The organism is Paenibacillus salivarius, assembly GCF_051307165.1.
Taxonomy (GTDB): Bacteria; Bacillota; Bacilli; order Paenibacillales; family Paenibacillaceae; genus Fontibacillus.
Genome location: NZ_CP195592.1, coordinates 5,286,029 through 5,343,699 on the forward strand (window position 1 = coordinate 5,286,029; position 57,671 = coordinate 5,343,699).

Sequence of the window (57,671 nt, forward strand, 5' to 3'; positions counted from 1 at the left end):
TCCTCGTCGATCGGCTTGAGCAAATATTCGGTCACCTTATGGTGCATGGCCGTAATTGCATAATTAAAGTTATCGTAGCCGCTCAATATGACGAATTTCGGAGGTTTCGTGATCGTTTTATTTGATCGCTCAATCAGTTCCAATCCGTTGATCACCGGCATATTGATATCCGTGAGGACCAGTTCCGGCCTGAGCTCCTGAATCATTGTGAGTGCATCGGGTCCGTTCAGTGCTTCCCCGCAAACCTGAAACCCGTAATTCGTCCAGTTCACCATGGTACGCAGCCCCTCGATTACCCAGGGTTCATCATCGACCAAAAGCACATTCATCATCGTTCATCGCTCCCTTGAAGTTGAACTCGTTTGTCCCTTTGAAAGCGCACTCAATAATTATGCTAACATATCCGTATCCATAGAGAACAGAAAAATGTCCTCACTATTTACCTAAATGCTAACTGGAGAAAAAGTCTATGTCCTAAATAAAGGTTTTATTCCACTTTTTTTAGATCTTCCTAAAAGTGCCCGTTACGCATCAAATAAAAATGGCACCTCCCTCTCCATTCCGAGAAGGCGGTGCCTTTTGACATAGAATTAGATCCAGTTAATATATCGGAATCCATAGACCGAACCGAATGCCAAAACAATCGTCCACACGGCGAGACTTGCGCCCATCCAACCGACTACACGGGTTCGGGAAGAACCGAACGTCAGCGCCAGCAAGGCCGCAAGATCCGTCCCTACCAGCAGGGGTGCCAGTAAAGCCAATCCCGGCAGACCGTAGCGATCCCAAAGGGCCCTCGCCCGGGTTTCCCGTTTGCTCGGACCTTCGATCCCCTTTTTAGCCCTGCGGTTATCCCTCCACTTTCGGTAGGTGTTGAACAGAATGCCCAGCAGCACAATCATGATAAAATTTCCGGCGAATCCGACGACGGCCACGGCGACCGGCGACAACCCCCACACGATACCCGCAGGCACGATGATAAACACATCCAACCAGGGCGCAGCCGCCAGCAAAAATAAAGTGACGTACTGCCAAAGGCCATCCGCCTGTTCCGCCCATTCCAGCATGCTTCTCTCACTCCCCCATTTTGCTTCTAGTCTTAATAAGCCCCGCGGATATGTCCGGAAACCTCGTTGCGGTAATACTCCCGCAGGCGCTCAAGCTCTTCGTTCGTAAACGAAGGAACCTCCAGCGCGCCCAAATTATCTTCGACCTGGCGGACATTCTTAAAGCCGGGAATCACGCAGGTGACTTCGGGAGCATCCAAAATCCAGCGCATCGATGCCCGCGCCATATCTCCCCGTCCTTCCGCGATCCAGGACAGTCCGGAAGCCAGCTCGACCCCTTTTTCGAACGGCAGGCCGGCGAATGTTTCCCCCACATTGAAGTGCTCGCCGTTTGCGTTAAAATTCCGGTGGTCGTTCGCTTCGAACCTGGAGTCTTTCGAAAATTTGCCGGTCAGCAGCCCGCTTGCCAGCGGCAGCCGCGCGAGGATGCCGACGCCCGCCTGTTTGGCGGCGGGAAGCAGCTCGTCAAGGGGCTTTTGACGGAACAGATTGAAAATCACCTGCAGCGCTTTCACGCCGGGAACGTTCAGGCAGAACAACCCTTCCTCCACCGTCTCGACGCTAACGCCATAATGCCTAATCTTGCCTTCGGCCTGAAGTTTATCGAGCTCTTCAAACACCCGGCCGTCCTTTAATATCTCGAATGGCGGGCAATGAATCTGGTAGAGATCGATCCGTTCCCGCTGCAAACGCTTAAGACTTCCTTCGCAAAACCGACGGATGGATTCGCCGGAGTAAGTATTCGGGTCGTGGATGTCCCCCGCCCGGCAAAACTTGGTGGCGATATGTACGTCGTCTTCTTTCCCCTTCGTCGCTTTGGCGAGAAGTTCTTCCGCATGACCCGAACCGTACACGTCCGCCGTATCAAAAAAATTCACGCCTTGTTCCATCGCAAATTCCAGGCCGCGCAAGCCTTCCGTGTCATCGGATTGCCCCCAGTCGCCGCCGATGCCCCAGGTCCCGAAGCTGACTTCGCTGACCTGCAGCCCTGTATTTCCCAATGCCCGATATTTCATATGCCATCCCTCCATTTGTCGGTCTCTCTATGAGAGTAAACAAAAAGGCGCTTCCCTGCAACCTTGGCTGCAGAGAAGCGCCGCTACTTCATACCGGCTTATTCGGGCCGCCGGATGGAAAACAAAGGGCCCAGCCCGGCGTAATTGTTGCCGGCCAGCCGGCTTACCGCCTTCAATTCGGCGGCGTCGATCCGTCCATCTTCATATATCGACTCGTCGATATGAAAACGGACGACCCGGCCGATCAACAGATCGGCCGCCGGCTGCTCTTCCGTGCCGCCAAGCGGAATCGACCGCTCCAGCACGCATTCCATCCGGACCCTGGCTTCGGCGACGCCGGGCACCGGAATATTTTCGCTAGGGACCGGCGTTAGTCCCGCCAGAGCCACCTCGCTCTCTTCCGGAGGGAGCGCGGCCGCGGTCTCATTGACTTTCCGGATATTGTCCTCATCCGTGACATGGACGACGAAAGCGCCCTGCTCCATCGCATTCCGGGCCGTATCTTTGGGGTGGCCCCCTTTACGCTGGACCGATACCGAGACCATCGGCGGGTCGGCCGTTACGATGCTGAAGTAGCTGAAAGGCGCGGCATTCAGAACGCCTTCACGCGATAGCGTAGTCACGAAGGCAACGGGTCTCGGGATAATGCTGCCGGTCAGCAGCTTGTAATTATCCCGTTCGCCTTGCAGGTTCGGATCGATGGATAACATAGCGGCCACTCCTTATTTTTACGTAAAAGTTCGTTGATACCAAACCGATGCCGCGTCGACCTCCGACCCTGTCAACTGATGGCCGGCCGATTCCCAATGCACGGTCACGTTCGCGCCGGCTCCGCCGAGCAAGCCCTCAAGCTCTTCCGTTTCCCGAGTCGAGCAAATCGGATCGTTCCGTCCGGCTCCGATAAAGATCGGAATCCCGGACAACTCCGGCAGCGTGAGCCCCCGGCGAGGTACCATCGGATGATGGAGTATCGCCCCCCGCAGCGCGTCGCTATAGTGAAACAACAAGCTTCCGGCAATATTCGCCCCGTTGGAATAGCCGACCGCGATAATGTTGCGGCGGTTAAAGCCGTAGGTCTCAGCCGCTTCGTCCAGGAACCCGTTCAGCTCCTTCGTCCGGAAAATCAGGTCCTCTTCATCGAAGACGCCCTCGGTCAACCGTTTGAAGAAACGGGGCATGCCGTTCTCCAGAACATTCCCGCGAACGCTAAGCACGGAGGACTGGGGCGATATGACCCCAGCCAACGGCAGCAGATCGCGTTCCGTGCCGCCGGTGCCATGCAAGAGCAGCAGCACGGGCGCCTCCGCATTGATCCCTTGCTGAAAAATATGCTTCATTCCTTGTCCTCCTCCAATACCCTTACCTCGATCGGTTCCAAATTCCCCTCGATGAGCGCCCGATGTTCTTCAAACCAGTCCGGCAGCATCAACTTCTCGCCGAGCCGGTCCACCGGCTCGTCCCGGGCAAATCCCGGCGGATCGGTGGCAATTTCAAACAGAATGCCGCCTTCTTCCCGGAAGTAAATCGCGTTGAAATACTGACGGTCGACGATCGGGGTGACATGGAATCCCAAGGCTGCAAGTTTGTTTCTCCAAGCCGCATGATCCTCGTCATCCTTGGCCCGCCATGCAATGTGGTGCACCGTTCCGGCACCTCCGGCGCCGTATTCGATGGCCTGAGTGTTAATATCAATAATATTACCTAAATTTCCCTCCGTTTTGTATCGGGCATAGGACCCCTCTTGTCCTACTTTTTCCATCCCCAGCACATTTTCCAATACATTAGCCGTTTTATCGGGAACCGTGCTGTACAGCACCGCTCCGCCGAAGCCTTTGATCGCTTTATCGGCCGGCACGCCGCCGAACGACCAGGTGCTGGCGGGGCCTTCCGTCCGTTCCACCAGTTCGATCAGCAGGCCGGAGTTATCCCGAAAATGCAGCATTTTTTCCGAGAACCGCTCCCTGATTTCGAAGGAAATGCCGAATCGATTTAACCGCTCCAGCCAAAAATCGAAGCTGCCGTCGGGAATCGCGTAAGTCGTAATCCCGACTTGCCCGCCGCCGACCCGGCCGCGCCGGGAACCCGGCGAAGGGAAGAACGTGATGATCGTTCCCGGACTGCCGACTTCATCGCCAAAATACAGATGATAGACTTCCGGAGCATCGAAGTTGATTGTTTTCTTGACCAGGCGCAATCCCAATACTCCCGAGTAAAAGTCGACCGTGGCTTGCGGACTTTGAACAAAAGCGGTAATGTGGTGAATTCCTGCGGTACGTTGTGTCATTTTATTTTCCTCCTCAAATATATTTTACGAATTCGGCAACCGGTTTCCGGTAGCCTCGCGGACGTTGGCTTGATGTGTCTTCCTTCCCGATGGCGACAAGCATGACCGGCACGATATCGTCCGGAAGCTTCAATGCCGACTTCAGGGCTTCCGGATCGAATCCGATCATCGGACAGGTGTCCCAGCCGAGATCCTTCGCGATCAGCATCATTTGCATGGCGGAAAGGCTGGCATTGCGGATCGCCTCTTCCCGCTGGAAGGTTTCCCCCCGTTCTTCATAGAAGGCTAGCGTAGATTCGACCGTCATGTCGTATTCCTGTTGATTGATGACCCCCAAATTCAACAGACCCTCATTAATCATGGCGACATCCTTATAGGCTGACGGATCTCCCAGCACGGCGATCACGGCGGATGCGGTACGGATCTTATACTGTTTGTTGGCGGCTTCATACACCTTTTCCTTCAGCTCCGGGTCCTTGACCACGACGTAACGGGTATGCTGCAAATTAAACGCCGACGGGGCGTATTTGACGAGATTGAAAATCGTATCCAAATCTTTCTCCGGAATAGGGACGTCCTTTAAAAATTTGTTTGCCGAACGCCGGCTTTTCACCAATGTCGTAAAATCACTCATTGCATATTCTCCTTAACCGCATGTTATTTTATGATGAATCTCGAATCAGAACAGCAGCGCGTCCAGCGAATAATCCCCTGCGCCGGTCAAAGCCACGCTTACGGCAACCGCAATGAGAAGCAGGTTATACTCATATCCGTTCGACGTGGACCAGTATCCGTTTTTGCCATGCACCGTGACAATGGCCATGATCATCGTGATCGCAATCAACGCCGCGCCGAGCGGAGTCAAAAATCCGGCCGCAAACAGCAATCCTCCGAAAAACTCTGCCGCTCCGGCCAGCACCGCCATCAATACCCCGGGCTTCAATCCCAAGGATTCCAACCATCCCCCGGTTCCCTTCGGGCCGTGCCCTCCGAACCAGCCGAACAGCTTTTGCGCTCCATGCGCCATAAAGGACACGCCTACGACCAACCGTAAAATCAACAATCCGATTGCTATACTCATCTCTGATTTCTCCTTTTTACGTTAATTTCAAATAAAGAATCTTTATATTAAGATATTGGTTCTGAGAAAACCAAGCTTCTTCCGCCTGGCGTTTCTTCCGGAATTCGATAGGGCCATCGATGCTTACATCATCCCCGGCGTCTGCTATTTAAATCCCGCCTGCGCATATTTGCCAAGCTTTTTTAGCAGCTCCGCCGCAAGCTTCTTTTCATCCGCATTCAGTCCGGCCATCGCCTCGGCAATCACCTCGGCATGCTTGGGGAATACCTCCTCGATAAACCGGGATCCCTCTTCCGTTATATCTGCAAACGTCTGACGCCGGTCTTCGGCACAGGCTCTGCGGCGAACGAAGCCCTTCTTCTCGAGCTTGTCGACGACATACGTGATGTTTCCGCTGCTCATCAGCACCTTGCCGCCGATCTGTTGAATCGGTTGAGACCCTTTATGATACAGCAGCTCCAGCACGCCGAATTCCGTGCGCGTCAACCCGTATTGACGGATGTCCCGATCCACATGGGCATTGACCCATTGGCTCGCCCGGGTTAAAGCGATATGAAGATTCAAAGCGTCATCCTGATCATAGGGCATCGTGATTTCCTCCTTTGGAAGAGAAATTATCTTAATGTAAATTATCTTGATATTAAGATAAATCTTTTTTGCATCATTGTCAAGCTGCATTTTATAAAAGTGTTTTTCGGTGTCCGGTGACGAAATGTTAACAAACACCGGATACAGATCATGGTTATTATTTTTATCCATGTTATATAATGTACAAGTATATCTAAACCCAATCTTTTTAAGGAGGAAAAAAGCATGGAACTTCAACATAAAGCCGCCATTATTACGGGTGCGGGCAAAGGTATCGGCAAGGCAACGGCTATCGCGCTCGCCAAGGAAGGCGTGAACCTGGGCCTGATCGCCCGGACCGCCGCGGATCTGGAATCGCTGCAGCAACAAATTTCCGGGGAATACGGCGTAAAGGTACATATCGCTTCCGCGGATATCTCCAACGCCAAAGAGGCCGAAACCGCCGTCTCGAACTTGATTCAGGCGCTGGGCTCGGTGGATATTCTGATCAATAATGCGGGCATCGCCAAATTCGGGACCCTCATGGACATGGACCCTTCCGAATGGGAACGGATCATTCAGGTGAACCTGATGGGGACGTATTACGTGACCCGCGCGGCCCTGCCGCATATGCTCGAAAAACAAAGCGGCGACATCATCAATGTCGCTTCCACCGCCGGAGAGCGCGGCTTTGCCACCGGTTCGGCCTATTGCGCTTCCAAATTCGCGCTGCTCGGCTTGACCGAGTCGCTGATGCAGGAAGTCCGCAAATCCAACATCCGCGTGACCGCCCTTACCCCAAGCACCGTAAATACCGAGCTTGCGGAAAAAGCCGGCCTGAAGATCGGGGACGAGGACCGGATGATGCAGCCGGAGGACGTTGCGGAGCTCGCACTTGCCGCATTGAAGCTGCCGAAGCGCGTATTCTTGAAGTCCGCGGGCATTTGGACCACGAATCCGCAGTAAGTATTCGAGCGTTTAAATATCATAATTGCAAAAAAACGGAGCCGTCCCGCAGGTAGCCTCAGCTACCGGAGGACGGCTCCGTTTTATTTTGAATACCGTTACCTTGATCCTGTCCGCGGACCTACATTGATAAACACGTTGATCGCGAACAAAAGAACGCTGACCACGACAAGAACGGCCCCGATCGGGATGATCGCCTCAAACGACTCCTTGCCGTTGACGACGAACGCCAGCCCGATCATCATGATCGGGAGGCCGATGGAATAGGCCCAGAATTGGATCTTCCCTAGCACGCTGGACGCGGCCTTCGGGAACAGCCAGTAGATGATGCCCGCCAAAGCAAACGATGCCCAGCCGAGCAGGTTGACATGCGCGTGGACGCTAGCCATCTTGTAATCATGCGCCATGGACATGTACATGCCGAGCAGGACGCCGATAGCAAAATAAACGGCCGAAATTTTAATATACGTGATCCCCGTGATGGTCATGACGGTTTCCTCCTTTTTTCACAAAAAGTTCAAACCTAGTGACTCACCACATTCTATTCACGTCGTCACCGTTCTATGACGGGCGGATGTCCGTGTCCGCCGCCTGCTTCCACTCCTCGGGCAGCAGGTCCGCATAATGCGGATGGAGATACCTGTCGTCCACGAGCATCAACACGCCCTGATCCTTCTCCGAACGGATGAGTCGGCCTCCGGCCTGAAGCACTTTGTTCATTCCCGGATAAACATACGCATAATCGAAGCCGTCTTTCCCCTGCTCGTGGAAATAATCGCGGATGATATCCCGCTCCAGCCCGATTTGCGGCAGCCCTACCCCCACCACGGCCACTCCGGTCAGCCGGTTGCCCACGAGATCGATGCCTTCGGAAAAAATGCCGCCCATGACCGCGAAGCCCGCCAGTGTCCCATCGTTTCCCGCCTCGAAGGCCGCGAGAAATCGCTCCCGCTCCTCCTCGGTCATATCGCCGCGCTGCAGCAATAACCGGATGCCTTTCGCCGAATGGACGGCGGCGGCAACCTCTTCATACACGAGATTCATATAGGCATATGAAGGAAAGAAAAAAAGGTAGTTCCCCGGCCGGTCCTCCAGCAATTGCCGAAGCAGACCGGCCAGCTTCTCCAGTGTCCGCTCCCGGTCGCGGTATCGGGTCGATAGCGGCACCACGCGCACGTCCAACTGTTCCCGGGAAAACGGCGATGGGATGTTCGTCGTGTAATCTTCCGGCATCGCGCCAAGCATGTCTCGATAGTAGGAAAGCGGAGACAGCGTCGCCGAGAAAAAGATCCGGGACCGGAAGCCTTTCCCCGCTTCACGGAGCAGATGCGAAGGATCGAGGCAGAACATTTTGATGCGTACCTCTTTGGCGGACAACTCGGCATACGTGATATATCGTTCATCATACAGCTTGCCGGTGCGGACAAAGGTTTGAACCGCAAAATACGTTTGAAGCAGCAGATCCCCTTCCCCGGAAGAAGGACCTGGTCCAGGCACGGCAGAAGCGAGCACCCGCTCCGCCTGTAAAGCGAATTCCTCCGCCAGTTCGAGCAGCCTCTCCGGCTTGTTTCGGTCCAGGCGATGCGGTCCATCCGTTTCTTTTTTCAGAGAAATAAAGAATTGGTTCACCCCCTTGGCCGAGGCGTGCACACCGGCATCCACCCCTTTATACGCCCGCTGCAATGCCAGGAAGTCGGCTTTGTTCAGCTCCGCCGAGTACATTTCCCTCGCCCGGTCCACGAGATTATGCGCCTCGTCCACAAGCAATGCCGTCCGCTTTTTTTGCTCGGCGAACATTCTTTTTAACGAGACGCGGGGGTCGAACACATAATTGTAGTCGCAAATGACGGCATCCGCCGCATAAGCCAGCTCAATCGACAACTCGAACGGGCATACCCGGTGTTTGTGCGCATAATCCAATATGGTCTGCCGATTCATTAAGGTTTCCTGGGACAGGATATCGAGCACCGCCCCGTTAATCCGGTCAAAAAAGCCGTCTGCGAACGGGCAATCCTCTTTGCGGCAGCTGACCTCGGTCTGGGGGCAGATTTTTTCCTTGGCGGTGATCGTCACGGCATGCAAATGCAATCCTTTGGATTGCATCAGGGCAAAGGCCTCTTCGGCCGCGGTCCGGGTTATCGTCTTGGCCGTCAAATAAAACATCTGCTGCAGATGGCCCGTTCCCATCGCTTTGATCGCTGGAAAGGTCGTGGAGATCGTCTTGCCGATCCCGGTCGGCGCCTTGGCGAACAGGCCCGCCCCTTCCTCGATCGTCTTGTACACGGCCCCGGCCAATTTGCGCTGTCCGGCACGGTAGGTCTCAAAAGGAAATGCCAGTTCCGCGATGCTTTTGTCCCGGTGAGCCCGGTGGTCGAAAAGCATCCGGGCATACGGGGCGTACTGCCGTACAACCTCAGCGACGAACGCTTCCAGTTCCTGATAGGCGAACTGCCTGCGGAATCTTTTTTGCTCGCCGGTCGGAAGCTGCACGTACGTCAATTGAACCTGCATCGACTCCAGGCCCCGGTCCCTCGCGATCATGTACGCGTAACACTTGGCCTGCGCCCAGTGTACTGGATACGTATCCTCCTCGATTGGCGCCAGATCGCCCGCCGTCGATTTGATTTCATCGATCGTCAGCGTCCCGTCCCCGCCGCCAAGCAGCCCGTCGCATCGCCCATCCACGACGAAAAGGAGATCCCCGCAAGGAATCTCCGCCGATACGTACACTTCTTTCTGGTCCGTCTCGCCATACTGCCTTTGTATTTGCTGGTGAGCCTTCGTCCCTTCGGTCAGGCTGGCCGCCGTCCGAAACCCGCTATCCAGGTCCCCGCTGCGGAACACGTACTCCACAAGCGGCCGGACCGCGATTTGAACCGTCTTTTGATTTTCTCCTGTGGCCGTTTGACTTTCCATCGGTCGCTTCTCCCATCCGAACATTTGTTCCAATTATATCACAGAAACGAGGGCTTTCTGAAACTATGCTTTGAAGGATTAATCTTTCAAAATCAAAGACCGCCCGAAGGTGCTTCGGTCGGTCTTCTTTTGCTCCCGATGGGCCTTACTTCCCCAAATTCGCCTCCCGGAACTCCTGCTCCAGAATGCTCATCGTAATCGAATCATGGTACCTATGATCGTAGTACAACGCCTCCCGCTGAACTCCCTCGCGCTTGAACCCAATTTTCTCGTAAACATGCAGCGCCCGCGGGTTATAGTCGAAGACGTTAAGCTCGATGCGATGCATGTTCAAAATGCCGAATCCGTAATTCAGCATCAGCTTCAGCGCCTCCGTGCCGTATCCTTTTCCGGTTTGGGCCCCCGTACTGATCGCTATCCGAATATTGCAGTTGCGGTTATAGGAATCTATATCCTGCAACGCAATATCGCCGATTAATTCATCGTTCTCCCGTAAGGCGATCAACAGCAGAACGCTGGAATCGTCCTGGCTTTTCCGTTCAATATAAGACGCGATGCCCTCCTTCGTGAAATGCCGCTGCGTTCCGGTCAGCCTTCTCGTTTCGGGGTCGTACAAATTGCGAAAATACCAATCCGCATCCTCCAGCCCGATCGGGCGCAAATAAACGTGTTCCCCTTCCAAAAATCTGATATTGGCCGAATTCTTCACCTTTTACAAATCTCCTTCTGTCTTTTTCTGACCTAAGAATACCATCATACTGTATACTAAAAAATGTACAAATTCTATTAATTTAAAAGGACAGTCAGTCAGGAGATTGCCAATGCCTAAGTACACGCTCCCGCGGTCTCTCCCGTCCGGGACGGGGCCGACCTATCGTTATATGGAAATCTACGAATCCGTCAAGCAGGATATTATTTCGGGGACGCTTCAGGAGGGCACCCGCCTTCCCTCGATCCGAAAATTTGCGGAATTTCTGTCCGTCAGCACCACGCCCGTTGAACTTGCCTACCAGCAGCTTATTGCGGAAGGGTTTATCGAAAGCCGCCCGAGGCAAGGCTATTTTGTGGTCAGATTACCGGAAAACTACAGTTCTCTGAATATGAAGGAAACATCCGCGCCAGTTCAAGAACCCATAACGAACGCATTCCGTAAGCCGGAACTCTATACATATGATTTTCATCTCTCGAAAAATGATTTCAGCCTGTTTCCTTTTCAAACTTGGAAAAGACTGTTCAATCAACTCTTCGGACCGGAAACCGGGGACATGCTCTTTTATGGTGACCCGCAGGGGGAGTGGGGGCTGCGGCAGGAAATCGCCGGATATCTTCGTCAGTTCCGCGGCGTCGTCTGCCATCCCGATCAGGTTGTCATTGCCGCGGAACAAACGATGCTGGTCCAATTTCTGGGGCAGATTCTCAAACCGTACGGCGATGCCGTGGCGTTCGAGGATCCCGGGTACCGGATCATCCCGGCCACCTTTCAGTCCTTGGGGTATCACGTCCATCCGATTCCCCTGGATGAGCATGGATTGCGACCTGATTTGCTCAGGGCAAGCTCCGCACGAATCGCCGGTGTTTCCCCCTCTCACCAGTTTCCTACGGGAATCGTTATGCCCGTCGCCCGCAGGTTGGAACTCCTCGAATGGTGCAAGTCTACGGACAGCTTCCTTATCGAAGACGATTACGGAGGAGAATTCCGATACCGGGGCAGACCGATTCCTTCGCTGCAGGGACTGGTCCCGAACGATCATGTCATCTATCTTGGCGGCTTTTCGCAAGTGCTTGCTCCGGATTTATGCATTCATTACATGGTGCTGCCTGAACGGCTCTTGCCCGGATTCCGCAAGCTGCACCGGGAGGTGATGTTTGAAGCGTCCGCCTCGCGCATACATCAACGAACCCTTGAGCGGTTCATGCAAGCAGGCCATTTTGAACGGCATGTCCGCCGGATGCGCAATGTCTACCGAAAGAAAAACCAGCAGTTGGCCTCCTCCATCCGGGAGCATTTCGGCCTCCTGGCCGAAATATCGGGAGACAGCGCCGGGATGCATCTGATTGTGGAGATCCGGTCGCCGAAGTCCGAAGCGGAGCTGCTAAAGACGGCCCGTGAGGCCGGTACCTTCGTGGCGACGGCGGCCTTCTTTTGGAACCGGCGGGAGGAAACGGAACGCAAAAAGTTTATGCTCGGATTCGGCGGCATCGACGGCGGGCTCATCGACGAAGGGATCCGGCGGTTGCGGGAGGCGTGGGGGAAGGATCTGCTGGGACCAATTGCAGAGTCGTAAAAAAAAGGAGCTGCCCGCATAGACTTGTTCAGTCTCCGGACAGCTCCTTTTCATGTTTAATTATTGGTTTACCCTGTACTGCAGCAGCTTCCCGTCCTTTTCCACATAGATAGTTCCCTTGCCTGCATAGGAGTAACCATATGGAATGTGGTCGTATATTTTTAATATAGGGGATACCTGGTCAAGAGGCAATTGGCGAAAGAGGATCAATGATAGCGTGTCGATTTGTTATCGACTATATTATAATTAAAACTAACAAACTCACATAAGAAGGAGAATCGTATGAGCTTCCAAAAAGAATTCGTATGGGGAGCGGCCACAGCCGCCTATCAAATCGAAGGCGCCGCGAGAGAAGACGGCAAAGGGTTGTCCGTCTGGGATATGTGCGCCCGGATTCCCGGATTCGTGAAGAACGGACACACCGGCGATGACGCGTGCGATCACTACCACCGCTATAAAGAAGACGTTCAACTCATGAAAGAAATCGGCCTGCAAGCCTACCGTCTATCCATTTCATGGCCGCGCGTGCTGCCGGATGGAACGGGACGCGTCAATGAAAAGGGTCTCGATTTCTATGACCGGCTGATCGACGAACTGCTGGCGAACGGGATCGAGCCTTATGTGACTCTGTTCCATTGGGATTATCCGCATGAGCTTTACAAAAAAGGGGGATGGCTCCACCCGGACAGCTCCGATTGGTTCGCGGAATACACCCGCGTGATCGCCGATCGGTTGTCCGATCGGGTCACCCACTGGTTCACCCAAAACGAGCCGCAATGTTATCTCGGTCTCGGCCATTTTACCGGGGAGCATGCTCCGGGCTTGAAGCTGGGCCTCGCCGAATTCCTTCAGGCGACGCACAATTCGCTGCTGGCCCACGGCAAAGCCGTCCAGGCGCTGCGGCAAACGTCCAAGCGGCCGTGCGAAATCGGCTATGCCCCGGTCGGCATCACCTCCTTCCCGGCGACGCCGACCCCGGAAAATATCGAGGCCGCGCGTGCAGCCACCTTCAGCATCACGCAGCCGTCGTTCTGGATGAACACGTGGTACATGGATCCGGTGTTCTTCGGGCATTACCCGGAGGACGGTCTGCGCGTATTCGAGCCATGGCTTCCGGAAATCAAGCCGGGCGACATGGAGACGATTCGCCAGCCGCTTGATTTCCTGGGACTGAACATTTACCACGGAACCCCTGTGCAAAAAGGAGCGGATGGACATCCCGAAGGGATCGCCCGCGAGGTCGGACACCCCGAGACGATGATCCGCTGGACCGTTACCCCGGAATCGCTCTATTGGGGACCGAAGCTGTTCCACGAGCGGTACGGGCTGCCGATTATGATTACCGAGAACGGCCTGTCCAGCATGGACTGGGTCAGCCTCGACGGACAAGTTCATGATGCGCAGCGCATCGACTTCCTGCACCGCTATTTGCGGGAATACCGCAGAGCCGCCGAGGACGGCGTACCGCTGAAAGGATACTTCTGCTGGTCTTTCATGGACAATTTCGAATGGGCCGAAGGGTATCACGAACGTTTTGGCCTTGTCCACGTCGATTACCAGAGCGGCAAGCGCACGATCAAGGATTCCGGCCGCTGGTACCGGTCGGTGATCGAAAGCCACGGCAATCATTTGTAAATTCATAAAGAGAAGGCCTCCAGATCCCCCCGCCAGGGTGAATTTGGAGGCTTTTTTGAGACCGCTTTTTATGCCGCGTTTATAAACCTCATTTAAAATAATCCTTGATCTTATCCCCAGAGCATTGAATAATTAGAAACTGGACCTTGGAAACAAGTCCGGACTATAGTACTTTCTATTAAACTCCCGGAAGACAGCGTACTTCAGAAAGGTTGCACAGCATGGATTCAACATCGGCTCTTCATGAAAAATCCGCAGCGCCGACCGGTAAGGAACCCTTCCCGATCGCGCTCATTTCTCTAACCGTCGGCTCTTTCGCCATCGGCATGACGGAATTCGTCATTATGGGGCTGCTGCCGAACGTAGCGACGGATTTGCACGTCAGCATCTCAACCGCAGGGCAGCTGATCACCGCATACGCTATGGGCGTAGCCATCGGCGCGCCGATTCTAACGCTGCTTACCCAGCGTATTCCGCAAAAAGGACTGCTTTGCCTGCTCATGATTCTGTTCATTCTCGGCAACGGCATCTCGGTCATTGCGCCGAACTATGCCGTGCTGATGGCGGCGCGGATCCTGACCGCACTCACGCACGGCACCTTCTTCGGCGTCGGAGCGGTCATCGCCGCCGGCCTCGTAAGGCCGGAAAAGCGGGCCGGCGCCGTCTCCATCATGATGGCCGGACTGACCATCGCCAATATCGTCGGCGTCCCGCTTGGCACCTTTGTCGGCCAGCAGTTAGGCTGGCGCGCTTCGTTCGGCGCCATTGCGGCGGCCGGAGTCCTGGCCCTCGCCGGAATCCTGCTGTTCGTGCCGCATCTCCGGCAAGCTCAGCCGGAGGGGATAGCCCGGCAGATTCGGGCACTGTTGAGACCCAAGTTACTGCTGTTCCTGCTCATTGGAGCCTTGGCCAATACGAGTCTGTTTGCCGTATTCACCTATATCGCTCCTTTACTGCAGGACATCACCGGCTTCGCCGAACAAAGCGTCACCTGGATTCTCGTCATCTTCGGCTGCGGCGTTACCGTCGGCAACATCGTCGGCGGCCGGCTGGCGGATTGGAAGCTGATGCCTTTCCTAATCGGTCTTTATCTATCGATCGCCGTCCTATTGGGCGTCTTCACCTTTACGGTGAAAAGCCCGGTGCTCGCCGTCATCACGATTTTCTTCTGGGGAGCCGCCTCGTTCGGCGTCATGCCAGGCCTGCAAGTGCGCATTATGAATCTGGCCCAGGCAGCTCCGGCTCTGGCCTCCACCTCCAGCCACTCGGCCGGGAACCTGGGCAACGCGATGGGAGCCTTTATCGGCGGCCTGGTCATTCCCCATATGGGATTGTCATCGCTGCCTTGGGTCGGAGCGCTGATCGTTAGTCTGGCGCTAGGCATCGCCGCCGCCTGCTACGTGCAAGAACGCAAATCATGAGCGTATGCGCATAAGCTGGACCCGGCTTTCAAAAAGCGCTGATCACGAAAAGAACCCCCATTCCGCAAATATCCGCGCGGTTGGGGGTTCCTCTTTATTTTACATGCTTCATAAAGCTCTCCAGCGCATTTCCCTTCACTCGAATATCCGGGGTAATGCGCGTATTGGACACGTTGTTCTGCATGACATTCCAATAGTGGTTGACCACATACACCGCCACTTGTTCCCGCTTGTCCTCGAACACCCGCTGACCGACGCCCTTGCCGAACGTCTCGCGGCCGACCACGGTGACGTTATCCAGGTATGTACTGAGACCTAGCGTGAGCAGTTCAGCGGCGCTGGCCGTATTTTCATCAACAAAAATGTAAATGTGCTTAAAGGCGGTATGTTCCGCATCCGAATAATAACTGGACGTATATCCGTCCGAATAAATCAGGGTGCTGGTCACCCGGTCGGGGAGAAGCGCATCCAGCATATTGTTGGCGCTGTCGGTCATTCCTCCGCCGTTGCCCCGTAAATCGAGCACAAGCGTCTTATTTTTCGGGTCCGTAATCCCATCCAGCCGCTTAACGAACTGATCATCCGTCGTCATACTGAAACCTTCAATGCGAAAATAGCTGATATTCCCTTTTTCCTCGTACGAGATATCCTCCGATGCGGAAGCCGTCAAACGACGATAATCATCACCGTAAATCATGAACGTAAACGGATCCTTTGCGGATTTCGCCTCGTTAACCACCTTAGCTATTTCGGCAGTCGATAACCCGGACTTGTTCAGCTTGGCAAGGACTTGATCCAAACCGTCTCCTTCCTTGCGGTATAAATAATTGTCTTGGAAAAAGAGTCCGACCCTTTCCCCCAGCGGTTTCTTTCTCTCCTCCAGTTCATTCTGCACATACAGCGCATTCCCGTCATCGGAGTACAGCTCCAGCGCCTGATCGCTGGCCTCCTTCGCCTTCCGGTCATTTTCGAGCAGCAGGTAGGCCATGGCCAAGGAGGACCATGCTTCGTTATCTTCGGGATCAAGCCGGACAGCCTCCTCAAAAGAAGTAACGGCCTCTTCGTAATTTCCAAGCTGCATTTGGCAATCGCCTATGTACCATGGAATGTCGGAGTTCCCCTCGCTGGCCATATTGGCCGCCTTTTCGCCGAACTCGACGCACCGGTAAGTGCGGTTCCCCCAGTTCAAAGCTTTGAGTTTATTGATATACCCCTCCGGGTTATGCGGGGTCCATTCGATCGCATTTTCAAAATAGGAAACCGCCTTCAGGTAGAGACCGTTGTTCATGTAAGCATTGCCCATCGCCGTTTGGAGCTCCTCCGTATCCAAAGCTTGTCCCAGGGCCTGTTCCGCCTTTTCGGGTTCCCCCATACCGCCGTAAGCATTAATCAACCTGACTAAAACCTCTTTTGTGTTGGGGAATTTGCTCCTCATCCGTTCATAATGGGTAATTGCCTCATCAAATTCTCCATAATCCTCATACAGCTCACCGAGCTTGAACTGAACGTCCAGTTGACCGGGAAACTTTTCGGCGGCCTGCTTGTATAAATCCTCGATTTCCTCGAAGTCGGCCGTGCCTTCCAGCGCCGCACCTTTGACCCGGAACCCGTCAAACTTATCGGAATAAAATTGAAAGTATTCCTCGGCATACTCCTCCGCCTCTTTCTCCCGGCCAAGGGCCTGGAGGCAATACACCTTCATCTCGGCCGAGTCGGCATCGGAAGGCACCCCATCCAAATACTTTTCAAACTGTTTCAGGGCCTGCTCGTATTCCCCTCTATCGTAATAAATCTGACCTTTGCCATAATTGGCGATAAGGAACTTGCCCTCCAGCTCCAAAGCTTGATCGTACGCTTCCATTGCCTCCTCGTAACGGTACAGACCATAGAGCGCATTGCCTTTATTCGTGTATTCCTCCTCTGTATTCGGCAAAATCAGCAGCGACTTCTCGGCATACTCCAGCGCCAGCTCGTATTCTTCCAGCTCATGATAAGCCCAGCTCAAATTATGGAACGGGGAGTCGTAGAGCTCGGTCCTTTTCACTTCATGATCCAGGTTCTCAAGCTCAGGCTCGATTTGATATATGTATTCAATGGCTTGCTCCAAAAAAACAATGGCATCGGACGGCTTTCCCGCTTCGGTTAAACGGTAGCCTTTTTCGTTACTTTCATAAACTTTCCTTTCCAAATCGTTACCGACGAATAATTCCTCAACGGCGGAACAACCGTTCAACAGTAAAAGAATGCTTCCCGCAATCATGCCTCTGACCAAAATGCCAATTCTCTTATTCAAGTGATCCCCTCGTTTTGAAAATGTTAACTTTTCTTTCGACATTCATTTTCATTTTCCCTTTTTTGGAACAGGAATCGACATGCCTTCGTCAAAAAAAGACCCCGGAACCGGGGCATTTTGATGGTTCAATGCCGAGCCGTGTTCCGAGGCCGATTTTTGTATTGGGTCTCAGTTATTCACCGTATCATTCGCCGTACCGATCAGCCCGGCCCGAATCAGCAACCGTTGCACGATTGCCGCCGTCTCGGCGCGGGTGATTTCGGCGTCGGGGAGAAGCTTTCCGCCATTGCCGTTAGCTAAACCTTGCTCGACTGCGACTGCGACTTGCAGTCGGGCCCAGTCGCCGACAGCCGCATGGTCGGTGTAGCCGGACAACGCCTTACCGGCATCCTCCGTGCTAATCTCCTGATTCACTCCCGCAATTTTCATTGCCCGGGTAATCATGACCAACGCCTCTTCCCGCGTAATGGTCTTGGACGGTTGGAAGAAGCCGCCGTCATAGCCTTGAATCAAGCCATACTCAGAGGCCTTGGCGACCGCACCGGCATACCAGGCATCCGGCGATATGTCCTTGAACATTCCGGTTGCTTCGTTTTCCTCCAATCCCAGTGCACGAACCAGGATGGCCGCAAATTCCGCTCGAGTTACCGCCTGATCGGGAAGATAACGGTTTTGGTCCGCGCCGCGCAGCACCATGCGGGATGCCAAATCCGTCACTGCCGCTGCCGACCACTGTCCATCCATATCCGTAAAAGAAACGGAATTTTGCACCAGAGCGTACTTGCTGTTCGTCAAACTGCGAATCACGGCATATTCGACACCCTCTCTGGCTACCGTTCCGGTCGGAACGGGACGAACCGTACCGTCCGGATGGAGTACGACAGCCGTCGTGATCTCATCCGGACGAAGTCCCGCAAGAATCGGAATCTCCCTCGTGACGAACCCGTTAAAACGTTCGATGGAGACGGTTTCCCCTTCGTAAGAAACCTTCAGGGAAAATTCAACGGGTTGACCGACCGCCTTGAAGCCGCCTTGCATAGACGCTTGCTGAATCCGCGTCAAATCGGATGCGCTGCCTTTCGCTATAGTCACGGTGAAATCAGCCGTGGATCGCCATGCATCCGTTCCTGGCGCCTGATCGAGGGGATCGGTCCTCATCTGCGAAACAGGCAGGTGATAATTTCCGATCGGTGTTTGAAGAATCAGCTCGATCATCTTTTCATCCAGCATCTTCATGGCCTCGCCGTTCAATACAAATTCGATCGTGTCCGCCTGACCGGAATAGCTAAACCGGAGGGTCTTTCCATCGGCTGTACTTTCAAGCAGCCTTGCCAGTTCAGCGGTGTCCAGGTAAGCACTCCATACCGAAGAGCTCTGATCCTGTTTTTCCGTAACCTTGACCAAACGATCCGATGCCTGCCGGCCATTCACCAGCAACTCCAGTGGTTTCGGTTTGGCTGGTTCGGCCGTTGATCCTTCGGAGGCAGCGCCGGATGACGCCCCCCCTCCGGACGAGCCTGAACCCGTTCCCGGATTCGGATTTGGATTCGGCGAAGATGTTTCTTTTTCTCTCGTTACGAGAAGCCGGTATGTTTTCGTATCCCCATTTTGCGCTTCAATAACAATCTCGACCGGGTTTACCCCCACTTTAAGCAGGATCGGTTCCGAAGCCGTACCTGCCGTAATCTCCTTACCGTTGATCTTGATAAGGGCTCCCGGATCGGAAACGGTCGGCGTTATCGTGATACTCGTTGTCATATACGGAACATTCACCGTATAGTTCGTCGTAACCGGATCAAATGCCGGCTTCAAAGTTCCGCCGGAGACAAGCAGTCCGCTTAAATCCGCATCCCCCGGCAAAGAAGGAGCGGAAGGCGTGGCGGCCGCTTCATTGGAATAAGAGCTCGAACCTCCATCATTCCCCGCTTTCACGGCGAAGTAGTACGTTGTCCCGTTGGTCAGGCCCGAAACCGTATATGTCGCCTCCGTGACGGAGAAGATAGGCTCCGCTTCGTACACTCCCGGCGCGATCCCCTGATAAACGTCGTAATAGGTCGCTCCGGTCACGGTACTCCAATTCAGAACGACTTTTCCGTCGCCCGGCTCCGCGGTGACATCCGTCGGCGCAACAGGCGGCGCGATCGGTTCGCGTTCCGTCGTGAAATTCCATGCCTGCGGGCCCGAAAGGCCGGAGAATTCATTCCCCTCCGCATCCCGGAAGGCCCCCGCATCGATCTCAACATAATACTCCGTATTGTAATCTAGCTGTTGACCCAGCCGGAACGCGTACGAGGCACCCGAGCCGCTAACCTTTGATGGATCATCTGCCGAGAGAGTTTCGACTAAAATGCCGCCAGGGTTCTTGTAAACTCTGATTTCTTTTCCTGCCACCGCGGATACAGGTTCACTGAATTCCAACTCGAATGCCGGATAAACTCCAACATTCCGAGTTCCGCTTACCGGGGAATGAGCCGATAACGTCGGATCCACGGAATCTTTCCATTTGGCATACAGCGTTAGATTATTCGTGATCAACTGTGAAAAATCAAACGGCATGCCGAGCAATTGATCCGCAAACCAACCGACAAAAGCAAAACCGTCCTTCACCGGGTCCGCCGGAGGGGACACAGTCCCCCCGTAATTGACCATTTGATCGGCTACCGGAGATCCGCCGTTGCTCTCAAACGAAACGACCCTCTGATAGTAAATCGAAAAAGTCACTGTCGTCTTGTTCCCTGCCGCGTCCGTCACGACCAAGGTATGTGAACCGTCCGAGCTGACGGTACTCCCGCTCGTGAAGTTATTACCGTTCAGCTTCGCCGTGCCTTCAGTGAACGATATCTGCACATTCCGGTTGTACAAGCTGCCATCCGTCACTCCAATGACCACCGGCGCGGTCTTATCGATCGTGAAAGTCACTGTCGTCTTGTTCCCTGCCGCGTCCGACACGACCAGCGTGTGCGTCCCTTCCGATCTAACTAATTCGCCGCTTGTAAACGTGCCGCCATCCAGCTTCGCCGTACCCTCAGTGAATATAATCGCCACGTCGGTGTTGTACGAACTCCCGTCCGTCACTCCAATGATAATCGGCGGGGTCTTATCAATCGTGAAAGTCACTGTCGTCTTGTTCCCTGCCGCGTCTGTCACGACCAGAGTATGCATACCTTCCGAGCTGACGGTACTCCCGCTCGTGAAGTTATTACCGTTCAGCTTCGCCGTGCCTTCAGTGAACGAAATCTGCACATTCTGGTTATACAGGCCGCCGTTGGTTACTCCCATTACCACCGGCGCGGTCTTATCGATCGTGAAAGTCACTGTCGCCTTGTTCCCTGCCGCGTCCGTCACGACCAGCGTGTGCGTTCCTTCCGATCTAACTATATCGCCGCTTGTGAACGAGCCGCCGTCCAGCTTCGCCATACCCTCATTGAATATAATCGCCACGTCGGTGTTGTACGAACTCCCGTCCGTCACTCCAATGATATCCGGCGGAGTTGTGTCGATCATAAAGCGAGCCTCGGCCGTTAATATTCCCGACAGAGAAGTTACCACCAAATTGTAACTCCCCTCCGAACTCACCGTATGTCCGCTCACGATGGAAGCTCCATTCAACTTCCCGGTTCCATTCTCAAATTGAATCGTCACCGGCCGATTATAAGATGCGCCGTCGGTTACCCCGCTAAATGCTGGCGCGGGTTCACCCACCTGGATCGACACCGTTACTTTTCCGCTACTTCCGTTGTTGTTGCTGGCTATATAGGTAAAGCTATCCGTTCCGATAAAATTAGTAGCAGGCGTATACTTAAAAGATCCATCTATCGCGAACTGAACCAAGCCATGCCCGGCCGGATCTACTATCTTCGCCGTCAAAGCTTTCGTATCATTCGCAAGAACCCCGTTCTGCCGGTCAACCGTAAGATTGCCGTTTGGCGTCATCGTGTAGTTGTCGGGCGAAAGAGAAGGAAGACCGGAATCGTTAGGTAACAAAGGATATGCCCCTTCATCTACCAAATAGTAAGTTAGTGATTGCGCATTGGAGGTTAAATCGGGAAGATTAAAGTCGGTTCCGTTACCCCCAAAGCCCTCAAATAATAGCGTGTAAAGCCCCTGGTTTTCTAAGATTAAAGGCAAGGTTCCCCCATCCGCCTTCACCCAAGGTGAAGCCGGCCATTCTTTAGGGAACGGGACCAGCTCGCCCGTATAATAATCAGGATACTGGGGAACTGCCGGCGGGTTCTGCGAAGCGGACACATAGTACCGAATCGACAGATCTCCGTTATTGTCGGCTAGAAAAGGAGACAAATTCGGAAGATAAAACACACTTGAGGAAGAGGGGCTTCCAAAGGAATCGCCGTAAAAATTGTACAGATCCGGGTAAGCCGCTTTGCTGACCGCGTTGCCGTTGGCGGGGAGCCAACCGTTCAAGGAGCTATCCGTAGCAAACGGGAACATTCTAACTTCCCCGGTTTCTCTCTGTTCGCCAAAATCAGCATCCAAAATTGGATAGCCTTCGGCCGAAATGTAATAACCCGTTCCTTTGACAGGTTCATAGCCTCTTAAATCCGGAAGGTTAAAGGTCGTGACCCCGTTACCGCCAAATCGGGTTCCGAGAACGGAGTACAATCCCGGATAAGCTTGCGGATTTAATTCTTGCCCGGCGCAGTAAATCCACCCCTCAATCCCTCTGTTGAAGGGAAATAGCCGGATCTCGCTCACAAACGTGTTCACGGCCGCCGCATGAGCCGGTTTCCCGGACGTAAACAGACCGCCAAGCACAAGCTGCAAGCCGATCACTACGGCGAGGCAGGTCCTCCACAATTTTCCGCCCAATCTCCTATTTTTAAAATACATCTATGACGTTCCTCCTGCTCCCAATCTACTAAATTTAACTAAAATTATTATATACTAAAATTAATACATTCGTTTCATTATTTTTCCTCCACCCCCATATCGAAAAAGAGCTTGACCGAGGGGCTTCCCGCCTCTCAATCAAGCTCTTTTTCTTACTTACAAACGGGGGATTTTACCCCTCCATATCCGTCTGTTCCTTTTCCTGCACCGGGCTCATTTTATTCGAAACTCTCTGATAGATAAAGGAGATGCCCAGAAGAACGACGCCGAAGCTGAAAAATGCGATGATTTTGCTGCCGGTCGTCATCAGATTCAGGTCGAACAGCAGCATTTTTCCGGTGGACAGCAAGGATAAGCCCAGACCGATACGCCGGATCATCAAATAGTTGTGTCTAAAGCCGTAAACGATGTAGCCGATCGCCAGGAGCAAATACACCAGACTGAATAGCCATCCGACATGCCCCAGACGGAACTGAACCCCGAGAAACGCGGTAATGATGCTGAAGATATACACGCCGACGATGACCGGGTAAACTTCACGGGACTTCGAACTCCGATCCAACAGGTTATACAACAAGTCCCGCCCGCTGAAAAATACCATCAAATTAAAGGCGATCAAAATCACGAGCGCCACATAATTTTCGGCCGAATTGTGCATGCCGTTCGGGTTCAAAGACGGGATCGTCAAGGTCACGGCAATGCTCATGAGATATCCGAAACCATACAAAATACGATTGTAAACTTTCACCACGGCATCCTGGATAAACGGGATCTTGGAAATTGCGAAAGCCGTTAACAGTGCAACCGCCGACATAAGCAGCGCCCTGTAGAACTCGAATAATGACGCGTCTTCGGGCATGAAGCGCTCATACAAACGCCCTGTTTCGTACAGCAAGTAAATCCCGATATTCACGATCCCCACATATTTTATTGCGGACAACAACGAACGATCCATCGGGGTGTAACGACGGGCGTCCCCCTCTTCCTGCAAACGGTAGGAGTAGAACAAGGCAAGTGCCGCCAACCCCAAAGAAATGAACGTATACTTCCACGAGAAGTCAAACGAATCGGTGTTGAACAGGCTTATAAAGGAATCGATCAGCAGGAATGCGCCAAGCGTGAGGCCGACGATCCCCCAGCCGATTCGCTCCAGTTTCTTATAACGATACAGATGACCCAATACCGACAGCACCAGCCCTTCGAACAGCCAGGCCATCGACAGATAATGAATGCCGAACTGGAACGGAACAATCAGCATGGAAAAAGTGAGCGATGTGCCGTAAAAGAGCAGCCGGGTTTCCTTTTCCTCCTCGAGAACTTTTTTGGACATGCGTGCAAGGCCCAGGTAGGACAAGCAGAAGACCAGCGCCAGCAAACCGCGCAATCCATCCCACCCGGCTTTTTCCAGCAAGCTGTACAAAGTCGCGCAATTGACGACCGTATTTAAAGCCAATAAGGAGAAATCCCACCAGGTTAGCTTGGACTTATACTTGAACGGAACATACAAGGTGATGCCGAGATACGTAAGGAACGTTATAACGGTATAGGCCATACCCGCCGCTTCGCTTTCCGCAATGAACACCAGGGCCAGCATGGACGAAATATTGAATACGAAGCTTATGTAATTGACGACCGGCCACCGTTTCCGCAAGGAAACCAGCAGAATCAAGGCGTTGAGGAGGAACAAATACCCCATGGCCACGTAAACGGCGCTGCCCTCAAGGCTAAATGCGGCCATATACGAAAAGAACGGAAGATACCCGCCCACCAAGCCGAAGGAGCAAATCGTTCTGGACTCATACCTGAGCGACAGCAGCACGGCGGCTACCGTGATCAGGATGCTTAAGAACAGGCCGACGAACAAGCTTATAATCTCTAATAAAAAATAGCTGTAAAATACCGAGCCATAAAGAACGGAAATGCCGCCGCCCAGCAAACCGAGGGCGAAAACCTGCCTGTTTTTGCGGAACTGCCATTCCCCTCCGGCCAGCATGAGCAAGCCTAGCAGGAAGAAGGATGCTCCCTTCATATACCCGTTGAACCAGGTCAAATACGAGTATTGGAAGGCCGCGCCTACCGCGAGGATAATCAGCAAAACACCTAATTTATTGATCCAGTTCAACCCGATTTTCATCTCGAGCCAATTCTGCTTCGATTCCCGCTCGGCATCGGGATTTCTCCCGTGTCCCGAAGTCCCCTGTGCCCAGCCATGCTGAGGGATCGCATTCGGATATGCCATGTTTGGCGGCGGTGTCATGTTTGGCGGTGTCATGTTCGGCGGAACCATACCCGGTGGTACCATGCCCGGCTGTGTCATATTCGGCACGGCCATGTTCTGCGGGGACATATTCGGTCCGGCCGCACCCGGCCCTCCCGCTCCCGGACCCGCTAGCTGCTCGTAACCGCGTTTGGCTTCTTCCCGAATCCGGCGTTCCCCTTCGCTTACATAGCGGCGATGATCCGCCATCCGGTGGTTGATTTCATCCTGAAATTGTCCCAGTTTGGAAGCGATCACCTCCCTGTCCTGACCAAGCAGCCCCTCAGCCTGTTCGTACAATTGCTGTATACGCTGCTTGACTCTCGCTTCCAACGTCGCCAGACGACTTTCAAATCCGGACGAAACACCCGACAAGTAGGTGTTCATTTTGCCCTGTGACGCGCTGAACGGATCGGGCTTGTCGACGGTCGAGGACTCTTGTCCCGGGAAAGCTTGTTGAAGCCTGGCGTTTTCCGCCTCCAGCCCCCGCAGTCTGGCTTCCAGTTCGTTGGCCCGCTGCCGAAGCTGCGCATGCTCCTGCCGCAGCGTCTCATTCTCCCGAAGGATGCCGTCGGCATCGTACTCTTGAAGGAGCGTCTCGTATTCCCGGGCCAGCTGCTCTTGAGTTTCCCTCAGACCGGCTAGCCTCTCCCTGAAATCCTTCATTCCTTCCCTCCATTACCAAATGATGAGTTTGATTCATTTTACTACAAAACAAGCGTTTATAATTACCCAATTTCGGTATTCTTGAAACATTCCATTCCCTCTACTAGCGGACGTAGACATATATTTTCGTCCTGTACATATCCCGGCAAACCAACGTATGCTCCGGTTTCCAGCCGGGAAGCGCAAAGCAGACGCTAATCACGACCGCCCCTGAAGATAGGCGTTCGCGAAATACGGGATCAAGCCGGGACATCGCCCGGGGAAACAAATAGCAGACGACGACGTCTGCCTGTTCGTAGGGAAACTCGTATAGGTCCCCTTTGATGAAGTTCACGTTTTTCGCGGAGCCTAGACGTGCGATCAGCCGGGAAACGGCCAGAGGAATAGGCGAGTTTTCGATGCCTATAATCCGGCTGTCCGGATTAAATCTGGCCATCTGACACGCGAGCGTCCCCCAGCCCGAGCCTGCCTCGACAATTGTGCCGGTACGGCCCAGCCGTCTCAATTCGGCAACCACCCGGCTCCGCACCGGAGCCGAGGCCGGCATAGGCGAAATCCCGTTCCTCCAGCTCACGAATACAATGGATAACACGGCGATCAATGCCACGAAAAGGATAAAACCGGACCCGATATAGTAGAGCATATTTTGCATGTTTATTTCCTTTCGACGATAACTTCCCAATTGCGGTTACATGCGGCCGAAACCGCTCCCCGTTTCGAAATATATTCCTCCATCAACTCCGCGGTGTCAATGGGAATTTCGCGGAGGATTTCCTTGCCCCTAAACATTTCGTAGTCTCCGCCGCCGCCTGCCCGGTAACTGTTCATCACGACATCAAGCACCATATCATCATCCAGGTCCGCGCTGTTGTATTTCAGCCTTTCCAGCCTCGATCCCTCAGGTCGGGCGATGTTCAGCGTATATTCGACGCCCTCCCACATGTCGTAATTATAATGCTGGGGTTTGGGTTCCAAATAGGCCGGGTTGACGGCAGGCTTCCCGTCCGCGTCAACCGCGAAATAGCAAGCCGTCTGTTCCAGCGCCGCCCGGATGTCCCGGCCGGTCAGCCTCAGGACGGTCAGCGTATTCGGATACATAAAGTTCGTCAGGATATCCCGCCGCGTTATGACTTCGCCGAATCCTTCGGAAGCCTCGCTGAGCAAAGCCGTGCAGGAGACGTCCACTCCCGCGTATTCCATTTGAACCCGGTTGACGAGTTCGATAAAAGGATGCTCCTTCAACCGGACGGACAAAGGGTCGCTAAGGCGCATGTCGCCGTCAACCCGTCCAACCGGCTCATCGAGCCAGGCCTGGGTACGTTCCTCCAAATCCCGGCTGGACGCAAGCACGGCCTTGTCCGCCTCCATTCCGGGCTCAGGCCGGAGCAGTTCGGCGCGCTTCCCGGAGATGAGCCAGCGGCCCTGTTCCCGAACCAGATCCACGCTGATCTTGGCGAGCGCCTGTCCGTTGCATCCGGGCTGGACGACCGCCACCCCGTTCACCATTCCGGCCAAGAACCTGTGTTGATGCCCGGTGATCAGTGCATCGATGCCGTCTACTTCCGTACACATGGCGTAACCCTGGTTTTCACCGGTGATTTTTTCCGCGGCTTCCCCCGTTTCCAGATTCCGCTCGAATCCGCCATGATAAGCCACGATCATGACATCGGGCCGCTCTTCCCGCCGGATACGGGGAACCCATTCTTTCACCGTCTCGAGCGCGTCGTGAAATTCCAATCCCCGAATATGCTCCGGATTTTCCCAATTCGGAATGTAGTGCGTCGTCACTCCCAGCACCGCCACTTTGATTTCACCGATGAATTTGATCAAATAAGGTTTTCCGTAAGCGGGTTCGCCGTTATTTTTCATTCGGATCCCGGCCGAGAGCCATGGGAACAAGGAATTCCGAACGACCCTTCCCAGCGTTCCGGCCCCGTAGTTGAACTCGTGGTTTCCCGGAACCGCCGCATCGTAACCCAATTCGTTGAGCGCCGCTACCGCAGGATGGATTTCCGCTTTATTTTTTACCGCATAAGAAGCGAGCGGAGATCCCTGGATCAAATCCCCGTTATCGATCAGCAGCAGGTCCGGACGGACTCGTCGCTCTTCCCGGATCATGGCAGCCAGTTTGCCGAGTCCAAAATTCCGTTCTTCATGGGTCCGGTAGTCCGTCGGATAAAGATGTCCGTGAATGTCGCTAGTGGCCAATACAGTAATCGTTTTATTTTTCGGGATCATATCCATCTCTCCTGTTTTGAAAGTCTTCAAGCATTCTATCAACCGAAATGCAGCTTTATATTAAATTCCCATGACTTTACAGAAAGTTATCATTTCATTGACAGGCCATTAACACTCCCTCCGTATAGTGGAACAAGAAAGACATGTCATTATCCTAATAAAAAGTGGAGGTCATTGCTTTGAAAAAATTAATGAAGTTCATGCTGCCCCTGGCTTTATCCGTCGCCGTCCTTAGCGGTTGCGGAGCCAATAACGCGGCGTCCACCAACACGGGAGACAAAGCCGCCGCAAACGCAGGCCAAAACCAAAATTCCAGCAATAACAAGGCATCCCAAGAATCGACCGGTTACGCACCCGAAAAGCTGACCGTGCAATTCGTGCCATCCCAAAACGCGGATACGCTGGAGGCCAAAGCCAAACCGCTCGAAAAGCTGCTGTCCGACAAGCTCGGCATTCCTGTAGCAGTTAGTGTTTCGACCGACTATAACACCATCGTGGAAGCTATGGCTTCCAAAAAAGTAGACGTCGGCTTCCTGCCGCCGACCGCTTATGTAATGGCTAAAGACAGAGGGGCTGCTGAAGTCATTCTGCAAGCGCAGCGCTTCGGAGTCAAGGACGAAACCGGCGAAGCGACGGAAGAGCTGGTTGATTTTTACAAAGCGATGATTATCGTAAAAAAGGATTCCGCCATTCAATCCGTTGCCGATCTGAAAGGCAAAAAAATCGCGTATCAGAACGTCTCCTCCTCCGCGGGTTATGTATGGCCGGCAGCGGTGTTGATGGACAATCAAATCGATCCGCTGAAGGATGTCGAGGCGATCACGGTCAAGGGCCATGACCAAGCCGTACTTGCCGTACTGAACGGCGACGTGGATGCGGCCGCCATTTTCCAGGATGCCCGCAATGTCGTGAAGAAAGATTATCCGACCGTGTTTGAAGATACCCGCGTACTGACGTATACGGAGAAAATTCCGAACGACACGATCAGCGTACGCTCCGATATGAGTCCGGAATGGATCGAGAAGCTGCAAAACGCGTTCATCGAAATCGGCAAGGACGAAGAGGGCCACAAGATCATCTCCGAAATTTACACGCATGAAGGCTACGTCAAATCCGAAGACAGCAATTTCGCGGTTGTTCGTGAATACGGCGAAAAGGTGAAGACTGAATAAAAGATAAGGGACTGAGTGCCGTGATTGAAATTCGCAACGTATCCAAAACTTACGCCAACGGAACTAAAGGACTGAACCAAATTAATCTGACGATCGGCCGCGGGGAATTCGTGGCCATCGTCGGGTTGTCCGGCGCCGGTAAGTCGACCCTGCTGCGGTCGATGAACCGGCTTCATGACATTACCGAGGGAGACATCGTCATCGACGGCAAATCGATCACGGCTGCCAAAGGTAAGGAGCTGCGCCGTATCCGCCGGGATATCGGCATGATTTTTCAAAGCTTCAACCTGGTGAAGCGCTCCTCCGTGATTCGCAACGTGCTGGCCGGCCGCGTCGGCTATCATTCCACCCTGCGCACCGTATTGGGCCGATTCCCGAAATCCGATGTGGATCTGGCCTTTCAGGCGCTGGACCGGGTCGGCATCGTCCAGAAAGCGTACGCCCGCGCGGACGAGCTTTCGGGCGGACAACAGCAGCGAGTCGCCATCGCTCGGGTTCTTGCGCAGGAGGCCAAAATCATTCTCGCGGATGAGCCCGTCGCCTCCCTCGACCCATTGACCACAAAGCAGGTCATGGACGACTTGAAACGGATTAACGGGGAATCCGGGATTACAACGATCGTCAATTTGCACTCCATCGCCCTCGCCCGCCAGTATGCCACGCGCATCATCGGCCTGCGCGCCGGAGCCGTCGTCTTTGACGGTCCGGTTTCGGAAGCCACGGACGAGCGGTTCGCCGAAATTTACGGACGGCCGTTCGACCAGGATGAGGTTCTCGAGGAGGCGGCCGTATGAAGATGGAATCGGAAGCGGCGCCGTTCAAGCCCTCAAGCCAGGGGCAGTCCCCCCTGGTCCGGCCCAAGCCGCCGGGGAAACTGAAGCATTATCTGACCGCGGCATTTTTGCTGCTTCTGGTGTGGGGCAGCGCCGTGCAGACGGATTCCACGTTAAAAGAGCTCGTCACCGGGCTGCCGAACATGCTCGATCTGCTGCGGGAAATGGTTCCGCCGAGATGGAGTTATCTCGATAACATTTGGGACGCGATGCTGGAGACGATCCGCATGGCGTTGATCGGTACGACGCTGGGGGCTATTTTGGCGATTCCGGTGGCCTTGCTGTGCGCGGCCAATCTGATCAGAAACCGTTGGATCACCTATCCTGTCCGCTTTGTGCTGAATTTGATCCGCACGATTCCCGATCTGCTGTTGGCCGCCCTTTTTGTCGCGATATTCGGACTCGGCCCATTGCCGGGTATCTTTGCCTTGTCTGTGTTTTCGCTGGGCCTGATCGCAAAGCTCACCTATGAGGCGCTGGAGGCAATCGACCCCGGCCCGCTGGAAGCGATGACCGCCGCCGGGGCCAACCTTGCGCAGCTGATCGTGTACGGCGTCGTTCCGCAGATTCGGGCGCATTTTGCGTCATATACCCTGTACACGTTCGAAATCAATGTGCGCGCTGCCGCGGTTCTCGGTTTGGTGGGAGCCGGCGGGATCGGCCATTATTACGAAGTGACGCTCGGCTTTTTCGAATACGACAAAACGTGCATGATCATCGTGTTTACCCTGGCGGTCGTTCTCGTCATCGACTACCTCAGTACGAAATTGCGGGAGAAATTGTTATGAGCAAAACATGGAACGACATCGTACCCAAACCGAAAAAGAGCCGTCTTCGCTGGCTCATTTATGCCGTGCTAGGCGTGATTTACATTTGGGCCTTCGCCGGCATTCCTTATTCCGGCATCAAGGAAACGGCCGGTCAAGTCACGAAGGCGATTCTGTCCGGCCTGTTTTCTCCGGATTGGGATTACGTCTACTTGCCGGACGGTGAGGATTTGCTGCGGGGCCTGCTGGATACGCTCGCTATTTCCATCCTCGGTACGCTAATCTCGGCCGTGATTTGCGTCCCGTTCGCCTTTTGGGCGGCGGCCAACATGAGCCGATCCGTGTTTACTTCGGGTTCCGGCAAAGTGCTGCTCAGCCTGATCCGCGTGTTTCCCGAAGTCGTCATGGCGCTTTTGTTCATCAAGGCGGTCGGTCCCGGTTCTTTTGCCGGGGTGCTGGCGCTGGGGCTGCATTCCGTCGGCATGCTCGGAAAACTGTTCTCCGAAGAGGTCGAACAGATCGACACCGGCCCGTCCGAGGCGCTGATCGCCGCGGGAGCGACACGCTTGCAAATCGTACGTTTCGCCGTTCTGCCGCAGGTGCTGCCCGGATTTCTGTCGTATATCCTTTACCGGTTTGAAATTAATCTCCGCTCCGCCACGATCCTTGGCGTCATCGGAGCCGGCGGGATCGGGACTCCGCTGATATTCGCGCTGAGTTCGCGGAATTGGGACCGGGTCGGCATTATTTTGCTCGGCATCATTGTCATGATCACCTTGATCGACTTGATCTCGGGAGCGATCCGGAAAAAACTCGTTTAAATTTGGCGCACAGAGCTCCCCTAAGTTTCCGACCGGCTCGAACAACAAGATTCAAGGGCACGCTCGGGCAAGCAACGCTCTTGAATAACGGCAAAATTATTCTCCATACTAAGCGGAGGGAAACACGCCCATACAAGGAGGAGAATAACATCTATGCTCGACAATCTGGAAAGCAATTACGACTGTGCCCATGCCGGTGACGATCTCCACCAGCTCAAGCAAGAGCTGGCCGCTTTGCGGGGTCAAGGGGCCGAAGACAAAGGTACCCAGGAACGCATCAACCGCCTGGAAAATCAGATCTCGTTTATTATGAACAAATGCGATATCAACCACTGAAATGGATCCCTCTTTCCGGACAGCCGGGCGGAGGGATCCTTATTTTTTACATAAAATATATATAAAAGTTGCATGGTCCGCTCCATGGATTTGTGTTACGCTTTTTCCTGCTCGGCTTCGGCCGTGACCTATCAACACGTTTCCTGGAGGACTCATGACAACGATTCAGCAAGACCAGGCGAAAGCCAAACGCAAAATCGCGTACTTATTTCCGATGCTGACCGTCTTTATCGGATTTTTTATTTTCGGGTTTTCCGAAAACGTGAAAGGGCCTGCGATCCCGCGCATCCAGACCGATTTCCATCTGGACGAAATGCAGATCGGGACGCTGCTCTCGCTCAACTCGTTAGGCTATTTGCTGGCCTGCTCCTTTACCGCGTTTCTCGTGCGGAAATGGGGCGTCAAATGGGTAAGCATTCTCTCTTTTGTTCTGATGGCGGTAACCGGGATATTGATGTTCTTTTCCCGCTCGTATCCGGCCCTGTCCGGCTCCTATTTTCTGATGTATATCGGAAACGGGATGCTGGAGATCGCCCTGGCGGTGCTCGCGGCGCAAATTTTCGTGAAAAATACGGGCACGATGATGAACCTGGCCCATTTCTTTTACGGGCTCAGCTCGATCATCGCGCCGATGATCGCCACGGGTTTGATGACGCTCACGATCGGGGGGCATACGCTGGACTGGAGAGGCATGTACCTGATCATTCTTCTGCTGTCGCTCATTCCCGCCGTTCCCGCGCTGCTCGGCCGTTTTCCGGCCAATGAGACCGCCGCGGAAGACCGCGTTCCCGTCAAAACGCTGGTGCGCGATCCGGTCATCTGGTTGCTTGTGGTCATTCTGTCCTTCGGCGTCATTTCGGAAATGGCGGTCGGAGGCTGGCTCGTCAACTTTTTGGAAAAGGCCTACCACTGGAACACCGGGACGGCCTCCGGCATGTTATCGGCATTTTTCCTCTGCTTCACGTTTGCCCGGCTCGTCGCGGGGCCGATTGCCGATCGCATCGGGTTCACGCTGTCCCTCATCTTGTTCTCGGGTTTTACGGGGATCTGCACGTTTGCCGCCATCGTCGCGGGCGAGCCGGGAGCCGCGCTGTTCGCGATTGCCGGGATCGGCATTGCTCCCGTCTATCCGACGGTCATGGCCCTGATCGCCGACCGCTACCGGAACGATAGCGACACCGTGATCAGCTTTATCGTCACGCTGATGGGCCTTGGCAGCGTCATCGGCAACTATTTGATCGGCGCAATCACGGACGGCATCAAAAAACTTTTCGCGGGAGGCAGCGATGCGGAAATCGGATTATTGCGCGGCCTTCAGGCCGGTTACGGCTTCATCGGCCTGTGCGCCCTGCTCTGTTCCCTGGCGAGCCTGATTCTGTACGTTTATTTGAAAAAGCGGAAGCAGCTGCTTTAGCGCAAAACGGCACTGGCGGCAAAAAGACCGGGCCGTTCCCGTAAGGGAGCGGTTCCGGTCTCTTTTTTGTCCAATCGAGTTCAAAACGGGTTTAGCACATGGAAAAACACGTTCGGCGAAGCCATCCGATAGTAATAACTGCACCAGCCCGCTCCTTTGCCGTTGAAACGATTGACTGAGCTGTAAACAAGCCTCTCCTGCTCCAGCTCCTCGATCTGGGCGGCGCGTCCGTTCACATATTCCAGCAGCCGGACGGTGGCCGTGTCGAGCCGGTTGACGACCCCGCCATAGCGGATGTCGAGCACCTCCCACCCGAACGGCTTGAACATGCGCAGCCACTGCGTCCGGTGCGCCTCGCGCAGCTGGCGGACCGCTTCCGCGATGGCCGGAAGCACATCCGTCGCGATCCGACGCAGTTCCCCGAGGTCGCCCGCGTCGTAGGCCCGCTTCAGTTCGATGCCGATCTCGCTTTTGCGCTTCAGCACCGCGCACAGCTTCTCGGGCACCTCGAACAAGTAATCCAGCTCGGCGTCCCGCACGCGCCGCTCCCGGATCTCCCGCTCCAGCTTCTCATAATGGGCGGACAGCTCCAGCCCTTCGATCTGCTTATCGAACAGACCAAGCAGCACGTCCTGATAAAGCAAGAATTTCGAAGGATTGCTTTGCTTCCGGTTGTCCGGCTCCGCTCCCGGCGTCTCGTCAAGATCCTTCAGCTTCAGGAAGGTTTCCGCCTCGATGCCGGTACAGAACTTGACCCGCTCCGCCACTTGCTCCCAAGACGGGTTCCCGGCGGTATAAGCGTGCTCCGCGTAGAACTGCAATCCGAGCAGCGCCCCGAACGGGCTGCTCTCCATGCCGTCGTCCCCCCACATGGTCGCGTACACCTCACGGATACCCTCTCTCTTGCAGACCTGCAAAGCGGCATCTGTCGCGTTCAGCGAGAGACCGTAGTTGACCCCGAAGGTATTGAACACCCATACGGCGCCGGCAAACACGAGATTGCAGCCGAGCGGCTTATGCTTGGCGATCAGCTTTTCGTAATCCTCCTGCTCCTGATGCGCGTAATCCCAGTACACCATGTCGACATCCTTAGGAATCCGGCGGGCCATCTCCTCCGGGATCGGCGTGTTCGCGTCGTAATGCTCGGTTCCGTCGGCGGACGCGAATTTGAGGAACATATCGCTCCACATCATCGGCTTCAATCCGCGTTGCCGCACGGCTTCCAGCACCCGCTCCAAATGCTCCGTCATGATTTCAAAGCGGTCCCGGTACCCGTTCCGGTCCAGATATTTTCCCCGGCCCAGCTCTTCGGCTTCGTCCATCCCGATATGTATCTTCCTGCTTCGAAACGGAGCGCTCGCCGCGTCCAGCATATCTCCGATCAGCCGTTCCACGGCCTCGTCGCCGACCAGCAGCGCGCCCTTCGTGTCCTTGTATTTCGCGGCGGCTTCCCATTTCAGGAATTCCTCCAAATGCGCCAGCGTCTGAATGCTCGGAAAAGCCTCGATCCCGAACTGGTCCGCATAATCGTCGATTTCCCGGAGCTCGGCCTGCGAATACCGGCCCCGCATATAACCGAAATAAGGCTCGCCTTCAATCTCGTACGTATCCTCCATATAGAGCATGACCGTATTCAACCCCATTAAGGCCATTTTTCGCAGCATGAATTTGAAGCTTTCCACCGTCAGAACGCCGTTGCGGGACAGATCGAACATCGGCCCGATCGTGTCGAAATGCTGCTCCTCTTTTATATGAAAAGGTCTTCCGTTTCGCCCATACTGCACCAGCAAACCGAGCCCGCGGAAAAATTGATGCTTTCGTCCATAGCGGATGTATGCCGTTCCTTCCTCCATCCCCACTTCCAACGTTCTGTCGGACGGTTGCACCTGTACCGTCTGCCCGTCGGACGCCTCGGTAAACGAAAGCTCCTTCGACAGCGCCCGGATTCCTGGCATAAGATCGGACACGTCCCCGGCAAAATGCAGCTTCATTTTCCTTCCTCCCTATAAAAAAGCGTTTACACAAATCTTATCTTCATGCGGAAAGTCTGGGTAGGGATAAAATCCGCTACTGTATTGTACTTGCCCTCGCATCAAAAAAACTGCCCTGCGGAAGCAATGCTTCCGGGGCAGTCTTATGCATGGTTGCAAGTTACGATAGCGTTTTTTCCATCTTCTTGATCTGTTTGCTTCTGAGCTGGCCGCAGGCGGCATCGATGTCCGTTCCGTGCTCCAGCCGGACGCTGACGCTGACGTTTTGCTTTTTGAGCTCGTCGTAGAAGCCGGTTATCGCCTCTTGATCGCTACGCTGATACTGGCTGTGTTCGTCGACCGGATTGTACGGGATCAGGTTCACGTTCACCGATGGTCTCCGGTCCCCGATCAGCTCCGCCAGCTCCAACGCATGCTCGCGCTGGTCGTTGACCTCCCGCAGCAAAATATACTCCAGCGTCACCCGCTGGTTCGTTTTCTCCATAAAATAATCGATGGCCGGCATCAATTTCTCGATCGGAATCGCTTTATTGATCTTCATGATCCGCGTTCGCAGCTCATTGTTCGGCGCATGCAGCGAAACCGCCAGATTCACCCGCAGATTGAGATCCGCGAATTCCCGGATTTTGTCCGCGAGTCCGCTGGTCGATACGGTAATATGTCTTGGGCCGATCGCGAGCCCTTTGGGATCCATCACGGTCCGCAGGAAGTTCACCAGATGCGTGAAATTGTCGAACGGTTCGCCGATGCCCATAACGACGATATGGCTGACGAGTTCCCCTTTTCCCGCCTCATCCAAGAACAACTGCACCTTCATGAGCTGCTCCGTGATTTCTCCTGCCGTCAAGTCGCGGCTTTTCTTCAGCAGACCGCTGGCACAGAAGCTGCAGCCGATGTTACAGCCGACCTGTGTCGTCACGCAAACGGAAAGCCCGAACTTGTGTCTCATCAGCACCGTTTCGATCAGGTTTCCGTCCGTCAGCTTGAACAGAAACTTGACCGTCCCGTCCGCCGATTGCTGCTTGGTATGCAAACCGAGCGTCTCCACGGCAAAATGCTCCTTCAATAAGTCCGCCACTTCCGGCTTTACGTCTTCGATCGCGTGAAATTCCGTCACGCGTTGCCGATAAAGCCCGTTCCACACTTGCAAAGCCCGTGATTTCTTTTGGCCATGCTCTTCCAGCCAGTCGCCGAGCTGATCTAAAGTCAATCCATAAACGGATGGTTTATTCATTTGCGCTGCCTCTTTCTATGATCGAATCAATCTGTTCTATTGTCCCAAATTTTTAATATGAACACAAGCAAGAACATGGCCGAATCCGTGAATCCCTCCTGTCAAATGATGCATACTTCCCATTACCTGGAACCAAACTATAATGTACCCGGATTCTGCCCGCGAAAGGAGGAACGCCTTATGCGAAGAAAACATTTGGGTTCTTTTCTCCGTTCCGTTTTGATGCATCAATTTCGGCCAAGCCGGCAGTCCGGACAAACGCAAGAGCAGGGAAATGCCGCACAGCCGGCCGGGAAATGGCCGATGAGCAAATCCTTATCCGAAAATATCGCCACATTTAAAAGCATACTCAATAAGTGCGACGATGTAATTTACCGGGAATTCTTCATCGGCGAGGAAAAAAACCGCGCTGCGGTGATCTGGCTGGACGGGACGGTCGACCGGGCCTTGATTGACGAAATTATATTGCAGCCCTTGATGCAGGAAGCCCGCAAGCTTCAGCCCGACGGAAACCTGAACCCCGGACAAGTTTACACCATGGTCCGCGATGTTCTACTAAACACCTCTTCCATTAACGAAACCGTTGACGTCAACGATTCCGTGGATAAAATTCTTACCGGATTTTGCATCGTTTTGATCGACGGTACCGACGGCTCGCTGGCCATCAGCACCCGCGGCGAACAAATGAGAAGCGTGACCGAACCGGAAACGGAAGCCGTCATTCGCGGACCGCGTCAAGGCTTTACGGAAAACATCCGGGTCGGCTCGGCCCTGCTCCGGCGGATCATTAAAACGCCGGAGTTAAAAATGGAGACGCTCAAGATCGGAAGACTGACCAAGACCGATGTGGTCCTCGCCCATATTCACGGCATCGCCGACGAAAATGTCGTGAACGAGGTCAGGCGCCGGCTTCAGGGCATTCAGGTCGATTCCATCCTGGAAAGCGCCTATATCGAGGAGTTGATCGAAGACCAGCCGTTTTCCCCTTTCCCGCAAATCGCCCATACGGAACGACCGGACAAGGCGGCTGCGGAATTGCTCGAAGGGCGCGTCGTTATTCTCGTTGACGGAACGCCGTTCGCTCTAATCGCGCCAACCGTATTCGTCCAGTTCCTGCAATCTAGCGAGGACTACTACGAGCGTTTCTACTTTGCTTCATTGATTCGCGGCATCCGGTTTCTTTTTATGCTGATCGCCTTGAGTTTGCCTTCCATCTATATTGCCGCTACCACCTATCATCAGGAAATGGTTCCGACCTCGCTTCTGATCAGCATTGCCGCCGCCCGCGAAGGAATCCCGTTCCCGGCATTCGTCGAAGCCTTGCTGATGGAAATCGCGTTCGAAGCGCTCCGGGAAGCCGGGGTGCGGTTGCCAAAGACCGTCGGGCAAGCGGTAAGCATCGTCGGCGCTTTAGTTATTGGAGAAGCCGCGGTACGTGCGGGTATCGTATCGTCCGCCATGGTCATCATCGTATCCCTGACCGCCATCTCCTCCTTTGCGATTCCCGGTTTTAATATGGCCATCACCGTGCGGATGCTGCGGTTCCCAATGATGGTCTTGGCGGCGGTGTTCGGGTTTTACGGCATTGCGCTCGCATTCCTCGCGATTTTGATCCACGTCTGTTCCTTGAAGTCCTTCGGGGTTCCCTATTTTGCTCCGATTGCACCGTTTCGTCGGAAGGATATGAAGGATGTATTTTTCCGGGTGCCCTGGTGGTTGATGAAACGTAGGCCCGGTCTGCTCCAACCCGAAGATGCCCGGAGGCAAAATCATTCACGGCCCGATCCTCAATCCTGAAAGGATGAGCATTTTGCAGAAACAGAATCCGTGTCGATTCCTTATCCGCTCTTCATACCTCCGCTGTCTTCCGTTGGGTCTCCTTATTCTTCTCGTCGTAACAACGGGATGCTGGGACCGTTCCGAAGTGGAGAAGCTTGCCATCGTAGCCGGCCTGGGAATCGATCTGATCCCCGGACCGGAACCGATACTGCTTACAGCACAAATCGTCAATCCTTCCGGCCTGAAAAAGGAAGGCGGCGGATCTAGCCCTCCCGTATTGACCTTGTCATCCAAGGGCGTGTCCGTAACGGATGCGATGCGAAAATTTGCCGAAATCTCCCCGCGCCGTTTATTTTACGGCCATACCCGAGTCGTTATTATCGGCGAACGAATGGCAAGAGCCGGGCTTCGCCCCATCAACGATTACCTGGAGCGCGCCCCCGAGCTTCGCAGGACGTTCTGGATGATCGTCACGCCCAAAACCGCAAAGGACATTTTGTCTGCCTCGCTCGGGCAGGAAAATATCCCCGCATTGGGAATCGTGGAGATGATCCAAGAGTTTCAACACTCCTCCTCGGCGGTCGTCGCCCAGCAAAAAGATTTCCTTGCTACGCTTACCGGCAAATCCGGAGCGGCTTTCGCGTCCAAGCTGGAGCTGGTTGATGAAGCGGCGGCCGGTGAGGAAGAGGATTCGGGCAATCCGTCGAATAATTCGAAAAATAAAAACCAGCTTCGCCTGACCGGAACCGCGGCATTCCAAACCGACAAGCTCGCCGGTTACTTGAGCGATGCCGAAAGCCGGGGACTGTTATGGATTACAGGACGATTAAGCGGAGGTACCGTAGTCATTTCTTGTCCCGACGATAAGGAAGATAAGATTTCACTTTTCATCGAACGTACCAAATCGAAGGTCACCCCCGTCATTCGGGACGGAGAAATCAAAATAAACATTAATGTTGACGAGGAAGCTTCGATTTCCGAAATTACCTGCAAAAATATGGACATCTCCAAACCGGATACGGTCAAAAAACTGGAGGATCTCCAAAACAAGGAAATTGAAGAGCGCATCATGATGACGATTAAGAAGTGCCAAACCTTGAAAGCCGATATTCTTCAATTCGCCAATGCCATACACACCCGCTACCCCAAGCTTTGGAAACAGAAGTATGAAGAGAACTGGCCGGAGCACTTTTCGAAAATGGAAGTCAGCGTAACGGTAAAAAGCAAAATACGGCGCGTGGGAATGACGTCAAAATCGGGTAAAGCCATTGAATAAAGCCAAGGAGATCCTATGGAAAAGACTACAATCGCTCTGCACCAGGTATTCTGGCTGTTTGTGTGCAGCCGCTTTATCATCAACCTTGTATCCAATCCGTTTTTTAATGAGCTATCCAGTAACCAGGACATCGTTCCCGCGCTCTTTCTAGGCATTCCTGTTCAACTCGTTTACGCTCTTGCATTTCTGTTTTTGTGGAAAAAATATCCGGACCAATCCTTGATCGAGTACAGCTGTTCCATCCTCGGCAAATTGCCGGGAAAGCCGGTAGGTCTTCTTTATATCGGTTATTTTACGCTTCAAACTGCCATTACCGTGAGAGTCTTCGTCGATTTTCTGTCTACCCGGTTCTTTTTCCATACCCCGGTGGAAGTGATCGGCCTTGGACTTATTATCATTGTCGCTTACGTGATGTATATGGGACTGGAGGTCCTGGGGCTCTGCGCTACTGTGCTGGTCCCTCTCATTTTTGCCGGGGTTCTGCTGCTTACCGCTATGGCTCTCCCTCAAGCCCACGCCTCGAATATTGTTCCGGCATGGGAAACGGATTTCGGGAAGATGACCCTCTCCATGCTTCCGACGGCTACCCGCTGGAGCGAACTGGCCTGGATGGCGATGATTTTACCGTTGCTCGGGAAACAACATCGAATCAAACCGGCGGTATTCGGAGGGATCTTCTTCGTCAATTTTTTCTTTATCCTTGTAAATATTACCGTAGTGGCGATATTCGGCCCCGAAAGTGTAAAAAACATCAAATTCCCCACCCTCGAAATGGTCCAGGCCATCTCCATCGGCCAATTTCTCGATCGAATTTGAAGCCCTGGTTCTTGGACTCTGGGTATTCGGCGCTTTTCTTAAAACGGGAATCTTTTTCTATGCCGCTATTCAGGGCTTAAAACAATGGTTTGGATTAAAAGAACACAAGCCATTCATTCTGCCGATGGGATTAATGATCATGCTGCTGTCCACGCTACTCTTTTCCAATAACGTTCAATTGTCCAATTTCAGTAAGACGATCATTCCGGTGGACTTCGCTTTCACCTTCCTGATCCCGTTGCTTTTGCTGCTCGTTTACTTGGTAAAAAAGCCGTTCAAAAAAAGGAGCGCATAAACCATGTTCCTGTTTGTTGTCATCCTTACGATCTTCCTCGCTTGGATCGAAGTCCCTTCCCTGATTCGGAAAAAACAATGAAGGGAATTGGCGGTATTTGCGGGATTGCTGTTGGCGGTTCTCGGTCTGGGAATCGTCCAAAAGCTGCAGCTTCCGGTTTCCAATCTCACGCAAGGGCTTGATCAGGCCGTGAAGCCGGTCACCGAGTTTGTATTGGGCAAAAAATAAGCCGACCATGCCGGCAAACTTTTATTCCGCCCGCAAAAACACTATACTAGTCATGAAGTTCGGCACCGTTATGAAGCATTTTTGATGACCATTCTTATTCTGTGGAAGGAGCTGTTCGACATGATCGTGGTAACCAACCGGATTAAGGTGAAAAAAGGCATGGCCGCGGCGATGGCCCCCCGTTTCACGGCGCCGGGTCCGTTGGATGCTTCCAAAGGCATTATCAAGGTGGAAGTATTGCTCACCCAGAACCTGACGGATTATGATGAACTGAACGTCAACACGTACTGGGAATCGATCGAGGACTTTCATGCGTGGAAAGACAGCGATGCTTTTAAAGCCGCGCACCAACGACCAAGCGCCGGTTCGGAGGCAGCGGAAGGCGAAGCGAAGAAGGAATCCCCGATTCTCGGCAGTGAACTCTTTACTTATGAAGTGGCCGGAGTCAAAGAAATCGGATAAGCTTTGGACATGAAAAAAGGCCGGCGGGAATGAAACATTCCCGTCAGCCTTTTTGTTATGGATTCGTCGCGGATGTCAGTCCCGCCTCCGAAGGAAGCTCCAGCGGAATCCGGATGCATACTGCCGCGCCGCCGCTTTTCCCCTGGGCCGCCCAAATTTCCCCGCCGTGTTTGACGACAATCGATTTTGCGATATATAAGCCAAGTCCCGCATGCCCGCTGCTGCGGTTTTTCCCTCCCGATGCCTGATAAAAAGCATCGAACACCCGGGATTCCTTCCCAGGTTCGAAGCCGGGCCCGTTATCTGCTACGGTAATTTCAAGGTGCTGTCGGGTCACGATGGCCTCGAGCCGAATTTCCCCCTGTTCCGCAAATCGGAGACTGTTCGCCAATAAATTGTCCAACACCTGGGAAAGCCGGTCCGGATCTGCATGGAGCAACTCCCGGCTCAAAGGCGGCCTTTCATCCTGCAAGCCGTAGATGAGCACGGTTTTCTTTTTTCGGCACCAGGTGACGTACTCGGTTCTTTTCTCCTCCATAAACTCCACCGGATCGAAGCGGATCTTGGAGAGTTGAAAAGATTCCTGCTCCAGGACCGCGGTTTGATTTAAATCCCTGACGAGTTTGACGGCCCGTTGCACGTTGTTTTTAATCACTTTCAAATAGTTTTCGAACCGGTCGGCGTTTCTCGTTTTTGCTTCCTCCAACCCCTCAACATGTCCTTGGATAATCGTAAGTGGGGTTCTGATATCGTGGGCAAGCGCGGCAATCATCTCCCTCCGCTCCTTTTGAAGCCTCCATTCCCGCTGTAGCGACTCAGCCAGCTCTTTGCGCATCAGCTCGAACGCCTCGCTCAATTCTCGGATCTCCGTGATCGTTCCGTTGTCGGTCAGCGTAAATTCCAAATCTCTGTGCCGGATATGACGCGTCGCCGTCATCAGTTGATCCAGCGAATCTTTGATTTCCCGGTGAAATCTGCGGACAAGCAGCAAGGTGTACAAAATAATGTACAAAAACGGAACACTTAAAAAAAGCGGTACGCCCGCCTTTACCAGCAATGAATCGGAAGCGCGGACCGGCGTCAGCCTCAGCTTATAGTAAAGCAATACAGCGCCACGCCATTGATGGTCTTCGTCAAGAATGGGAATATGATGGACAAAATGATGATTCGGTCCCCCCGTCACCGTATTCAAGCGCCGAAGCAGCCGGTCCGCCGGCTCAGGGGAAACGTCGGCGAAAGTCCCGTAAAGATACGTTCCCTCCGAATCAACGACTTTGTATGTAATCCCTTCGGCGGGGACGATGCGATCCAGATCCGGCTGCGCGGCAGGCGATAGTATCCGGGAGCCACCCCTCTCTATTTGCTTCTCGATACCCGGAATCATCTGCTCGTAATAATTTTCTGAATTCACCCGGGATTGCCCGGCCCATAGCATCATTAACCAGGTTACAGCCGTGGAGATCAGACTTAGTAACAAAATCCAAATGATCATGCGGTGGAGCCGTCTGCGCATGGATACGGGTTTTATGTCCATTTGTAACCTACTCCCCACACGGTCCGGATATAGCTTTCTTCCGGCGATACGTCCTGAAACCGTGAACGGATTTTTTTGATATGCTCGGTCACGGTGGTGTCCTCTCCATCCGCCTCCAGGCCCCATACCTTCTCGTATATATGGTCCCTCGACAAAACATGGCCCTCGTTGATCGCCAACAGCCAGACGATGTCGAATTGTTTCGCCGTCAGTTGGATCTCCTGCCCGCGAATACGTACGGATCGCCGGTTGAAGTCGATGGTCAAATCGCCAAACCTGAGAATTTCCGTTTCGCGATTATCCGCCTTCCGGCGTTCCCTGCGCAAATGGGCATGAACCCTTGCCTTCAATTCGGACAAGCTGAAAGGCTTAACCAGATAGTCGTCTCCACCGACCACCAGCCCCTTGATACGGTCCGCCTCCTCTTGGCATGCGCTTAGAAAAATAATCGGCCCCTGTAGCATCGGCCGGATGCTTTGGCACACCTCGAATCCGTCCATATCGTCCATCATAATGTCAAGCAGCACCAACTGCGGCTTTTTTTTCGCTTGCTCCAAGGCCTCCGCTCCACTGTAGGCGGTCAGTACCTCGTAACCTTCATCCTCCAGGGCATCACGGATAAAGGACACGATGTCCGCCTCATTATCAACAATCAATACCGTCGTCCCAGACATACATCCCACCCTTTCCAGAGGTACGAACTCACATCTCGATGTTTCATCTTAACTTAAAATCATAACAAAAGTATAAAGCTTCCGATTATGAATTCTTTAAGATTGTTACCTATCCTTTCTATAGCTTGAAGTTTTGGAGGGAAGATCATGAAACGAATCGGAGCGCTTGACGGCCTGCGGGGGCTGGCCCTGTTGGGGATATTGCTGGTCAACGTGAACTTTTTCAATGAATCGCTTATGACAATCAGTCTGGGGGGCCTTCCCGTGGAGGGTCCGCTGAATCGGACCATCGAATTTTTGATCGACCTGTTCGTCGAAACGAAATTTATGCTTCTGTTCTCTTTCTTATTCGGATATGGGGCGGTTCTGCTGTACCGACGTACACAATCCGAAAAAAAGCGGTTTGTCCCGCTGTTTACCCGTCGTATGTTGGCCTTGCTGCTTTTCGGCGTTCTTCACGGCACGCTGATCTGGTACGGCGATATCCTGACCACCTATGCCTTACTTGGCCTATTGCTGCTACCGTTCATCCGGCGCAGCCCCAAAACGATTCTGGGATGGTCGATCGCGCTGACGCTGCTTGTCCCTCTGCTGATGACGGCCTTGACGGCGTTGGGACCCGGAATCGGTGGAGATAACGGGCAAAGCTTCGGCGATGCTTCGGTGTCCGATACCGCGCAAATGATCATGCAATACCAAGAGGCGGACCGGCGGATTTACGGCACAGGCACCTTTGCCGAAATCCTGAACAAACGAATCGTCGACTACCAGGCTAGCTTTTTCAACATGATTCTTTTTTTTCCGCAAGTATTAGGAGCTTTTTTGCTCGGCAGTTATTTTGCCAAAAAAGAGCTGCTCAGCCGGGTGCCCGAGCGCAAAACGTTTCTGATCCGGCTCGGATCCATCGGAGGCGCTCTCGGGCTGTTGCTGGAACTTTCCCCGTTGCTGTTCCCGTCTAAGGGCTCTTACTTTGATATCACGGCCATGTTCATAGGTGCGCCGTTACTCATGCTGGCATACGTTTGTTGGTTCGCGCTTGCGTTCCAGTGTTCGGGCAACCGGCTTGCGTTTCTGTGCAACCCCGGTCGAATCGGTTTCAGTATGTATATTCTGCAGTCGGTTCTGTGCAGCCTGGTTTTTTACAGCTACGGTTTCGGTTTGTTCGGCTCCATGACATTATGGCAAACAACCGCGGTCGCCTTGTTGATCTACGCTGTCCAAATCGGCCTCAGCGCCTTGTGGCTACGCCGATTCCATATCGGCCCGTTGGAATATGTCTGGCGTCTGCTTTACAGGGGCAAACCTCGACCCCGCTCCGCAAATCTTTAGCATGGAAAAAGGCCGACGGGAGTTTCCCGTCGGCCTTTTTTGACTCGCTTGAATTTGTCCGGAATCGGATTAGTCCCGGCTTGCCAGTTTGGCAAGCAGGCGCAGCATTTCCAGATACAGCCACACCAAGGTGACCATCAGACCGAAAGCGCCGTACCACTCCATGTATTTGGGAGCGCCCCGTTCCGCACCGCTCTCGATAAAATCGAAATCCAGCACCAGATTGAGCGCCGCGATGATCACGATCACCACCGAAATTCCGATGCCGATCCAGCTGCTGTCATGCAGATACGGAATTTGAACGCCGAACAGTCCCAAGACGAAGCTTAAGAGGTAAAGAATCGCGACCCCGCCCGTAGCGGCGAACACTCCGAGCTTAAAGTTTTCCGTTGCTTTGATGAGTCTCGTTTTGTAAGCAATCAGCAGGGCGAAAAAGACGCCCATGGTAAGCAAGGATGCTTGCATTACGATGCCATTCAGCAGTGTTTCGTATTGCGCGGAAATGGCCCCGAGAAACATCCCTTCCGCAATCGCATAAATCGGAACCAGCGTAGGCGCCGCTTTCGGCACAAAGCTTACGATCAGCGCGAGAATAAAGCCGAGGATCGCCCCGCCGATCGCCATCGGAAGCACATTGTAATTGTCAAAGTACAGCATCCAGGTCCCGAAGGCGCTGGCCAAAAGAATGACGAGGGTGATAAACGATTTGTTTACGGTCCCTTCAATCGTCATCGTGTTCATTCCGGACGCATATTCCGGCCGTTCAAAAGTATTCTCTCTTAATGTTGGATTTCCACTTCTTCCGATCAAGAAAAAACCACCTCATTCATGAATTTGTCTCCATGATACCACATTATGCCAAACAATTAAGCTGCTTTTTTTCGGGTTGTCTTTTTTTGACCGCTCGATCGGGGCCGATATCTTTTGGACAGGTCCAAAATCGGCTTTTCGATGAGAAAATACGATAGCGATGCCACCGCATATGACGCGGCTATCACGCCCAGAGAGATCAGCACCCACCGGTTCAAAGTGGTAATCCCCGCAAAATGGAAATCCTTGATCCAATACATCCGTACGAGCGTAATGATCATAGCATGCCAAATATAAAGCCCGAAGGACACTTTGGCCGTATATCGGAAAAACGGATTATCCAGGCCTCTTCCGATCCACCGGGAAAACGGGGCAAACAAAAGGAACCCGCCGAAGAGCACCGTGAGAAACGGAAAGAAATACGGCTGATTTTGCAGGCTGATGCTAAATTCGGGCGCATGACGGGCAAACCAGATGAACAGGCCGGCCCCGAGGAGGCTTGCCGCGCTCAGCGCATCGAACAGCCCCTTCGCACGCAGCGCCTCCGTCCGCTTCCCTTGCTGTATACGGACCAGCACGCCGGAGGCCAGGATCCCGATCGCAAAATGCCCGAAGAACCCGACCGGGTTGTAATTCGGCATCCAGTATTTTGCGCCACCGATATTCCCGTAGTTCCAGCTTCGCATGATATCATCCGGCGTGAAAAAACGGTGAATGAGCACGTTGCCCGCAAAAATCAGAAGCAGCACGCCTGCCCAATACATGAGTGCCGCCGGGAAGGAACGTTTTTTTCGAAACCAACGGAACAGCCCGTACATGAACAGCGGCATAAGAATATAGCTGAATACCTCGAAGCCGATCGACCATAGGGGGCCGTCCATTTCCGAAGGAAAAAAGGTGATGTAATGAAATCCCGAGGTGAAGGTAAAACCGGTTAGGGTGCGGAGCCAGAAATGTTCGACGGGAATGTTCAATGCCAGGACCCAAATGACGCCGACCGCCAAGGCGATGTAATAGCCCGGCATAATTCGGGCGGCTCTGCGCAGCGCGTACTGCCTGATGCTCGGGAATTCCCCGCCTTGAAGGTATTGCCTCCAGAAAGGGTAGGACAGCAAATAACCGCTCAGGACGAAAAAAATACTCACGCCGATGCTGCCCATCATCATAAACGAGTGCATCTCCTGAATCGCGGCCGTTTGCTGCTGCACCTGCAACGTCTGCGACAGATGATGGAAAATGACCCCGAGACAGGCCAAAGCGCGCAGTCCGTCTGCGCCGTTCAGATGATTAGGTTCTTTTTTTGCGGAATGAATCACGGTAATCCTCCTTTAGGATGGTTGCATTACCGTTTATTCCGAAGCCCTATCAAGAGCGTTCGGTGTTCCCTTCGTTTTCTTTGGACTGGCGCTGACGGTGAATGACACCCCACTCGTACATCGTGTCAAAGATGGGGCCCAACGTGTTTCCGTACTCGGTCATGATGTACTCCACCCGCGGCGGCATTTCGGGATATACCTCCCGCCGGACCAAGCCATCCTGCTCCAGCTCCTTAAGCTGCTGAGTCAATACTTTCTGGGAAACCCCGGGAATTAAACGGCGTAGCTCGTTGTACCGCCGCGGCCCTTCCTCCAGATGCCAAAGAATCAGCATCTTCCATTTGCCGCCGATCGCCTGAATCGTCGTGGCTACATGAATATAGCAATCGATATCTTCCTCGTTGTAAGCCGGGTCGGTACGCAATATATCTGGAAACAGCATGCGATGTCGTTTTCTCCTCTCATCTCCGGTAAAAATCCCTTTTTCTTCCCATGCTACCACATCCGATGAGATCGAAAAGATGGAATTTTTCATATTCGGGGTTTAATTTCTTACTTCAAAGTAACTATCGGAGATTAAAGTGCCTTCTTGTGCGGGCTTTCCGAAGGTTATAGTCTATAGCTGTCAGTATTCCGTACGAAAAAACAGTTGATGAGAGGTGTTGTTAAAATGAGCAGTAATTATAAAGATAAAGTCGTTTTAGTAACGGGAGCTTCACGCGGTATCGGGCGGGCCGTTGCCGAGCAATTCGCCGCGGAAGGAGCCAAGGTCGTCGTGAATTATGCGGGCAACCGCGAGGATGCCAAAGATGTTGTTTCGGGGATTCAAGCGCGCGGCGGCGAAGCCGTGGCCATCCGGGCCGACATCAGCCGGGTCGCCGAGGTGGAACGGCTGTTCAGCGAAGCGCTGGCCGCGTTTGGACGGCTGGACGTGCTGGTGAACAACGCCGGTATCATGATCACCAAGCCGATCGGCGAATTCACGGAAGAGGAATTTGACCGGATGTTCGCGGTGAATGTGAAAGGGACCTTTTTTGCCATTCAGCAAGCGGCCCTTCACCTGTCGCCGGGCGGAAGCATCGTCAATTTCTCCACCTCCGTCGCCGGGATGATGTTTCCCGCCTATAGCGCGTACGCAGGTACGAAGGGCGCGGTGGAGCAGTTCACCCGCCAGCTTGCTAAAGAGCTCGGGCCGAAGGGCATCACCATCAACGCCGTTGCCCCGGGACCGGTGAATACGGAGCTGTTCATGAACGGGAAGTCCGAGGCCCAGCTCGAGGCCATTGCCGGCATGAACGCTTTCCACCGCTTGGGCGAAACCGGCGATGTCACCGGCGCCGTCCTGTTCCTTGCCGGCGAGGAAGCGCGCTGGATTACCGGCCAGACGATCCGGGTGAACGGCGGGTTTGCGTGAGGCCGAAGGAATCCTGCCCGAATTGCCAATCATGATTTAGAGGGAAATCCTCCCGTTATTTTCCTCTACTTTGTCCGAGATCCTCATTTAGACGGAAAACCTCCTGCTAATTTGGTTAAAATGAGCTTATCGGGCTCTAAACCGTTGAATTAAGCGGAGGTTTTCCTGTTATTTTTGCCGAACTACTCTTTTGTACAAAAATAACGGGAGATTTTCCTGCTACGTTGATTTTCATGCTATTTTCTCTAGCCATATCCTAAAAATTAACATATACTTGACCTAACAGAGGCGAAGAACGTCCCGTTACACTCTTAGGAGTGCGGCGGGACGTTTTTATTTTTTACGAAAGGATGAGTTGGATGAGTTTTGAGGATATGCATGCGGATTGGCTCCAGGACCATTTGTCCCGCAGAACCGGGGAACGTCGGGGGCGTTTGGAGAGAGGTCACCTCCACGCCGAGAAGTTGTTCCTGCGGCAAGTTTGGTGGCCGCTTCGCGGCAACTTCACGCATCTTCACCCTGAATATGAAATAACCGATTGGCGCGGTAGGCCGTACTTTGCGGATTTCGCCTGGATGCCGGGGTACGTGAAGCTGCTCATTGAAATCAAAGGGTATGCGTCCCACGTGCGGGAAATGGACCGGCATAAATACAGCCTGGAACTGAATCGCGAAACTTTTCTGTATGCAATGGGTAATCCTGTCATCTCGTTTGCTTACGACGACGTGGAACAACGGCCGGAGCTATGCATTTCCTTGCTGCGAATGGTGCTAAGCAGGCATCAGGCTGAACAAGCACCGAAGGACCGCGCTATTTTCGCCGAAAAGGAACTGATACGTCTTGCGGTTCAGACGGACGGGCAGATTCGCCCAAAAGACGTGGTGCTGCACTTTGGCGTCGATCATAAAACGGCGGTAAAAATACTGCGGAACATGTGCAATAAAGGTTGGCTGCTCCCCTCCTACGGCGGAAAGGGCCAAAGAGTCGTGCGGTATGCACTGGCTCATGGGGTACTTGATTACTTTAATTGACGATAGGAGTTACAATGTCGGGATAAGCAACAGCAGTACCGGGATTAACGGGATTTTCTCCCGTTGATTTACTCACTTTAGTTTGATTTACCAAAATAGCAGGAAAACCTCCCACTAATATGACCGAAATGCGGATATTTGTCCTCAAACGGCAGAAATAGAGGGAGCTTTTCCCGCTATTTCTGCTTCTCGTGCCTTCGTCACCAAATTACCGGGAGAAAATCCCGCTATTTCCGAGAGGAGCACCGCCGCTACAGCAGGAACATCGTGACGACCGTCGTCACGCCGAGGCCGATCAGCACCGGCTTCAGGTTGCGGCGCGCCAGCTCGAACGGGCTGACGCCGCATATGGCCGCGGCGGGGATGAGCGCCCACGGGATCAGCGTGCCGCCGCCGACCCAGATGGCGGCGATCTGCCCGAGCGCCGTCAGCGTCGCGGCACCGGAATGCGTAGCGGCCGCGAACAGTTGGGCGATCGAACCGGCGAGGGAGATGCCGGAGAAGCCGGAGCCGTCGAGGCCGGTGATCGCGCCGGTCACGGTCAACGTCACGGCCCCCACCGCGCCGTTCAGCGGGACGCTGTTCGCGAGCGCAACCCCGAGGTCGTTGACGATCCCGTGCGAGGCTTCCGGAAGCACCTTGCCGAAAAGATCCGTAAACGCCGCGTCGCCCAAATAAAAGAACGCGGCGATGGGAATGACCGGACCGAACACTTTAAATCCGAAAACGAATCCGTCGATCATATAAGACGTCACTTGTTCAGGTCCCCGGTTCCGGTGAGCCAGCAAAGTGACGGCAATCAATATCAGCACGGCGGTCCCTCCAACGAGTGCCGTCGCGTCCCCGCCCTGCAGGTTCAGCCAAAACATCGCGACTACGTCGGCCAGAAACAGGAGCGGAATGAGAACCGCCAATATTTTTCTGGTGCCCGGCGATATCACCGCACGCTCCTCGATCCGGATATTGAGGGAAAGCAACGCGGAGGCGGAATTTTCCGTGACGAGCCCGTCCCTCCATGTCCCCCGCTTCAAATCCCTGCGCATGAGCCAAAACGCCGTAACGGTGGTTACCAGCCCCATGACCACAACTAAGGGCACGCTTGCGGCCATGACCTCGCTAACCGGGAGTCCCGCCGCATCCGCCGTCAGTTTCGGCGCGCCCTGAATAATATAGTCGCCGGAAAGCGCGATTCCGTGCCCAAACAGATTCATCGCCACAGCCGCCCCGAGCGCGGGAAGACCGACGCGAAGCGCCACGGGCAGCAGCACCGCTCCGATCAAAGCGACGGCCGGCGAAGGCCAGAAGAAAAACGAAGTCACCATCATGATTAACCCGATCCCCCAAAAGGCGACCGACGGGGTTCGGATAAACCGGGTCAATGGCGCCACCATCGTTTCATTAATACCCGTGATGATCAGTACGCGGCTCATGGCTACGATAATGGAAATGATCATAATCGTCCCCATCAGTTCCTTGGTAGCGTAGATAAATGAATTGAAGACTCCGGAAACCGAGCCGCCCAGCGTCTCCGTCGCGAGCAGCCCCAGCAGAAAAATGCCCGCCACGCATATCATCGTCGTATCGCGCCGCCTGATCAGCAGCGCCAGAATAAACACAATAAACGCCAAATAAACGTAATGAATTGCCGTGAGCTGAATTCCCATGACCGGATCACGCCCTTCTCTGCTTCCCAAATGGTGCTATATGCTATGCAGGGGCCTGGGCGTAGGTTCGTTTTGAATCCTTCGCATCTCTGCCATTCGAATTCTCTCAATTTTTTAATAGACAATTTTAAAAAAATATAATTACAAATGATTTGCTCATCCATTATGATATAAGTACATTTTTCAGAGTGCTCAGCTAGGGTTACCTCGAATAATCATTTAGGAGGAAATTGTTTGAACAAGAAACTAGTACTAAAAGTGATGACCACCGCCGCGTTGCTTAGCGCCTGCGCGCTTCCGGCGTCGGCAGCCGTAACCCTGACTGACATTGACGGATCCTATGCCAAAGACGCGATCAATCAGCTCGCCGAACAGGGCATCATCAACGGGAAAGGCAACGGCAAGTTCGACCCGACGGGGAAAATCGAGCGCCAGGATTTCGCGATCATTTTGGCTAAAGCCCTGAACCTGGATATGGACTCCGCGCCGGCTAGCGCAACGTTCAGCGACGTACCTGCCACGCACTATGCCTACGAAGCGGTGGAAGCCGCCGTCAAAGCGGGTCTTATCAATGGCCAGGGGGACGGAAAATTCGGCAACGGCGAGAATTTAACCCGCCAAGATATGGCCGTTCTTTTTGTGCGTGCATTGGGTGTGGACGCCGCCGGAAAAGGAGCGGATCTTAAATTCAACGATGCCGACAAGATTTCTTGGTATGCCAAAGATTCCGTCGCCGCGGCGGTAGAACTAAAATTGATCAATGGTCTCGGCAATGGAAACTTTGATCCTACCGGTGGAGCAGATCGGCAAGCCGTCGCTCAAGTTGCTGCCAAATTCATGACGAAGGCGGAGGAATTGAAAAGTCAGGCCCCGTCTCCATCCGAAGGCGAAGAGAAAGAACCCGTCGAGCCGCAAACCCCGGCTCCGACCACGCCTCCTGCAACTTCCGGCAGCACAGGCAGCAACAGTGGTAGCGGTGGTAGCAGCGGCGGTGGCGGAACCACGAATCCCGGCACGCCACCCGTTAATTCCGAGTTAGCTGCCCCGTCGCTGGCGTTCACGGATGCCAGAACGATTGCCATTACGTACAGCGTGACGCTAGATCCCTCGCATGTTCCTAATACGGAAGATATTAAGGTCATGGGCAAGGACGGAGACGTACCTTTCGAAATCGGCATTGACACCATTTCTGTTCAGGGCAAAGAGGTTCTGGTTAAGCTATCTAACAGCCAGGAATTGGACCGGGAACTGGAGGTATCCTACCGGCCTCAAGACCCTGCCCGCGCCATCCGCAGCACGACCGGCAAGCTATCCCCTGTTTTTTCGAACAAAAAGGTAGTTTACCAAACGAATGATCCGAAAGCTCTATTGGACAGCCTGATCGAAAATGCTCAGAATCTGCTCGATACGGCGTCGGAAAACACCGGCAACACCACGGGCAAATATCCGGAGTTTGCGATTGGAATTTTCGGCAATGCCCTGTTCTCAGCGATCAGCGTGCAACAGGATTCCATGGCAACCGAGGATCAGTACAAGATCGCAATCAATTCGTTAAGCCATGCTCTCGTGGAATTCGAAGCATCGAAGATTAAACCTTTGGAAATTACCCAGAAAACCGAAGTATTTTTGCTTAATCCGGAAGCCAGTACAAAAATCGTCGCGACCGACGGACAAAATACGTACAACAAACAGAGCCTGAAAAATCTCATTCAAATTCAACGGGGGGAAATCGATCAAGATATTCAACTTGTTCTTGACAGCCAAGACGCATCCTTCGATTTGATCACGAACGGCGAGGTCATCGGCAGCATCGAGCTGGCATCGTCGGATGAACAGTTGTTCACCTTAAGCAAACAGGCCGGACAAGAGGAAGTTGTCGTTGCTCCTAACGCCTTGGCTACCGAACAATCGAATGCCGATCTGATTCTCACCGTCACCGAAGCGGAGAACGTCGTACAAACGGTCAAGATTCCTGTTAAATTCGATGCCACGAAGCCAACCGTCACCAGCTCTACTTACGAAAACGGAACATTTACATTAACATCGGATGAGCCACTATACAATTTCACGGGGACATCGATGCCTCTTCCGATGACGGTGGAAATCAGTTATTCGTTTATCGGAGATTTCACAAGTGTTTCGCCACACGCGATCCGATTGGATCCAACCGATTTCAACATTGAGCATAGTAACGGAAATAATACGATTGTCGTAACCTTAACCGAAAGCGGCCATTCCAAGCTGCCGCCGGCCATATTTCCGACAGCCGCATTCCAAGTCCGGTTTATTAATTTGGGCGATTTCGTAGGTCATACGCCGGATCCCGTCGTTATCCCGGTAACTCCGATTCCATGAACCAATTAGAGGTACGATCCTACCGAGGGGCACTGCCCGAGGCATATCGTACATTGATGCCAAGGGAGCTTCAGCCATTGATGCAGGAGCTCCCTGCTTCTTTTGCGGCACTCGGGGCGATGCTTGACGGGCGACCCGTCGCTTTGGTGGTGGCCAGCTTGCACGCGGCCGCGGGTCCCGGAATGGCCAAAACGGCGAAATTGCGCTCGATTAGGGTCGCCGGGCCGTACCGACGCAAAGGCATCGGTCGCCGGCTGCTGGGCATGCTGGAGAATCTCCTCCTGCAAAACGGCGCAAACGAAATGCATACAGAATACGTCGGCGAAATGGAACCGGACTCCGAAACTGCGGCCTTTTTACGAAACTGCGGCTTTGCCGAACCTGCCCGGGGTATCCATATCTGGAGCGGTCCGCTAGGGGAGGTTTTCGAGGACCTTCCACGGATTAAGCAGCTGGGTATACCGGACGGCTTTACCGTCGAATCACTCTCCAGCCTTCATGCGGAGGAACGGGCCTGCATCGCCCGTGGCAAAGGGGACTGGTACCCTCCCCTGCTGGATCCGTTTGCGGAGGAATCTCTCATCGATCCCGAACGGAGCCTGGTTCTGCGTTACCGGAAGGAACCGGTCGGATGGGTTATTCTTGAGGCATTTGACGACCGTACAGTGCTAATAAAAAGCATGTTCGTCAAAGATCGGCATCAACGGCTCGCCCGCGGCATTGCGCTCACCGCCGAAGCCACCCGCCGTATTCTTGAGGAGGGACGGTTTACGGAGGCCATTCTTTTTGTGGAGGCGGAGAATGACGCGATGACTCGGTTTTTGCACCGTCAAATCGATCATCCCGCGATCCGGAAGGAAATATTGTGGAGAACGGTCAAATTTCTTTGACCGTTCTTTTTGCGTTATCTTTGACATCCGATCCGCAAGCCGAAATAAATCGGCGGATCCGCTCCACCCCTTCCATGATTTCCTCCTCGTTTAACCTGCCGTAACCAAGTACTAATTTACCGCCATTCCTGCCCTTGACGAGGGCATAATCCTCAAAACCGTGAACCCGGACACCATACGATTCCGTTTCGGTCCAATTCAACTTCGTGGAAACCACGCCCGAAAAATCAGCCTGGATGTGCATCCCCGCTTCGTCTCCGAATATTTTAACGCCTGCCCCGAAAGTTCTCTCCAACGCCTCCGTCGGACAATGCCGCCTTTTCTTGTAAACCCTTCTCATTCGTTGAATATGACGGTCAAAGCCGCCGTCCCCGATAAATTCGGCTAAAGCCCGCTGGGGGGCACCGGCGTAAACAAATTCAATTCCATTTTTGCACGTAGCAGGGTACCCGACAGTTCGAGCGGTACGACCAGATAGCCTGTACGCAAAGCAGGAAAAAGCGTTTTACTGAACGTACTTGTATAAATCACCCGGGAAGGCGACAGCCTCTGCAGCGGCGAAACCGGTACGCCCCGATGGCGAAATTCGCTGTCGTAGCGACAGGCGCCAATGCCTCCAGATCTTATATCAAACAAGCATGCGAGGCATCGTTGAAACGGTTGGATATCGAGTATATCGATCTCTACATGCGGAAGCCCTGAGACCTCTCGGGGCTTTTTTTGCGATTCATTTATACCTTGACAGGAAAATTTTAGACTTATATAGTTATATATATGAGTATATAACCTATCCCAAGGAGTGACGGCAAGATGGTGAATTCATTTGAGCGGCGCATTCGATAACGATAAGCCTCTTTTTATGCAGATCCGCGACAAGATCGAGGATCAGATCGTAAACGGCCAGTTAAAGGAACATGACCAAATCCCCTCCACCAACCAGTTGGTCCAATTTTACAAAATCAATCACATCACCGTGTCCAAGGGAATCCAATTGCTTGAAGATTCGGGCATCGTCTACAAAAAGAGGGGGCTCGGCGTCTTCGTCGCCGAGGGAGCCAAAGAAAAGCTGCTGAAGCAGCGGCAATCCTCCTTTGCCGAACAATACGTATACCCGATGCTGATGGAAGCCGGGAAGTTGGGGATCTCGAATGAAGACATTTATGAAATGATCAAAAATGCAAAGGAAGTGATTGAGCGTGACAATGGACGTAACGTTTGACAAGGTATCCATGAAGTTCGGAGATTTCACCGCAATAAACGACCTTTCCTTTACGCTACAGGGCGGAAAGATCCATGGACTTCTAGGAAGGAACGGGGCAGGGAAATCCACGCTTCTTGCCTTACTCGCCTCCTTTATGGAGCCGACATCCGGGAAGATTTCCGTCGGAGGAGCGTCCCCCTTCGAAAACGCATCGGTGATGGAGCAAGTCACCCTGGTATTTGATGCGGATTATCGGAATGAAACCGAAACGGTGAAAGGCCTGCTTGAAGCCGCCGAGAGATACCGTCCGAATTACGACGCCGCCTTCGCCGCTAAACTGGTGGAGCTTTTCGGCCTACCGTTGAAAAAACAGATTCGCCATCTATCCCGGGGTATGCAAGCCGCGTTCAACGTCACGCTGGGCCTTGCCAACCGCTCCCCCCTGACCATTTACGATGAAGCCTATCTCGGGATGGATGCGCCGACCCGGGACATTTTTTACCGGGAATTGTTGGAGGATCAGTCCGCCAACCCGCGGACCATCATTTTTTCTACCCATTACGTTTCTGAAATGGATTATCTCTTTGACGAAGTTCTGATTATCGATCAAGGCGGACTCGTCGTTCAGGAGCCCTATGACACTTTGGTCAGCAAAGGCGTAACGATCACCGGGGCGGCAAGCGCCGTGGATCAATTTACGCAGGGCCTGAAGCTGCTCGGCACACAGCAACTGGGCGGCACGAAATCCGTCACGGTATACGGGGAACTGACCGACGGCCAGCGCCTGACGGCGAAGCGCCAAGGACTTGAGATCGGACCCGTGTCCCTTCAGGATTTGTTCATCCATCTTACCAACGAAGGAGGCTCCCGATGAAACCGAAAGTAAACAGTTTTACAATTGGTGTCGACTTGTTTTTGCTGCAGTTGAAATGGTCGGCTTGGTTTTTTGCCGCCATGCTTGTCTTCGGCCTCATATTCCACGTCGGGGTTTCCGACGGGGATGCTCAAGCGCTCTTGTCGTTTGCATCCAAGCCGGCCAAAGTATACATGCTGGCGCTGGGAATCGCCGCAATTTCATTCCTTGTTTTCTATGTCAAATTCGGGGTAACCCGTAAAAAATACTTCCGTGGCACGCTTTACGCGCTACTCCCGCTCTCCCTTTCCGTCACGCTCATGTTTGCCGTCGTTACGGAGCTGCTGGGTTTGTTTACCGGGGAAATCACCGTATTTTCCGACTTCCGGCAAAACGGCCCGGAAACCCTTTTTACCGTATGGATAAACGTCTTGTCCTATTATGTTGCAGGATGGTTGATCAGTTCGGGATACCATCGCTACGGAGGGATTGCCTGCATCGGTTTTATCGTTCTTGCGGGAGCGGCGATCGCCATTACGGATATGCTGTGGGAATTCGAACTGTATAGCCTTCTGGCGGAACACCTGCCCTTTGACCCTTCGCAATTGCCGCTGTACGCCTCCGTGCTCGGTTCCCTCATTCTGCTGGGATTGATTTTGGCTGCGATTTTCATGGTGATTCGTAGAGCCCCCGTCAAACTGAAATAAAAATGTCGTAAACAGTTTTGAAACGGGTCGTTTTTTGTTACAATGATTGAAAATCGTTGATGCAAAGGGGATCATTATGGAATATATCAGCACCAGGGGGAAAGTGGCGGGGATCGGCTTCATCGACGCGGTCCTCATGGGATTGGCCGACGACGGCGGTTTGCTTGTCCCGAAGGCTATCCCGCAAGTATCGCAGGACACGCTGGCACAGTGGCAAAAGCTCTCCTATCCGGAGCTGGCGCTGGAAATTTTCTCGCTGTATATCGATGGGGAAATCCCTCGCGGGGATTTAAAGCAATTGGTCGATGACAGCTATGGCACGTTCCGGAACAAAGAGGTAACGCCAGTTCGCAAAGTGAAAGACAATCTCCACGTACTGGAGTTGTTCCACGGGCCGACGTTCGCCTTCAAAGATATTGCGCTGCAGTTTTTGGGCAACCTGTACTCGTACATTTCCCGCGAAAAAAATTCGATCATCCATATTCTCGGCGCCACCTCCGGCGATACCGGAGCTTCGGCCATTGAGGGCGTACGCGGCAAAGAGGGGATCAAAATCTGTATCCTGCACCCGAACGGAAAGGTCAGCAAAGTGCAGGAGCTGCAAATGACGACGGTCGATGACGCCAATGTACTGAACCTTTCGGTGGACGGCAATTTTGACGACTGCCAGCGCATCATCAAGGAGTTGTTCGCGGATGTGGCGTTCAAGCAGGAATACCATCTGCGCGCCATCAATTCCATCAACTTTGCGCGGATTCTGGCTCAAACGGTCTACTATTTCTACGCGTACTTCCAGCTTGCGAATCAAGGGGCTGCCGCGGCGGAGGCTGTCAACTTCAGCGTGCCGACAGGTAATTTCGGGGATATTTTTGCAGGCTATTTGGCCAAAAAAATGGGCCTTCCGGTAGGCAAGCTCATTCTCGCCACGA

At 53.5% G+C, this 57,671-nt stretch carries 51 protein-coding genes and 1 pseudogene (2 of these 52 running past the window's edge); 24 read left to right on the plus strand and 28 right to left on the minus strand.

The features are described 5' to 3' along the window. The 9 genes from ACSFXJ_RS24485 to ACSFXJ_RS24525 all read right to left on the minus strand — a co-directional run. Positions 1 to 332, minus strand: partial view of a helix-turn-helix domain-containing protein gene (locus ACSFXJ_RS24485; protein ID WP_435922909.1) — the 5' portion only. The gene continues 1,216 nt to the left of window position 1, outside the view; the window shows 332 of its 1,548 coding nt (coding positions 1-332); it begins with the start codon at positions 330 to 332; the stop codon falls past the left edge of the window. A gap of 258 nt (positions 333 to 590) precedes the next feature. Continuing rightward, on the minus strand, positions 591 to 1,067 hold the full coding sequence (locus ACSFXJ_RS24490) for a small multi-drug export protein (protein ID WP_435922910.1): 477 nt from the start codon (positions 1,065 to 1,067) through the stop codon (positions 591 to 593). Between the two features lie 32 nt (positions 1,068 to 1,099). Beyond that, positions 1,100 to 2,083, minus strand: a complete 984-nt coding sequence (locus tag ACSFXJ_RS24495; protein WP_435922911.1) for an aldo/keto reductase — start codon at positions 2,081 to 2,083, stop codon at positions 1,100 to 1,102. A 98-nt stretch (positions 2,084 to 2,181) separates the two neighbouring features. Next, a complete protein-coding gene (locus ACSFXJ_RS24500) occupies positions 2,182 to 2,793 on the minus strand; it encodes a flavin reductase family protein (RefSeq protein ID WP_435922912.1) in 612 nt (203 codons plus the stop codon). Between the two features lie 18 nt (positions 2,794 to 2,811). Next, the gene (locus tag ACSFXJ_RS24505) at positions 2,812 to 3,420 is read right to left on the minus strand and encodes an alpha/beta hydrolase (protein WP_435922913.1); all 609 of its coding nucleotides are present in this window, start codon (positions 3,418 to 3,420) and stop codon (positions 2,812 to 2,814) included. Further along, on the minus strand, positions 3,417 to 4,367 hold the full coding sequence (locus ACSFXJ_RS24510) for a ring-cleaving dioxygenase (RefSeq protein WP_435922914.1): 951 nt from the start codon (positions 4,365 to 4,367) through the stop codon (positions 3,417 to 3,419). Before ACSFXJ_RS24510 ends, ACSFXJ_RS24505 begins: the two co-directional genes overlap by 4 nt. Positions 4,368 to 4,380: 13 nt before the next feature. Beyond that, positions 4,381 to 5,001, minus strand: coding sequence for a nitroreductase family protein (locus tag ACSFXJ_RS24515; protein WP_435922915.1), 621 nt, complete (start codon positions 4,999 to 5,001; stop codon positions 4,381 to 4,383). 45 nt (positions 5,002 to 5,046) lie between these two features. After that, positions 5,047 to 5,448 carry a DoxX family protein gene (locus tag ACSFXJ_RS24520; RefSeq protein ID WP_435922916.1) on the minus strand — a complete coding sequence of 134 codons (402 nt, stop codon included), beginning with the start codon at positions 5,446 to 5,448 and terminating at the stop codon, positions 5,047 to 5,049. Positions 5,449 to 5,592: 144 nt separating this feature from the next. Beyond that, on the minus strand, positions 5,593 to 6,036 hold the full coding sequence (locus tag ACSFXJ_RS24525) for a MarR family winged helix-turn-helix transcriptional regulator (RefSeq protein ID WP_435922917.1): 444 nt from the start codon (positions 6,034 to 6,036) through the stop codon (positions 5,593 to 5,595). A 225-nt stretch (positions 6,037 to 6,261) separates the two neighbouring features. Between ACSFXJ_RS24525 and ACSFXJ_RS24530 the strand changes: the two genes are divergently transcribed. Next, positions 6,262 to 6,981, plus strand: a complete 720-nt coding sequence (locus ACSFXJ_RS24530) for a 3-ketoacyl-ACP reductase (RefSeq protein WP_435922918.1) — start codon at positions 6,262 to 6,264, stop codon at positions 6,979 to 6,981. Positions 6,982 to 7,079: 98 nt separating this feature from the next. On the opposite strand, the gene ACSFXJ_RS24535 is transcribed toward ACSFXJ_RS24530, so the two are convergent. From ACSFXJ_RS24535 to ACSFXJ_RS24545, 3 genes are all read right to left on the minus strand, one after another. Further along, positions 7,080 to 7,469 (minus strand): cytochrome-c oxidase, encoded by a 390-nt coding sequence (locus tag ACSFXJ_RS24535; RefSeq protein ID WP_435922919.1) that lies wholly within the window; start codon positions 7,467 to 7,469, stop codon positions 7,080 to 7,082. Positions 7,470 to 7,542: 73 nt separating this feature from the next. After that, positions 7,543 to 9,897, minus strand: coding sequence for an ATP-dependent DNA helicase (locus ACSFXJ_RS24540; protein ID WP_435922920.1), 2,355 nt, complete (start codon positions 9,895 to 9,897; stop codon positions 7,543 to 7,545). 145 nt (positions 9,898 to 10,042) lie between these two features. Next, entirely contained in the window at positions 10,043 to 10,606 is a 564-nt protein-coding gene (locus tag ACSFXJ_RS24545) for a GNAT family N-acetyltransferase (RefSeq protein ID WP_435922921.1), read from the minus strand. A 112-nt stretch (positions 10,607 to 10,718) separates the two neighbouring features. On the opposite strand from ACSFXJ_RS24545, the gene ACSFXJ_RS24550 reads away from it, so the two are divergent. From ACSFXJ_RS24550 to ACSFXJ_RS24560, 3 genes are all read left to right on the plus strand, one after another. Beyond that, complete coding sequence (locus ACSFXJ_RS24550; protein WP_435922922.1) at positions 10,719 to 12,182, plus strand: PLP-dependent aminotransferase family protein; 1,464 nt, start codon at positions 10,719 to 10,721, stop codon at positions 12,180 to 12,182. Between the two features lie 282 nt (positions 12,183 to 12,464). Continuing rightward, complete coding sequence (locus tag ACSFXJ_RS24555; RefSeq protein ID WP_435922923.1) at positions 12,465 to 13,817, plus strand: GH1 family beta-glucosidase; 1,353 nt, start codon at positions 12,465 to 12,467, stop codon at positions 13,815 to 13,817. 221 nt (positions 13,818 to 14,038) lie between these two features. After that, complete coding sequence (locus ACSFXJ_RS24560; RefSeq protein ID WP_435922924.1) at positions 14,039 to 15,238, plus strand: MFS transporter; 1,200 nt, start codon at positions 14,039 to 14,041, stop codon at positions 15,236 to 15,238. A 94-nt stretch (positions 15,239 to 15,332) separates the two neighbouring features. Here the strand turns inward: ACSFXJ_RS24560 and ACSFXJ_RS24565 are convergent, their stop codons facing one another. The 5 genes from ACSFXJ_RS24565 to ACSFXJ_RS24585 form a co-directional block, all read right to left on the minus strand. After that, entirely contained in the window at positions 15,333 to 17,531 is a 2,199-nt protein-coding gene (locus ACSFXJ_RS24565; RefSeq protein ID WP_435922925.1) for a tetratricopeptide repeat protein, read from the minus strand. A 168-nt stretch (positions 17,532 to 17,699) separates the two neighbouring features. Further along, complete coding sequence (locus ACSFXJ_RS24570) at positions 17,700 to 22,379, minus strand: tail fiber protein (protein ID WP_435922926.1); 4,680 nt, start codon at positions 22,377 to 22,379, stop codon at positions 17,700 to 17,702. Positions 22,380 to 22,551: 172 nt separating this feature from the next. Next, the gene (locus ACSFXJ_RS24575) at positions 22,552 to 25,302 is read right to left on the minus strand and encodes a DUF2339 domain-containing protein (protein WP_435922927.1); all 2,751 of its coding nucleotides are present in this window, start codon (positions 25,300 to 25,302) and stop codon (positions 22,552 to 22,554) included. Positions 25,303 to 25,405: 103 nt separating this feature from the next. Then, on the minus strand, positions 25,406 to 25,954 hold the full coding sequence (locus ACSFXJ_RS24580; RefSeq protein ID WP_435922928.1) for a class I SAM-dependent methyltransferase: 549 nt from the start codon (positions 25,952 to 25,954) through the stop codon (positions 25,406 to 25,408). A 2-nt stretch (positions 25,955 to 25,956) separates the two neighbouring features. Beyond that, positions 25,957 to 27,540, minus strand: coding sequence for a bifunctional metallophosphatase/5'-nucleotidase (locus tag ACSFXJ_RS24585; RefSeq protein WP_435922929.1), 1,584 nt, complete (start codon positions 27,538 to 27,540; stop codon positions 25,957 to 25,959). A 191-nt stretch (positions 27,541 to 27,731) separates the two neighbouring features. Between ACSFXJ_RS24585 and ACSFXJ_RS24590 the strand changes: the two genes are divergently transcribed. The 6 genes from ACSFXJ_RS24590 (at position 27,732) to ACSFXJ_RS24615 (ending at position 32,883) form a co-directional block, all read left to right on the plus strand. Beyond that, positions 27,732 to 28,712 (plus strand): phosphate/phosphite/phosphonate ABC transporter substrate-binding protein, encoded by a 981-nt coding sequence (locus ACSFXJ_RS24590; RefSeq protein WP_435925859.1) that lies wholly within the window; start codon positions 27,732 to 27,734, stop codon positions 28,710 to 28,712. A 20-nt stretch (positions 28,713 to 28,732) separates the two neighbouring features. Next, on the plus strand, positions 28,733 to 29,506 hold the full coding sequence (phnC, locus tag ACSFXJ_RS24595; RefSeq protein WP_435922930.1) for a phosphonate ABC transporter ATP-binding protein: 774 nt from the start codon (positions 28,733 to 28,735) through the stop codon (positions 29,504 to 29,506). 2 nt (positions 29,507 to 29,508) lie between these two features. Then, positions 29,509 to 30,333: a phosphonate ABC transporter, permease protein PhnE gene (phnE, locus tag ACSFXJ_RS24600; protein ID WP_435925860.1), complete on the plus strand. Its 825-nt coding sequence runs from the start codon at positions 29,509 to 29,511 to the stop codon at positions 30,331 to 30,333. Continuing rightward, positions 30,330 to 31,133, plus strand: a complete 804-nt coding sequence (gene phnE / locus ACSFXJ_RS24605; RefSeq protein ID WP_435922931.1) for a phosphonate ABC transporter, permease protein PhnE — start codon at positions 30,330 to 30,332, stop codon at positions 31,131 to 31,133. Before phnE (ACSFXJ_RS24600) ends, phnE (ACSFXJ_RS24605) begins: the two co-directional genes overlap by 4 nt. A 153-nt stretch (positions 31,134 to 31,286) precedes the next feature. Then, the gene (locus ACSFXJ_RS24610) at positions 31,287 to 31,469 is read left to right on the plus strand and encodes a DUF2524 domain-containing protein (protein ID WP_435922932.1); all 183 of its coding nucleotides are present in this window, start codon (positions 31,287 to 31,289) and stop codon (positions 31,467 to 31,469) included. A 154-nt stretch (positions 31,470 to 31,623) separates the two neighbouring features. Continuing rightward, on the plus strand, positions 31,624 to 32,883 hold the full coding sequence (locus tag ACSFXJ_RS24615) for an MFS transporter (protein WP_435922933.1): 1,260 nt from the start codon (positions 31,624 to 31,626) through the stop codon (positions 32,881 to 32,883). Between the two features lie 80 nt (positions 32,884 to 32,963). On the opposite strand, the gene ACSFXJ_RS24620 is transcribed toward ACSFXJ_RS24615, so the two are convergent. Both ACSFXJ_RS24620 and rlmN read right to left on the minus strand, forming a co-directional pair. Next, a complete protein-coding gene (locus ACSFXJ_RS24620) occupies positions 32,964 to 34,874 on the minus strand; it encodes a beta-N-acetylhexosaminidase (RefSeq protein WP_435922934.1) in 1,911 nt (636 codons plus the stop codon). 160 nt (positions 34,875 to 35,034) lie between these two features. Continuing rightward, entirely contained in the window at positions 35,035 to 36,108 is a 1,074-nt protein-coding gene (rlmN, locus tag ACSFXJ_RS24625) for a 23S rRNA (adenine(2503)-C(2))-methyltransferase RlmN (protein WP_435922935.1), read from the minus strand. 180 nt (positions 36,109 to 36,288) lie between these two features. Between rlmN and ACSFXJ_RS24630 the strand changes: the two genes are divergently transcribed. From ACSFXJ_RS24630 to ACSFXJ_RS24645, 4 genes and pseudogenes are all read left to right on the plus strand, one after another. Continuing rightward, the gene (locus ACSFXJ_RS24630; protein WP_435922936.1) at positions 36,289 to 37,905 is read left to right on the plus strand and encodes a spore germination protein; all 1,617 of its coding nucleotides are present in this window, start codon (positions 36,289 to 36,291) and stop codon (positions 37,903 to 37,905) included. Between the two features lie 13 nt (positions 37,906 to 37,918). Further along, positions 37,919 to 39,163, plus strand: coding sequence for a Ger(x)C family spore germination protein (locus ACSFXJ_RS24635; RefSeq protein WP_435922937.1), 1,245 nt, complete (start codon positions 37,919 to 37,921; stop codon positions 39,161 to 39,163). 15 nt (positions 39,164 to 39,178) lie between these two features. Next, positions 39,179 to 39,979 carry a GerAB/ArcD/ProY family transporter gene (locus ACSFXJ_RS24640; protein ID WP_435922938.1) on the plus strand — a complete coding sequence of 267 codons (801 nt, stop codon included), beginning with the start codon at positions 39,179 to 39,181 and terminating at the stop codon, positions 39,977 to 39,979. A 49-nt stretch (positions 39,980 to 40,028) separates the two neighbouring features. After that, positions 40,029 to 40,085: pseudogene (locus ACSFXJ_RS24645) on the plus strand (hypothetical protein); the annotation flags it as partial. A gap of 48 nt (positions 40,086 to 40,133) precedes the next feature. Here the strand turns inward: ACSFXJ_RS24645 and ACSFXJ_RS24650 are convergent. Beyond that, positions 40,134 to 40,511, minus strand: coding sequence for a hypothetical protein (locus ACSFXJ_RS24650; protein WP_435922939.1), 378 nt, complete (start codon positions 40,509 to 40,511; stop codon positions 40,134 to 40,136). A gap of 75 nt (positions 40,512 to 40,586) precedes the next feature. Here ACSFXJ_RS24650 and ACSFXJ_RS24655 point away from each other — a divergent pair, with 75 nt between their 5' ends. Then, positions 40,587 to 40,964, plus strand: coding sequence for a heme oxygenase (locus ACSFXJ_RS24655; RefSeq protein WP_435922940.1), 378 nt, complete (start codon positions 40,587 to 40,589; stop codon positions 40,962 to 40,964). Between the two features lie 55 nt (positions 40,965 to 41,019). On the opposite strand, the gene ACSFXJ_RS24660 is transcribed toward ACSFXJ_RS24655, so the two are convergent. Together ACSFXJ_RS24660 and ACSFXJ_RS24665 are read right to left on the minus strand one after the other, a co-directional pair. Then, positions 41,020 to 42,498, minus strand: coding sequence for a sensor histidine kinase (locus tag ACSFXJ_RS24660; protein ID WP_435922941.1), 1,479 nt, complete (start codon positions 42,496 to 42,498; stop codon positions 41,020 to 41,022). Beyond that, positions 42,489 to 43,172 (minus strand): response regulator transcription factor, encoded by a 684-nt coding sequence (locus tag ACSFXJ_RS24665; RefSeq protein WP_435922942.1) that lies wholly within the window; start codon positions 43,170 to 43,172, stop codon positions 42,489 to 42,491. The genes ACSFXJ_RS24660 and ACSFXJ_RS24665 overlap by 10 nt, the downstream gene beginning before the upstream one ends. A gap of 147 nt (positions 43,173 to 43,319) precedes the next feature. Between ACSFXJ_RS24665 and ACSFXJ_RS24670 the strand changes: the two genes are divergently transcribed. Then, complete coding sequence (locus ACSFXJ_RS24670) at positions 43,320 to 44,501, plus strand: DUF418 domain-containing protein (protein WP_435922943.1); 1,182 nt, start codon at positions 43,320 to 43,322, stop codon at positions 44,499 to 44,501. A gap of 69 nt (positions 44,502 to 44,570) precedes the next feature. Here the strand turns inward: ACSFXJ_RS24670 and ACSFXJ_RS24675 are convergent, their stop codons facing one another. From ACSFXJ_RS24675 to ACSFXJ_RS24685, 3 genes are read right to left on the minus strand one after another with little or no spacing between them, the layout of a single operon-like run. After that, positions 44,571 to 45,311 carry a Bax inhibitor-1/YccA family protein gene (locus ACSFXJ_RS24675; protein ID WP_435922944.1) on the minus strand — a complete coding sequence of 247 codons (741 nt, stop codon included), beginning with the start codon at positions 45,309 to 45,311 and terminating at the stop codon, positions 44,571 to 44,573. 56 nt (positions 45,312 to 45,367) lie between these two features. Then, the gene (locus ACSFXJ_RS24680) at positions 45,368 to 46,627 is read right to left on the minus strand and encodes an acyltransferase family protein (RefSeq protein ID WP_435922945.1); all 1,260 of its coding nucleotides are present in this window, start codon (positions 46,625 to 46,627) and stop codon (positions 45,368 to 45,370) included. A gap of 49 nt (positions 46,628 to 46,676) precedes the next feature. Beyond that, positions 46,677 to 47,069 (minus strand): winged helix-turn-helix transcriptional regulator, encoded by a 393-nt coding sequence (locus ACSFXJ_RS24685; protein ID WP_435922946.1) that lies wholly within the window; start codon positions 47,067 to 47,069, stop codon positions 46,677 to 46,679. A gap of 228 nt (positions 47,070 to 47,297) precedes the next feature. Here ACSFXJ_RS24685 and ACSFXJ_RS24690 point away from each other — a divergent pair, with 228 nt between their 5' ends. Further along, positions 47,298 to 48,041 (plus strand): SDR family oxidoreductase, encoded by a 744-nt coding sequence (locus ACSFXJ_RS24690; protein ID WP_435922947.1) that lies wholly within the window; start codon positions 47,298 to 47,300, stop codon positions 48,039 to 48,041. 359 nt (positions 48,042 to 48,400) lie between these two features. Continuing rightward, entirely contained in the window at positions 48,401 to 49,072 is a 672-nt protein-coding gene (locus tag ACSFXJ_RS24695) for a hypothetical protein (RefSeq protein ID WP_435922948.1), read from the plus strand. Between the two features lie 251 nt (positions 49,073 to 49,323). Here ACSFXJ_RS24695 and ACSFXJ_RS24700 read toward each other — a convergent pair whose 3' ends face one another. Continuing rightward, the gene (locus tag ACSFXJ_RS24700; protein ID WP_435922949.1) at positions 49,324 to 50,736 is read right to left on the minus strand and encodes a hypothetical protein; all 1,413 of its coding nucleotides are present in this window, start codon (positions 50,734 to 50,736) and stop codon (positions 49,324 to 49,326) included. Between the two features lie 234 nt (positions 50,737 to 50,970). Here ACSFXJ_RS24700 and ACSFXJ_RS24705 point away from each other — a divergent pair, with 234 nt between their 5' ends. After that, positions 50,971 to 53,091: an S-layer homology domain-containing protein gene (locus tag ACSFXJ_RS24705; RefSeq protein WP_435922950.1), complete on the plus strand. Its 2,121-nt coding sequence runs from the start codon at positions 50,971 to 50,973 to the stop codon at positions 53,089 to 53,091. Next, on the plus strand, positions 53,088 to 53,981 hold the full coding sequence (locus ACSFXJ_RS24710) for a GNAT family N-acetyltransferase (protein ID WP_435922951.1): 894 nt from the start codon (positions 53,088 to 53,090) through the stop codon (positions 53,979 to 53,981). The genes ACSFXJ_RS24705 and ACSFXJ_RS24710 overlap by 4 nt, the downstream gene beginning before the upstream one ends. Here the strand turns inward: ACSFXJ_RS24710 and ACSFXJ_RS24715 are convergent. Next, positions 53,968 to 54,276 carry a hypothetical protein gene (locus tag ACSFXJ_RS24715; protein WP_435922952.1) on the minus strand — a complete coding sequence of 103 codons (309 nt, stop codon included), beginning with the start codon at positions 54,274 to 54,276 and terminating at the stop codon, positions 53,968 to 53,970. The genes ACSFXJ_RS24710 and ACSFXJ_RS24715 overlap by 14 nt on opposite strands. 89 nt (positions 54,277 to 54,365) lie before the next feature. Beyond that, positions 54,366 to 54,617, minus strand: a complete 252-nt coding sequence (locus tag ACSFXJ_RS24720) for a hypothetical protein (RefSeq protein ID WP_435922953.1) — start codon at positions 54,615 to 54,617, stop codon at positions 54,366 to 54,368. A 187-nt stretch (positions 54,618 to 54,804) separates the two neighbouring features. On the opposite strand from ACSFXJ_RS24720, the gene ACSFXJ_RS24725 reads away from it, so the two are divergent. The 4 genes from ACSFXJ_RS24725 to thrC all read left to right on the plus strand — a co-directional run. Continuing rightward, a complete protein-coding gene (locus ACSFXJ_RS24725; protein ID WP_435922954.1) occupies positions 54,805 to 55,200 on the plus strand; it encodes a GntR family transcriptional regulator in 396 nt (131 codons plus the stop codon). Continuing rightward, positions 55,184 to 56,056 (plus strand): ATP-binding cassette domain-containing protein, encoded by an 873-nt coding sequence (locus tag ACSFXJ_RS24730; protein ID WP_435925861.1) that lies wholly within the window; start codon positions 55,184 to 55,186, stop codon positions 56,054 to 56,056. The genes ACSFXJ_RS24725 and ACSFXJ_RS24730 overlap by 17 nt, the downstream gene beginning before the upstream one ends. Beyond that, a complete protein-coding gene (locus ACSFXJ_RS24735) occupies positions 56,053 to 56,742 on the plus strand; it encodes a hypothetical protein (protein ID WP_435922955.1) in 690 nt (229 codons plus the stop codon). Before ACSFXJ_RS24730 ends, ACSFXJ_RS24735 begins: the two co-directional genes overlap by 4 nt. 76 nt (positions 56,743 to 56,818) lie before the next feature. Continuing rightward, positions 56,819 to 57,671, plus strand: partial view of a threonine synthase gene (thrC, locus tag ACSFXJ_RS24740; RefSeq protein WP_435922956.1) — the 5' portion only. It continues 542 nt past the right edge of the window; 853 of the gene's 1,395 nt are visible here — the first part of the coding sequence; the start codon lies at positions 56,819 to 56,821; its stop codon lies off the right edge, out of view.

What these genes read in the sequence shown, in the direction of transcription:
- ACSFXJ_RS24490 (WP_435922910.1), bottom strand. Translation starts at nt 1,067, where the DNA reads ATGCTGGAATGGGCGGAACAGGCGGATGGCCTTTGGCAGTACGTCACT.
- ACSFXJ_RS24495 (WP_435922911.1), bottom strand. Translation starts at nt 2,083, where the DNA reads ATGAAATATCGGGCATTGGGAAATACAGGGCTGCAGGTCAGCGAAGTC.
- ACSFXJ_RS24500 (WP_435922912.1), bottom strand. Translation starts at nt 2,793, where the DNA reads ATGTTATCCATCGATCCGAACCTGCAAGGCGAACGGGATAATTACAAG.
- ACSFXJ_RS24505 (WP_435922913.1), bottom strand. Translation starts at nt 3,420, where the DNA reads ATGAAGCATATTTTTCAGCAAGGGATCAATGCGGAGGCGCCCGTGCTG.
- ACSFXJ_RS24510 (WP_435922914.1), bottom strand. Translation starts at nt 4,367, where the DNA reads ATGACACAACGTACCGCAGGAATTCACCACATTACCGCTTTTGTTCAA.
- ACSFXJ_RS24515 (WP_435922915.1), bottom strand. Translation starts at nt 5,001, where the DNA reads ATGAGTGATTTTACGACATTGGTGAAAAGCCGGCGTTCGGCAAACAAA.
- ACSFXJ_RS24520 (WP_435922916.1), bottom strand. Translation starts at nt 5,448, where the DNA reads ATGAGTATAGCAATCGGATTGTTGATTTTACGGTTGGTCGTAGGCGTG.
- ACSFXJ_RS24525 (WP_435922917.1), bottom strand. Translation starts at nt 6,036, where the DNA reads ATGCCCTATGATCAGGATGACGCTTTGAATCTTCATATCGCTTTAACC.
- ACSFXJ_RS24530 (WP_435922918.1), top strand. Translation starts at nt 6,262, where the DNA reads ATGGAACTTCAACATAAAGCCGCCATTATTACGGGTGCGGGCAAAGGT.
- ACSFXJ_RS24535 (WP_435922919.1), bottom strand. Translation starts at nt 7,469, where the DNA reads ATGACCATCACGGGGATCACGTATATTAAAATTTCGGCCGTTTATTTT.
- ACSFXJ_RS24540 (WP_435922920.1), bottom strand. Translation starts at nt 9,897, where the DNA reads ATGGAAAGTCAAACGGCCACAGGAGAAAATCAAAAGACGGTTCAAATC.
- ACSFXJ_RS24550 (WP_435922922.1), top strand. Translation starts at nt 10,719, where the DNA reads ATGCCTAAGTACACGCTCCCGCGGTCTCTCCCGTCCGGGACGGGGCCG.
- ACSFXJ_RS24555 (WP_435922923.1), top strand. Translation starts at nt 12,465, where the DNA reads ATGAGCTTCCAAAAAGAATTCGTATGGGGAGCGGCCACAGCCGCCTAT.
- ACSFXJ_RS24560 (WP_435922924.1), top strand. Translation starts at nt 14,039, where the DNA reads ATGGATTCAACATCGGCTCTTCATGAAAAATCCGCAGCGCCGACCGGT.
- ACSFXJ_RS24570 (WP_435922926.1), bottom strand. Translation starts at nt 22,379, where the DNA reads ATGTATTTTAAAAATAGGAGATTGGGCGGAAAATTGTGGAGGACCTGC.
- ACSFXJ_RS24575 (WP_435922927.1), bottom strand. Translation starts at nt 25,302, where the DNA reads ATGAAGGATTTCAGGGAGAGGCTAGCCGGTCTGAGGGAAACTCAAGAG.
- ACSFXJ_RS24580 (WP_435922928.1), bottom strand. Translation starts at nt 25,954, where the DNA reads ATGCAAAATATGCTCTACTATATCGGGTCCGGTTTTATCCTTTTCGTG.
- ACSFXJ_RS24585 (WP_435922929.1), bottom strand. Translation starts at nt 27,540, where the DNA reads ATGATCCCGAAAAATAAAACGATTACTGTATTGGCCACTAGCGACATT.
- ACSFXJ_RS24590 (WP_435925859.1), top strand. Translation starts at nt 27,732, where the DNA reads ATGAAGTTCATGCTGCCCCTGGCTTTATCCGTCGCCGTCCTTAGCGGT.
- phnE (WP_435925860.1), top strand. Translation starts at nt 29,509, where the DNA reads ATGGAATCGGAAGCGGCGCCGTTCAAGCCCTCAAGCCAGGGGCAGTCC.
- phnE (WP_435922931.1), top strand. Translation starts at nt 30,330, where the DNA reads ATGAGCAAAACATGGAACGACATCGTACCCAAACCGAAAAAGAGCCGT.
- ACSFXJ_RS24610 (WP_435922932.1), top strand. Translation starts at nt 31,287, where the DNA reads ATGCTCGACAATCTGGAAAGCAATTACGACTGTGCCCATGCCGGTGAC.
- ACSFXJ_RS24615 (WP_435922933.1), top strand. Translation starts at nt 31,624, where the DNA reads ATGACAACGATTCAGCAAGACCAGGCGAAAGCCAAACGCAAAATCGCG.
- ACSFXJ_RS24620 (WP_435922934.1), bottom strand. Translation starts at nt 34,874, where the DNA reads ATGAAGCTGCATTTTGCCGGGGACGTGTCCGATCTTATGCCAGGAATC.
- rlmN (WP_435922935.1), bottom strand. Translation starts at nt 36,108, where the DNA reads ATGAATAAACCATCCGTTTATGGATTGACTTTAGATCAGCTCGGCGAC.
- ACSFXJ_RS24630 (WP_435922936.1), top strand. Translation starts at nt 36,289, where the DNA reads ATGCGAAGAAAACATTTGGGTTCTTTTCTCCGTTCCGTTTTGATGCAT.
- ACSFXJ_RS24640 (WP_435922938.1), top strand. Translation starts at nt 39,179, where the DNA reads ATGGAAAAGACTACAATCGCTCTGCACCAGGTATTCTGGCTGTTTGTG.
- ACSFXJ_RS24650 (WP_435922939.1), bottom strand. Translation starts at nt 40,511, where the DNA reads ATGGTCGGCTTATTTTTTGCCCAATACAAACTCGGTGACCGGCTTCAC.
- ACSFXJ_RS24655 (WP_435922940.1), top strand. Translation starts at nt 40,587, where the DNA reads ATGACCATTCTTATTCTGTGGAAGGAGCTGTTCGACATGATCGTGGTA.
- ACSFXJ_RS24660 (WP_435922941.1), bottom strand. Translation starts at nt 42,498, where the DNA reads ATGGACATAAAACCCGTATCCATGCGCAGACGGCTCCACCGCATGATC.
- ACSFXJ_RS24665 (WP_435922942.1), bottom strand. Translation starts at nt 43,172, where the DNA reads ATGTCTGGGACGACGGTATTGATTGTTGATAATGAGGCGGACATCGTG.
- ACSFXJ_RS24670 (WP_435922943.1), top strand. Translation starts at nt 43,320, where the DNA reads ATGAAACGAATCGGAGCGCTTGACGGCCTGCGGGGGCTGGCCCTGTTG.
- ACSFXJ_RS24685 (WP_435922946.1), bottom strand. Translation starts at nt 47,069, where the DNA reads ATGCTGTTTCCAGATATATTGCGTACCGACCCGGCTTACAACGAGGAA.
- ACSFXJ_RS24690 (WP_435922947.1), top strand. Translation starts at nt 47,298, where the DNA reads ATGAGCAGTAATTATAAAGATAAAGTCGTTTTAGTAACGGGAGCTTCA.
- ACSFXJ_RS24695 (WP_435922948.1), top strand. Translation starts at nt 48,401, where the DNA reads ATGAGTTTTGAGGATATGCATGCGGATTGGCTCCAGGACCATTTGTCC.
- ACSFXJ_RS24700 (WP_435922949.1), bottom strand. Translation starts at nt 50,736, where the DNA reads ATGGGAATTCAGCTCACGGCAATTCATTACGTTTATTTGGCGTTTATT.
- ACSFXJ_RS24710 (WP_435922951.1), top strand. Translation starts at nt 53,088, where the DNA reads ATGAACCAATTAGAGGTACGATCCTACCGAGGGGCACTGCCCGAGGCA.
- ACSFXJ_RS24730 (WP_435925861.1), top strand. Translation starts at nt 55,184, where the DNA reads ATGGACGTAACGTTTGACAAGGTATCCATGAAGTTCGGAGATTTCACC.
- ACSFXJ_RS24735 (WP_435922955.1), top strand. Translation starts at nt 56,053, where the DNA reads ATGAAACCGAAAGTAAACAGTTTTACAATTGGTGTCGACTTGTTTTTG.